The following is a 57,311-nucleotide window of genomic DNA, read 5'->3' on the forward strand; positions in this document are numbered from 1 at the left end:
TGGCGCAGCGGGGCGGGCAGGGTGCGGCCCGGGTGAGCGGTGGTGACAGGCCGTCAGCCCTGGTGCAGTGCCGCTTCGAGCTGCTCGGCCGGGACGAGGCCGGGCACCGCCGGCGGGTCGGCCGGCTCCAGCAGGCGGCTCGCCGTGCCGTCCACGCCCACCGGCAGGTCGCCGTCCAGGGTGATCCGGCGCACCAGGCGCGGCTGGTCGCCGTAGTCGTTGACCGCGTAGTGCTGGGTGGCCCGGTTGTCCCAGATCGCCACGTCGCCGACCTGCCAGTCCCAGCGCACCGTGTTCTCCAGCCGCTCCACGTACCGCTGGAACAGCGCCAGCAGTGCCTGGCTGTCCGCGGTCGGCAGACCTGCGATCCGCTGGGCGAAGCCGCCGAGCAGCAGCGTCTTCTCCCCCGTCACCGGGTGCACCCGCACCACCGGGTGCTCGGTCTTGAAGGTGGTGGAGACGAAGACCCGCCGGAACAGCTCGGCGGCTTCGGGGCTCGCGTCCGGCCGAGCTGCGTAGTCGTAGTCGTTGGTGTGCACCGCGCGCAGGCTATCGGCCAGCGTCTTCAGCGGCGCCGGCAGGTCCTGGTACGCGGCGACGGTGTTGGCCCACACGGTGGAACCGCCCGCCTCGGGCAGCTCCAGCGCGCGCAGGATGGACGCCTTCGGGTACGAGGGCACGAAGGTCACGTCGGTGTGCCAGTTGTTGGCCCGAGCGCCCTTGGTTGCGTCCAGCTCGAAGATGTACCGGCCGTCAACGCTGGGCACCGTCGGGTGGCCGACCGGCTGGCCGAGCAGGCGGGCGAACGCCTCGTGGCCGGCGTCGTCGAGGTGCTGCTGGCCGCGGAAGAAGAGCACCTTGTGCTCGTACAGCGCGGCCTCGATCGCGGCCACCGTCTCGGCGGACAGGTCACCGCCCAGCGTGACGTCGTGGACGATCGCGCCGATCCGGCCGGCTGCCGGGGTCAGCCGCAGCTGGGTCAGGGCAGTGGTGGCAGTGGTCATGATTGGCTCCTCAGCTGGCGGGTGGGCTACGCGGTGACGAACTGGTTGGCCGGGCGCGGCAGTCCGTAGTGCTCGCGCAGCGTGCGGCCGGTGTACTCGGTGCGGAACAGGCCCCGCTCGCGCAGGATCGGCACCACCCGCTCGGCGAAGACCTCCAGACCGGAGGGGAGCACGGCCGGCATGATGTTGAAGCCGTCCGCCGCGCCGTGGCGGAACCACTCCTCGATGGTGTCGGCGACCTGCTCCGCCGTCCCGGCGAAGGTGCGGTGGCCGCGCCCGCCGCCGAGCCGGGCAATCAGCTGACGAGCCGTCAACTGCTCGCGGCGGGCCAGCTCCACGATCAGCGTGTAGCGGCTCTTGGCACCCTCGATCAGCTCCTCCTCGGGCAGGTCGGCCGGCAACTGCTGGTCCAGCGGCAGCTGTTCGGGCGACAGGCCGAGCAGGCCGGCCAGCTGGCGCTGGGCAAACTCGGGGCGGATCAGCCGGTCGAGCTCGGCCTCCAGCTCCCGCGCCTCGGCCTCGGTGTCGCCGATCACGGGCACGATCCCGGGCAGGATCTTCACGTGCTCCGGGTCGCGGCCGAAGGCGGCGGCGCGCCGCTTCACATCGGCGTAGAACGCCTGGCCCTCGGCCAGCGTGAGCTGCGCGGTGAAGACCGCCTCCGCCCAGCGGGCCGCGAAGTCCTTGCCGCTCTCACTCGACCCGGCCTGCACCAGCAGCGGGTGGCCCTGCGGCGAGCGCGGCACGTTGAGTGCGCCCTCGACCCGGAAGAACCGGCCGGCGTACTCGATCGGGTGCACCCGCTCGGCCAGCGCGTGCACGCCGCGCTCCTTGTCGGCCACCACGGCGTCGTCCTGCCAGCTGTCCCAGAGCCGGGCCGACACCTCCAGGAACTCGGCGGCACGCTCGTAGCGTTCGGCGTGGGCCGGTTGCGCCTCCAGGCCGAAGTTGCGGGCGGCGGCGTCACCGGCGGTGGTGACGATGTTCCAGCCGGCCCGGCCGCCGGACAGGTGGTCGAGCGAGTTGAACCGCCGGGCCAGGTTGTACGGGTCGTTGTAGCTGGTGGAGGCGGTGGCGATCAGGCCGATCCGGCTGGTCGCGCCGGCCAGCGCCGCCAGCAGCAGGATCGGCTCCAGCCGGCCGCTCGGCCGCTGGCCCACGTCGCCCCACAGCGCCGGGGCGTCGGCCAGGAAGACCGAGTCGAAGGCGGCCGCCTCCGCGATCCGGGCCAGGTTCTGGTGGTACGCCAGGTCGATGTGGGCCAGCGGGTCGGACTCCGGCAGCCGCCAGGAGGCCTCGTGGTGGCCGGTGTCGAGGATGAACAGGTTGAGGTGCAGTTGGCGTTCGGCCGAGCTCAAGGTGGTCAGCTCCGTTCAGCTGTAGTGGTGTGGGCAGACGGCAGCGGGTGGTAGCGGCCGTCGTGGTAGAGCAGTGGCTGCGGGGCGTGGGCCAGCGAGATCTCCTCGACCCGGGCCAGCACCAGCCGGTGGTCGCCCGCCGTCACCAACTGCTCGATCCGCACGGTGAGTCGGCCCGAGGTGCCGTCCAGCGCCGGTTCGCCGCCGGGAAGTCGGTGCCAGCTGGTGGGCGCGGCGAAGCGGTCGATGCCGCTGGTGGCGAACCGCCGGGCCAGCGGCTCCTGGTCCGCGCCGAGGAAGTTGACCACCGCCGTCGTCGCGTCCCGCAGGTGCGGCCAGCTGGAGGAGCCGGTGGCGATGCCGAAGGAGATCAGCGGCGGATCGAGCGAGAGCGAGCTGAGCGAGGTCGCGGTGAACCCGACCGGGCCGCGCCCGGCGTCGGCCGTGACCACGACCACGCCCGCCGGGTAGTGGCGGAACGCCTGCCGGAATCCCTCCCGCGAGACCCGCGAGACCAGCTCCACCTGCGGGGCCTCGGCGGCCGGCAGCAGATCGGTCACGACGCCTCCACCTCGGACCCGGACTCGGCGAGCACTCCGAGCGCGGCCAGCAGAGCCGCCCGCAGCGCGGCGAACTCCGGGTGGCTGCGCGGCCTTTCGGCTGGCAGCCGGACCTCGTGGGCGGGGCCGAGCCGGCCCTCGGTCAACACCACGACCCGGTCGGCCAGCAGCACCGCCTCGTCCACGTCGTGGGTGACCAGCAGCACGGCCGGCCGGTGCCGGCGGCACAGCTCACGCAGCAGGCCGTGCATCCGGATCCGGGTGAGCGCGTCCAGGGCGCCGAACGGTTCGTCCAGCAGCAGCAGTTCGGGCTCCCGCACGAGTGCCCGGGCCAGCGCGGCGCGCTGCGCCTCACCGCCCGACAGGGTGACCGGCCAGGCCTGCGCGTGCTGCGCCAGGCCGACCTCGGTCAGCGCGGCCAGGCCCTGGGCCCGGTTCTCGGAGCGCGAGCCGGGCAGGCCCAGCACCACGTTGTCCAGCACCCGCTTCCAGGGTTGCAGCCGCGGGTCCTGGAAGACCACCGAGCGGCGCTGCGGGACCAGCAACTGCCCGGTGAAGTCCGGGTCGAGGCCGGCCATGGCGCGCAGCAGGGTGCTCTTGCCGGAGCCGCTGCGGCCCAGCAGGGCGAGGAACTCGCCGCGGCGGATCCGCAGGTCCAGGCCGCCCAGCACCTCCCGGTCGGCGAAGGAGCGGCGCAGGTCGCGGGCGAGCACCGCGGTGTCCGCGAGGCCGGCGGCAGCAGCGGGTTCGGCCGCCACGCCGGCCGTGTCGGGCTCAACCGCTCTCGCAATGCTCGCAGTTGCCGTCGTGGTGGTCTCAGTAGCCGTAGTCATGGCCTGACTTCCCCTCAGTTCCCGTCGAACCCGCGCCGCCAGCGGAGCAGGCGGCGCTCCAGCAGGCGGACCACGGCGTCGGCGCCCAGGCCCAGCAGTCCGTAGATCAGCAGGCCGAGCACGATGATGTCGGTGCGGTACCAGGCCTGGGCCTGGTTCATCAGGTAGCCGATGCCGCTGGTCGCGTTGAGTTGTTCGGCGATGATGATCACCAGCCAGGAGCTGGTGAGCGCGAAGCGCAGCCCGACCAGGAAGCCGGGCACCGCGCCGGGCAGCACCACGTGCCGGATCAGCCCGACCCGGCTGAGCCCCAACACCCGGGCCGACTCCACCAGCCGGCTGTCCACGCCGCGGATGCCGGCGTACGTGTTGAGGTACACCGGGAAGACGGTGGCGAACACGACCAGCGCGACCTTGGGCTCCTCGCCGACGCCGAACCAGATGATCACCAGCGGCAGCAGCCCGAGCACCGGCAGCGAGCGCAGCACCTGGAGGGTGGAGTCGACCAGGTCCTCGCCGAGCCGGAACAGCCCGGCGAGGACCGCCAGCAGCACGCCGAGGGACACCCCGATCACCAGGCCCTGGGCGACCCGGGCCAGCGAGGCGAGCAGGTTGCTCGCCAGCTCACCGGTCCTGGCCAACTCCCAACCAGCTGACAGTACTTGGCCCGGGGTGGCGAGGACCCGGGAGTCGATCGCGCCCAGGTTGCCGGCCAACTGCCACAGGGCCACCAGGATCAGCGGACCGGCCAGCCGCCGCAGCGGCCGGGGCAGCGGCACCCGGGGCCGGCGCGGCCGGCTCAGTCCGGCGGCGTCGACCAGGGGGGCGCCGTCCTCGGCCGGCCGGACGGACGGTGCCGCGGGCGGCGGGGCGGACGGCGGGGCGAGCGCGGCTGCGGTCGTCATGGTCTCTCCTCTCTGCGGGACGGGACGGCTCAGACCGCGCCGGACAGACTGGCGACGCGGTCGGCGGTGAACGGACGGCCGTGCACCAGCTCGCTCTCCCGCCCGTCCGGGCCGACCGGCACCTCGCCGATCAGGGTGACCCGGTGCAGCGTGCGGGCCACGTCCAGGTGCTCCAGGTCGCGCGGCGCCAGGTGGGCGGTGGCCCGGTTGTCCCAGAAGGCCACGTGCCCGGGCTCCCAGCGGAACCGCACGGTGTACTCGGGGCGGGTGATCTCGGCGTAGAGCAGGTCGAGCACCCGCCGGCTCTCGGCGGCCGTCAGACCGACCAGGTGGCTGGTGAAGCCGGGGTTGACGAACAGCGCCCGCTCCCCCGTCTCCGGGTGCACCCGTACCACCGGGTGCACGGCCACCAGCAGGTTGCTCTCGATCCGCTTGGCGTACGCGCTGTCCGCCCCGAACTCCCGTGCGCCACCGTAGCGGTGCTCGGCCCGCAGGGTGTCCACGAAGGCCCGCAGCGGTGCGGACAGACCCTGGTAGGCGGCCACCAGGTTGGTCCACTGGGTGTCGCCGCCGATCTCGGGCGCCACCTCGGCGCGCAGGATCGAACCGGCCGGCGGGTTCACCGCGGCGGTCACGTCGGTGTGCCAGCCGTCGAAGTAGCTGTACTGGCGCTTGCGGTACTCCTCCCGGAACCCGGAACCGTAGCGCTCCTCGAAGCGCTGCGGGTCGATGGTGAAGATCTGCGGGAAGTCGGCGGGCGGCGTGTCGTCGTGCGGGTGGGCGTAGGTCAGCTCGCCGAACTGGCGGGCGAAGGCGATCTGGGTCGCGTGGTCCAACTGCTGGCCGCGGAAGAACACGACCTTGTGGCGGTGCAGCGCCTGCTTGATCTGCTGCACGGACTCCGCCGGCAGCGGCTGGGACAGGTCGACGCCGTCGATGTCGGCGCCGATGTGACCGGCCACCGGGCTGACCGAGATGCTGCTCATCAGGGCTTCTCCTTGTTGGCTTTGGAGGTCTGCTTTGGAGGTCTGCGCTTCGGAGGTCTGCGCTTTGACTGATCGTCAGTTCTGTCCGGCCGCGACGGCCGGGTTGAAGTCGCGCTCGACGTCGGCGGGGAACTCACCGGAGACGTCGACCTTCTTGGGCACCTGGCCGTTGGCGAGGAACAAGTCGGCCTGCCGCTGCTGGGCGGCCACCACCTGGCCGTCCAGCGCCGCGAACCTGGTCTCCCCCGCGGCCTGCCAGATGAGCTTGCCGACCTCCGGGGACTGCTTGTTGACCTTGACGTAGTAGGCGTCGATCCAGGCGTCCGGGTGGGCCCGGTTCCAGGTGTTCGCCTTGACGATCCGGCCGACCAGGTCCAGCAGCGCCTTGCGGCGGGCCGGGTCGCCGAGCGACTTCTGTGCGGCCAGCCAGAAGGTGTAGCCGGAGGAGACCTGCTGACCGTTGATCAGCTGGACCGCGTCGGAGTGCGCCCGCTGGTAGGTGATCAGGTCCTGCGGCGAGGCGGTCGCGGCGTCCACCGTGCCGGACTCCAGCACCCCGCCGACGTTCTGCAGCGGCACGTCCACCGGGGTGACGTCCTGCTGCTTGAGGCCGACCGTGTCCAGGGCCTGGATCAGGAAGCCCTGGTTGGCGGTGCCCTTGGAGTAGGCGACCTTGTGGCCCTTGAGGTCGGCCAGGGTGTGGATGCCGGTGCCGGCCCGCGCCACCAGGGTGTAGCCGGGGCCGACGGTGTGGCTGACCGCGACCACGTCGACGGGAACGCCCGCGGCGGCCGCGTAGATGGCCGGGGTGTCGCCCATCACGCCGAGGTCGATCGCCCCGGCGGCGAACGCCTGGTTGACCAGCGGACCGCTGTTGAACTGGTCGAAGACCAGCTTGTAGGGCAGGCCCTGGGACTGGCCGGAGGTGTCGAGCAGGGTCTGCAGGTACTTGCCCTGGTCGCCGAGGTGCAGGGTCAGCTGCCCGGAACTGCCACCGCCGGTGGCGCTGTCGGCGCTCGCGCTGGTGCCGCAGGCGGCGACCAGCGAGAGCAGCGCGACCAGGGCGAGCGGACGGGCACGGCGGACGGCACGGGGAAGCATGGGCGCTCCTAGCGAGGTGGACGCGACACGGCGGGGCACGGGGTCGGCACAGGGGTGCACCGGGCGGTGGCCGTGACGGAAGAACGGTGCGGGGTGACGGGACGACGATGGGGTCTGCCAGTCGCCGGCTGACGGAGTGCAGCTGACGGATGACAGATGACAGATAGCGAAAAGTGTCAGCGGGAACGCTGCGCGGACCGGTCGAACACACCCCGGAACATCACGGGAGCACGCCGACAACGGCGATCACGCGGGATCAGGCAGCTCAGCAGCTGGACAGCCAGGCAGCTAACGGCTCAACAGCCCAGGCCGGCGAAGTGGTGCAGGCGGAAGGCGTTCACGGGCTGCCGGCCGGCGGCCTCCCGGATCGTGGCCTTGCGCTGTGCGTCCATGTCTGAAGTCTCCCCGGTGGCCGGGGCATCGGCAATATTTTCTGACAGCGTGGAAGTAATGGCCGCCGCCCCGCGCCCCGCGTTCATCGGGCGCTCCGCACGGTGCGCAGGCCCAGCGGGTCCTGATGCACGGCCGCCAGCACGGGGGCGGTGGCCGCGACGGCCAGCGTCTCGGCACCGAACGAGCCCGCCCGGACCACGGTCTCCCCGGCCCGGGGCCCGCGCTCCGCCACGGCGGCGTGCAGCACCGGCAGCAGCTGCGGCAGGTGGACCGTCACGGCCTCGGTGAGCACCAGGGCCTGGGGGTTCATCAGGTCGAGCAGCAGGCTCACGGCCCCGGCCAGCAGGCGCAGCCGGTACCGGCACAGCTCCAACGCGCGGACGTCCCCGTCGCGGGCGGCCGCCAGCAGCAGCAGGAGGTCGGGCTCCGCGATGACGCCCTCCGCCGCCGCCCGCGCGGCGAGCGCGCGGTCGGAGACGGTGGCCTGCAGGCAGCCGGTGGCACCGCACGGGCACGGGTCGGCGGACCCCGGCACGGGCAGGTGGGCGATGCCGCCGGCGCCGTTGCGCCGTCCGCGCAGCGGGGTGGCCCCGGCGATCACGGCGGCGTCCACCACGTTGCCGGCGAACAGGTGCACCAGGTCGGTGCCGCGCGCCGCGCCGAACAGGTACTCCGCCTGGGCGAGCGCGTGCGCGTGGCCCTCCACGTGCACGGGCAGCCAGGTGGCCCGCTCCAGCTCCTGGCGCAGCGCCACCTCGTGCCAGCCGAGTGCGGCGTTCTCCACCACGGTGCCGAGCGCCGGATCCACCCAGCCGCCGGTCACCGCGCCGACGCCGAGCACCGAGCGCTCACCGGCGTGTCGGCGCAGGAAGCCGGGCAGGTGGGCGGCAACCCAGGCCGCGTCGGCGCCCTGCGGCCGGGCGATCCGCTCGTGCACCACCACGCGCCCGCGCAGGTCGGTGAGCGCGAAGGTCAGGTAGGGGGCGGCGATGTGCACCCCGGCCGCCACGTGCTGGGTGGTGTTGATCTCCAGCGGGATCCGCGGGCGGCCGGGCCGGGCGGGCTCCCGGGACTGCGCCGCCTCGCGCACCAGCCCCAGACCCACCAGGTCCGTGCTGTGCCGCGAGACGGCGGCCGGGCTGAGACCGGTGCGCCGGCTCAACTCGCCGCGCCCCACCGGTCCGTGGTCGAGCACCACGCGCAGCACCGCCGCGGCCCCGTCCGGCCGGTCGGCCGTGGTGGCCGGCGGCGCGGGGTCGGCGACCAGTGCGAGCGGCATGGGGGTATCGTGCCAACGCGGGCCGCCGGGTTCAATGGACGACGGTTACGGTTGCATGGCGTTCCTGCGAACCTCGCCCGGGCGGGCCGGCCTTGCTACCGTGCCCGGTGACCTCGGACGAACCCGTGACCGCGCTGCCCTGCGACGAACGCGTGTCCATCCTGCACAACGGCCGGCTGCGGGCCGCCAGTATCCGCCGCGGCGACGTGGTCGCCTACGACTGGGGCTTCCACCAGGACGGGGCGGAGCACGTCCAGCGCACCTTCGTGCTGCTGGACGAGGGGTTGCAGGTCAACCAGCCGGTGCTGTTCCCGCCCGAGCAGCGCGGCTGGTGGTACCGCGACCTGCTGACCCTGGCGTGGGACGGTGCCGACCGCCGCCTGCTGCGTACCCAGGACCTGTGGCTCGACGTGATCGTGGGCCCGCCCGACCACCCGTACCGGCTGCTCGACCTGGACGACTACGCCGACGCGCCGGCGGACGGCCGGCTCAGCCCGGACCGGGCCGCCGAGGGGCTGCGCCGGATGCAGCGCTTCCTGGACCGCCGCCTCAACCGCCGCCACGACACGACCCGCAGCCGGCCGGAGTTCCCGCCACCGCTGGTCGAGGAGCTGCGCACCGCGGAACTGCCGCGCGACCGGCGCCTGCTGGACTGAACCCGACCGCGAGAGCCCACCTGACGGCGCGTCACCCGACCCGGTGCGCCGGGTGCCAGCCGAGGGCCGGGCCGAGGCGGGTGGCGAGGTCGGTGAGGATCTGCAGGTAGTCCTCGGGCTCGAAGGAGAACGGCAGCGCGAACGCGACCTCGTCGACCTCGCGGAAGCCCGCGTGCGCGTACAGCGCCTCGGCCAGCTGGTCGGAGCTGCCGATCAGGTCGGGCGCGAACAGCAGCCGGGCCGGGCCCTGCGGTGCTTCGGTGCGCGGGGTGCGCCGGCGGACGTACTCCGCGTACTTGGCACGCTGCTGCGGCGAGGCGCTGTCGGTGGGGATGACCACCAGGCCCTGCGAGACCCGGGCGCGCTCGCCCTCGGGGTGGTGGGCACGGAAGGTGCGGATCTGGCTTTGCTGGATCTCGGCGAACCCCGCGGTGGACTCCTCGGCCTTGACCACGCTGCTGGTCAGCAGGTTCATCCCGTGCTCGCCGGCCCAGCGGGCCGAAGCCAGGCTGCCGGCGCCGTACCAGAGGCGCCGGCCCAGTCCCGGGGAGTGGGGCTGGACCCGGTCGGAGTACTCCTCGATGCCCTCGGTACCGGTGAAGGCGGTGACGGGCTCGCCGCGCACGAAGCCGAGCAGCCGCCGCACCCGCTCGTGGCCGAAGTCCTCGGCCGCCGCACTGTCCGGGTAGAGGGCGTCCTTGACCTGGTCGAAGTGGATCGGCGGCCCCACGCTGACGCCCGGGTTGAGGCGGCCGCCGGAGAGCAGGTCGACGGTCGCCAGGTCCTCGGCCAGCCGCAGCGGGTTCTCCCAGCCCAGCGGGGTCACCGCCGTGCCCAGCTCGATCCGGCCGGTCCGCTGCGAGGCCGCCGCCAGCACCGCGACGGGAGAGGAGATGCCGTACTGCAGGTGGCGGTGGCGCACCCAGGCGCTGTCGAAGCCCAGCCGCTCCCCAAGCTCGATGAGTTCGAGGGTGGTGCGGTGGCCCGCCGCCGGGTCCGCCGGGTCGAACAGGCCGATGGTCAGGAAGCCGAGCTTGCGCAGCGGTTGGTTCGTCTGGGGCACGCCCGCCACCCTCACACGGCCCGGGCCCCGGGACAACCGCGGCCCGGCGATCGTCACTGGGGGACACACGGCGGACACCGGCACGCCACACTCGGGGCGTACCTCACGACGGCCGGGCTGGGGAGGGTCCCCTCAGACCACCAGCCGCAGCCGCTCCCGGGCCACCCGCAGGCGAACCGTCTGACCCCAGGTCAGCTGGAGCGCGTCCGACTCGACGCCGTCGCCGAAGGCCACCAGCTGGTCCGACTCGACGGTGAGGGCGAGTTCCTCGCCCGCCGTGCAGCGCCCCTCTACCAGGGTGGTGCCGGTGACCGGGGAGGGCCAGGCCTCGCGGACGAACCAGGCGAGTTCGGCAGCCTGCTGCTCGGCCTCCTGGCGGGCGTTGGCGCCCTGTCGGGTGACCAGCTCCTCCTCCTGGCGGGCCAGTTCGATCCTGTTGGTCAGCTCGTTCTCGGCGATCTTGCGTTCCCGCTCGACCGCGACGGCCCGCCGCCCGTAGGTCGCCCGGTCGGCCTCCTGCTGCACCTGCTCGCGGGCGGGGGTGCGCAGCGCCCGTTCCATTTCGGGTTCGGGGCGCAGCGCGGTGATCCGCACCGCGAGCACCGCCAAGCCCAGTTCGGCCAGCCGCTGGTCGCCCGCCAGGCCGTCGGACACGGCCTGGCGCACCGTGCGCACCCCGTCGGCGAGCGCGGCGGCGAGCGGGGTGCGGGCGATCAGCTCCAGGGCGTGCTGCTGGGCGGTCTCGGTGAGCAGGGTGGCCAGTTGGTCGAGCGGGTCGCCCTGCCACTCGCCGGAATCCGGGGCGATGCTGAAGTCGATCCGGGCGGCGGCCCGTTCGGGGTCGGTGATCCGGTAGGTGAGGGTGGCCTGGACCGCCAGGTCCTGGAACTCGGCGGTCCTGGCGTGGCAGACCAGCGACAGCTCCCGGTCGTCCGCGGGCACCTCGGAGATCGCCGCCGCCAGCGGGCGGAACCAGAACGCGAGCCCGGTGCCCTCGTGCGCGAGCCGCCCGCCGTGCAGGTGGCGGATGTGCGCGGTCGGCACGGCGCGCAGGTGGCGCAGGCCGAACCGCTTGGTGATGTCAGCCATGACTGGACCCCCTCCTTCTCGTCCCTCTGACGATAACGGAGCCGACCATTTATCGTCAACCTGACGAGATGGCGGAGTCCAGGCCGCCCGCCCCGGGCGCACGCCGCTGAGCCCGCGTCAGCACTTGTCGACCCCCGAACACGCAGGTCCCCCCGCACCCGCGGTGCGGGGGGACCTGCGGCGGCCGGCCGCGCGGACGCCGTCGGGCCGTCAGGCGCCGATCGCCGTCAGCACCTCCTGGGCCGCCCGGGCACCGCTCTCGGCGCCGCCCTCCATGTAGCCCTGGAAGTCGTACGAGGTGTGCTCGCCGGCGAAGTGCAGCCGGCCCTGCGCGGTGCCCTCGTAGCCGGCGTAGCTGGTCAGGTACCCCACCGGCCAGTAGGAGTAGGCGCCGTAGGAGTACGGGTTGAGGTGCCAGGCCGACAGGGTGGCCCGGCCGGTCCAGGCCGCGCCGGTGCCGGGCCACAGCTGGTCGATCTGGCCGAGGTAGGTGCGGGCCAGGTTCGCGGTGTAGGCGGTGCTCGCGTCGGTGAAGGCGCTGGGCGGGGTGAGCGAGCGGGCCGGGGTGCCGCCGCCGTACTGGACCACGATGCCGTCGCTGCCGCTCTGGCCCCGGGTCACGTCCCAGGCCTGCTGGAACGGCAGGTCGCTGAAGCACTCGCCGTTCGAGCTGCCCGGCCAGGCTCCGCTGCCGGTCCACGGGCGGCTGCTGAACTGCATGTTCAGCTTGGTGCAGGCACCCATCGTCATGTGGGCCAGGACGCCCTGCATCATCGGGTCGAGCCCGGCCTGGGAGAGGTCGATGTGCCGCTGCAGGATCGGCAGCGGGACGGCCAGGATGGTGTGGTCCGCGGTGACGGTCCGGGCGCCGCCGCCGTCCACCGCGAAGGTGAGGGTCTGGCTGCCGTCGGCGTTCTTCACCACCGCCTGCAGGCTCCAGCCCCGCTGCACGGTGCCGGCCGGCAGCGCGCCCGCCACGGCGTGCGGCAGCTGGTCGTTGCCGCCCGTGATGTGGTAGCGCTCGTTGGAGCCGCCCCAGATGGCGAAGCTGCCCGGGTTGGCCTGTGAGGAGAGCAGCTGGAGCAGGGCGAACGAGGACTGGTCGGTGGTGTCGGCGCCGTACTCGACCGCGTAGGCGACGTCGAGGAAGGCCCCCAGGTTGCTGCTGTGGCCGCCCGGCACCCGGGAGTCGATCCAGCCCCGGATCGAGAGCTTGTCCATCGCGACGTCGGCCGCGGTGTGGCTGTTCCAGCTCGGCGCGGAGCTGGTGGCGTGGGAGTCGGCCTGGATGGTCTGCCAGATCTGCTTGAAGTCCTGGTCGGCCTGGGTGCGCGGGTAGTACGCGCCGTTGAACCGCAGGATCTGCTCGGCCCCGGCCGGGGTGGCCTGCAGCACGTCGGTCAGGCCGAGGCCGAACCGCCGGCACAGCGCCTGCACGGTCTTGTGCGCGGTGTCGACCAGCTCGCCGCCGTACTCCGAGACCTGGCCCTGCGCCCAGAGCCCGGGGGTGGACGGGCTGCCGCCGGAGTACATCCGGCCGCCGATCCGGCTCGGGTTGGCCTCGTACACGGTTGCGGCGATGCCCTTGTCGGCCAGCGTGAGGGCGGCGTTGAGCCCGGCGATGCCGGCGCCGATGATGGCGATCCGCGGCGCCGGGCCGCTGTACTTGGCACCCGTGGCCGGGGCGGCGTGCGCCTTGGGCACGGTGCCGAGCGCGGTGACGGCGAGGCCGAGGCCGGCCGCCCGGGTCAGCAGGCGGCGCCGGGAGAGTCCGTCGGGCTCGGCGACCGCCTCGTCGCGCAGGCCCTGGTACTCGTCGAGGGGCAGGCGCAGGCGCGCCGCGGCCCCCTGGTCGGCGAACAGCCGCTTGAGGTGCCAGAGCTGGTGGGAGCGTGCCATCTGGGGGGTTCCTTACGTTCCGTACCGGGCCGGGGTGGGGAGGGTGCTCCGTTCGCGGGAGTTGGCCTAGTGTGCGGAACCGGACCGCTCGGCGGGGATGGGCAGCGTGTACCGGGGCGGGCGAAGAGCTTGACACCATGTCAGTGACAGCCGGGGCCGGGTCCTCGGCCTCCCAGCGGCGGCCGAGGACCCGCTCGTTCCTGATGCTGCGTCAGCAACCCGCCTTGTAGGCGTACTTGCTGACCTTCGGGTCGTCGATGTTGTCCTTGGTGATGGCGACCATGGTGGTGCCGATCTGCGCCTGGACCGGCTGGCCGGCGAAGGCGGCGGCGAGCTGGTCGACGGCCTGGGTGCCGATGGCCGCCGGGTCCTGGGCGACCAGGACCTGGAGGGTGCCGGCCTTGAGGGCGGTGATCTCGTCGGGCTCCGCGTCGAAGGCGGCGACCTTGACCGTGCCCTGCTTGCCGGCCTGCTGCAGGCCGGTGGCGATGCCCTGGCCGGTGTTGGTGTTGCCGGCGAAGACGCCGCCGAGGTCGGGGTGGGCGGCCAGGGTGGCCTGGATCTGCGAGGCGGCGGTGGCCGGCAGGTCGTTGTCGTACAGGGTGGGCAGCACGGTGATGCCGGGGTGGGCGGCCATCTCCTCGGTGAAGCCCTTGATCCGGGCGTCGGTGGTGGAGATGCCGGGCTTGACGCTGATCACGATGACCGAGCCCTTGTCGCCCATCTGCTGGGCCAGCGCCTTGGCCGCGACCTTGCCGCCGGCCTCGTTGTCGGAGGAGATCCGGGTGATGCCGACCGAGGCGTCGGTGACCGAGGTGTCGACCAGCCCGATCTTGGTGCCGGCGGACTGGATCTGCTTGAGCGAGGGGGTCAGCGCGCTGGTGTCGACCGGCGAGACCAGCAGGCCGTCCGGCCGCACGGCGGCCACCGAGTCGATCAGCGGCCGCTGCACCGAGACGTCCCACTGGGCCGAGCCCTCGGCGGTGAAGTCCATCCCCTTGGCCTGGGCCTCGGCCTGCGCGGCGCAGGTCATGGTGATGTAGAAGGGGTCGCTCTTCACCCCGGTGATCAGGGTGACCTTCTTGTGCGCGGGCCCGGCGGCCGGCGAGCCGCTGCCGCTGGTGGAACTGCACGCGGCGGTGGCGGCCAGGGCGAGGGCGGTGGCGGCGGGTATCAGCAGGGCGGCCGTGCGGCGGGTGCGCGGTCTGCGGGTGGTCGGCATGGTGCGGTTCTCCTTCGTGGTGCGGAGGTCGGGTGCCGGCTCGGCTGTGGGCCGGCGCCCGAAGAGCGGGGTCTGGTGGCGCGGGGCGGGAGGTCAGCTGCGTTCGCGGGCGCTGCGCCGCAGCTGGTCCACGTAGACCGCGGCGACCAGGACGATGCCGACGGCCACGTCCTGCCAGTACTGCTGGACGCCGATGACGATCAGACCGGTCGTCAGGACCGCCGGGATGAAGACGCCGATCACCGTGCCGAGCACCGAGCCGCGGCCGCCGAACAGGCTGGTGCCGCCGAGCACGACCGCGGTGATCACCTTCAGGTTGTCGGTGGCGTGGCCGGCGATCGAGGTGGTGCCGTAGGAGGCCAGCCACATCACCGCGCCCAGGCCCGCCAGCACGCCCATCAGCGCGTACACCTGCACCAGGTGGCGGCCGACCCGGATGCCGGCCCGGCGCGCGGCGGCCGGGTTGGAGCCGAGCGCGAGGGTGTGGGTGCCGAACCGGGTGCCCCCCAGCACCAGGCCGAAGACCAGGGTGACGCCCGCGGCGAGCACCACCAGCCACGGGATGCCGAGCAGCTTGCCGAAGCCGAGGGTGTTCTGCAGGTTGGCGGCCGCGGCCCCGGCCGGATCCTGGCCGCCGGTGGCGAGTTCGGCCAGCCCGAGGGCCGTGCCGAGGCCGCCCAGGGTGACGATCAGCGGCGGCACCTTGCCGGTCGCCACCAGCAGCCCCTGCAGCGCGCCCCAGCCGGCGCCGACCGCCAGCGCGATCAGCACGCAGCAGGCCACGGTGCCCCAGCCGGCCGCGGCACCGCCGTGGCCGATGTTGTACTCGCCGGCGGCCACCGCGGCCAGCACCAGCACCGAGCCGATCGACAGGTCGATGCCGGCCGTGATGACCACGTACGTCATGCCGACGCCGAGCACCAGGTAGATGGCCGCGTTCACGGCGATCTGGGTGAGGTCGTAGGTGGTGAAGAACTTGCCGGGCGCGGCGATGCTGAAGAAGAGCACCAGGGCGGCCAGCACCAGGAAGGTCCACAGCTCGCTGATCCCGGCCAGCCGGCGCGGCCAGGACACCGCCGGGCTGGGCCCCTGCTCGACGCGCTCCCCCGTGGTGGCGGTCATCTCAGGTCCTCCGCGTTCCTCGCTCCGGTGTCGGGGGCGGGCCGGTCCTGGTCGAGCGAACCGGTCATGGCACCCACCAAGTCCTCGATCGTGGTGCCCGCCGCCGCGAAGGAGGCGACCCGGCGGCCCAGCCGCAGCACCTCGATCCGGTCGGCGACCGAGAGCACCTCGGGCATGTTGTGGCTGATCAGCACCACGCAGATGCCGCGCTCGGCTACCCGCCGGACGGTCTCCAGCACCCGGGCGCGCTGCACCACGCCGAGCGCCGCCGTCGGTTCGTCCATGAAGATGACCCGGTTGGCGAAGGCGACCGCGCGGGCGACCGCCACCGACTGCCGCTGGCCGCCGGACAGGGTGGCCACCGGTGCCGTCACCTCCTTGAGGGTGACGCCCAGTTCGGCGAAGGCCTTGACCGCCTCGCGCCGCATCGCCGTCCGGTCCAGCACCCCGAGGCGGCCGAGCAGCCCGCCGCGCAGCAGCTCCCGACCGAGGTACAGGTTGGCGGCGGCGTCCAGGTCGGGCGCCATGGACAGGTCCTGGTAGACGGTCTCCACACCGTGCCGCCGGGCGTCGGCCGGCCCGGCGAAACGGACCGGAGCCCCGCCGAGCCGGAGCTGTCCGGCATCCGGGGCGATCACCCCCGACAGCACGTTGACCAGGGTGGACTTCCCCGCGCCGTTGTCGCCGATCAGGGCGACGACCTCACCGGCGAAGGCCGTGAAGTCCGCCCCCTGCAGGGCCTGCACCTGGCCGAACTGTTTGACCACACCGCGTGCTTCCAGCAGAGGCTCCGACACCGTTCCTCCCTGCGCCGTGCCGCCGCGTGCGACCACCCCGCCCGCCGGGAGGCAGGACATCGTCGTCGCGTGCGGGGGGATGTGAAACTCACTGGGAGTCACAGTGAACTCACGAGGGGTCACGGTGTCAAGGGTTGTGACAAGGGCGGCAACTCCTGCCCCAGCATCACCCTTTCAAACGCCAACTTGCCTGCACCACGCGCCGGATTGCCACCGATGGGTGGCGGGTATCCCCCGGGTATCCCCCGCACAGGCCCCCGGGCTCCGCAGGCCCCCGGCCCCCGCAGCCCGGCCCCGCGCCCTCCGCCACCAGGCCCTTCGCCACCACGCACCGACCGCGCCGGCCTGCCGGTCGGTCCGATAATGCGCGCCGCCTGTCGTTCCCATGACGCAGACTCTGCCTGAGCACCATTCACACCGGAGGATGAGATCATGGTCGACCGACCGCTGACGCTGATGGCCGTGCACGCCCACCCCGACGACGAGGCCACCGGGACGGGCGGTGTGCTGGCCCGCTACGCGGCGGAGGGCATCCGCACGGTCCTGGTGACCTGTACCGACGGCGGCTGCGGTGACGGGCCGGGCGGGGTCAAGCCGGGCGAGCCCGGGCACGACCCGGAAGCCGTCGCCGCGATGCGGCTGAAGGAGCTGGCGGCGAGCTGCGAGGTGCTGAAGATCAGTCACCTGGAGACGCTGGGCTACGCCGACTCCGGGATGATGGGCTGGGCGGCCAACGACGCGCCCAACTCCTTCTGGCGCACCCCGGTCGAGGAGGGCGCGGCCCGCCTCGCCGAACTGATCCGCCGCTACCAGCCGGACGTGGTCGTCACCTACGACGAGAACGGCTTCTACGGCCACCCCGACCACATCCAGGCGCACCGCATCACCATGGCGGCGCTGGAGCTGACCGGCGAGCTGCAGCCCAAGGTCTACTGGACCACGGCGCCGCACTCGGCGATGCGGCGGTTCGGCGAGGCCATGCGCGAGTTCGCCTCCCAGTCCGAGAACGAGAGCGGGAGCGAGCCGCAGGCCGCGGCGCAGGACGACCCGGCGGCCGGGCAGCCGAGCCAGCCGGACGCGGGCGCCGAGCTGCCCGACATGTCGCAGATCGGGCTGCCCGACGACCAGGTCACCACCTGGGTGGACGTCACCGCCTTCGGCGCCCAGAAGTACGACTCGCTGGCCGCGCACGCCAGTCAGAGCGAGAGCATCTTCTTCCTGCACATGGGCAAGGAGCGGTTCACCGAGCTGATGGGCGTGGAGACCTTCCTGCGGGTCTCGGGTCCCAGCGACGGCGCGGTGCCGGAGACCGACCTCTTCGCCGGTCTGCGCTGATCCTCGGCCGGCAACTCCGACCCCGTGTGGCCCCGCTCCGCGGAGCGGGGCCACACGGGGTCAGTCGCGCAGCGCCGCCGCAGCGGCCGCCAGGGCCTCGGCGAGCGGGGTGGGCTCCAGGCCGAAGGTGGCCGTGGTGAGCGAGGAGTCCAATACGAAGGGCTGCTCGAACTGGTAGCGGGTGGTCCGCAGTTCCCGCACCATCGGGGAGAACAGGCCTACGGCCCACATCACCGGGTACGGGATCCGGGAGACCTTCGCGGCGGGCGCCCCGGCCGCCGCGGCGAACTGCCCGGCCAGCTCGCGCACGGTCAGCGCGGGGTTGCTCGGCACGTGCCAGGGCTTGCCCCAGGCCCGCTCGTCCGCCGCGACGGTGATCAGGGTCCGGGCCACGTCGGTGATCGAGGTCCAGCTGTGCGGCACGTCGAGCGCCGACGGCACGTACGCCCGCCGGCCGGCCAGCAGCGGCTTGCCGAGCGCGAAGGTGATGATCGAGTTCGCCTCCAGGTAGTCGCTGCCGCGCACCTCGGTGGCCCGGATCCGCCCGGCCTCGTGCCGGGCCAGCGCGTCGCGCCACATGTCGGCCCGCAGCCGCAGCTTCGGGTGGGTGGCCGCCAGCGGCGTCTGCTCGGTCATCGGGCCGGTGACCGGGCCGTAGCCGTAGAGGTTGTTGGCCGTGGCGAGCACGGCGCCGCTGCGCTCGGCGGCGGTCAGCAGCGCGGCCGCCAGCGGGGGCCAGTCGGTGAGCCACTGGTGGTAGGCGGGGTTGGCGCAGTTGTAGAGCGCGGCGGCGCCCTCGGCCAGCGCGCTGACGCGGTCCGGGTCGGTGGCGTCGGCCGCGACCCGTTCCACCCCGGGGTGCTCGGGGCCGCCGCCGCGCCGGCTCAGCAGCCGGACCTGCTCGCCCCGCTCGGCGAGCAGCAGCGCCGTCGCGGTGCCGACCGGACCGGCACCGACAATCACCTGCAGTCCCACGACCGCCTCCCGACCTCGAACTGACCCGGGGCCACCTGAGCGGCCGTCAGCGATCCTACGGCCGTTCGGCGGGCGGGCGGCGGACCTCACGGCTCGCGGAAGTGGACCAGCACCCGACCGGGGTTCTTCGGGTCCTCCGAGTGGCGCAGGTAGAGGCGGCGGATGTGCTTCTGGTCCAGGAAGGCCAGCACCCGGCGCTTCAACTGCCCGGAGCCCTTGCCGGGGATGATCTCGGCCACCGGGTCGCCGGAGCGGGCGGCGGCGAACAGGAACTGGCGCATCGCCAGCTCGATGTCGCGGTTGTTGCGGAAGATCGGGTGCAGGTCGAGACTACGCATGAGGCTGCACCTTAGAAGAGAAGAGGGACCTGCCGTCCACTCAGGTACGACACGGGCCGCCCGCCGAGACGGCGGTGCGATCCCGGACCGCACCGCCGTCTCGGCGGGACACCATGACCGGACCACCGCATGGCAGGACATCCTGGACAGCTACCGCAAGCGGTCACGAGCGTAGTCAGCCGCAGTGCGAGTTGTACTGGTAGTTGACCTCGCCGTCGATGCTGCCCTGCCAGTCGATGCACGAGTGCGGCGCGTGGAGGCGCACCGGGCCGGCGTAGGTCGTGTAGAAGCCGCCGTCCTCGGTCCAGGTGCCGCCGGAGAGCCGGATGCCCGCGTCCATCGACTTCAGGTACGAGCTCGGGGTGCTGCGGACGGTCACCACGCAGTTGTAGCCGTTGGAGCTGTTGTAGGTGAGGAACACGGTTCCCTCCGCCAACGGCAGCGAGTCGATGACGGCGTACCCGCTGCCGCACGCGCCGTTGTAACCGGCTGCCTCAGCGGTCGCGGGAATCGCGAGGAGCATCGGTCCGGCAATGGCGGCGACGGCAACGATCTTCTTCAGGAGGTGCATGGCGAAACAGCCTTCTTTCAGGAAAGGGAGACGGAGGGGATGCCCTCGGCCGCTGCCAGGGCGTTGGAGTGAGCGTGTTCCGCGGACAGGCCGGACTGCCGAGTCCCCGGCGCCGGGTTGACGAGGCGTTCTCCCCTGTCTCGCCACCAACTCCGTGCCGCTCGATGGTTCGCGGAACTCGTCCCGGTTCTTGTGACGTTCTCCGCTGCTGAGAAAGATCCTGCCGTCCACACGAGGCGGTGTCACGACTGAAGAGGTGGCACCAAGGCGCTTGGCAGCTAGGTGCAAGATCATCACCGAGCCGGTACCTGCCGAGAACCCTCAGATCCTGAACAACTCGAATACTCTGCCGAAGACTTCGTGGCACCATGAGTGCCCGCGGCCGACGGCTGTGGCGACCGTTGCGAGGCTGAAGGGGGATCAGCAGCGTGCCCGAGACACCGCTCCGCCCGCTGGGTGTCCAGGTCATCGAGGACCTGGTCCGCGACTGCTGGATCCGCGCGAGCGTGCCCGACGGCCGGCGGCCGGACCGGAACCTGCCGGTCATCGTGCTACTGGGCCGGCACGGCAGCGGCAAGACCTCCGTGCTCCGCTACCTTTCGCACCGCGCCTCCACCGCCCCGCAGGCCGGCCACGACTTCGCCGCCGGCACGCTGCGCCCCTACGAGGTCGCCGCCCGGTTGGCCTTCCGGCTCTCGCTGACCGCGAAGGGGCTGCACTTCCCCCGGCTGATCCACGGCCTGGTCGCCGTCGACCCCGATCTGGTGCTGGACGTCAACAGTCCCGACCATGCCCGGTGGCAGCTGGAAAAGCGGATGCGCGAGGCCCGCCGGCGCAGTGCCGGGGTGCTCCCCGACGCGCTCGCCGAAGGCGTCGGGCTGCTCAACGACCTCGGCATCCTGCCGGTGCCCGGCGCCGGCCTGATGGCCGCGCTGCTGTTCAAGGGCCTCGGCCCGCGCCTGCTCAACGCCGTCTCCCGGTCCGGCCTCGAGTGGTACGGCACAGGCGGTTCGCAGGCTCCGCTGGACGCCCTGGTCGCGCTCAACGAGCGCAGCCGGAGCGAGGACCAGGCCGATGTCGACCAGGTCGACCGGCTGCTCTGCGAGGCGTTCCTCGCCGACCTGCGGGCGGCGTACCGAAGACACGGCCGGGACCGCAACTGCCTGGTGCTGCTGGACAACATCGACCACGGCGGCGGCACCCGCTTCCTCTCCCTGCTGCTGGAGGTACGGGAGTCGCTGACCCGCAGGGAGGGCGCGGGCTGCGATCCGCTGCTCACCGTCGCCACCGCCTCCACCGCCCGCGCGGTGCCCGGCCCGTTCGACCCCGGGCCGGCGGGCCTGCGGATCCGCGAGGCGTACCAGGCCTCGTACGGCGACTGGCGCTTCGGCATCCCGCAGTACCGCGCGGACACCTCCTGGTGGTGGTACGCCGTCCAGCTGCCGGATCTGACGTCGGGACAGGTCTCCCGGCTGGCCGAGGAGATCGCTCCCCGGCTGCCCGAGGCGACCCCGCTGGTGCACCGGCTGACCTACGGGCACCCGTGGAGCGTCCTGCGGATGCAGCAGGCGGCCGCCCGGATGATCGACCGGCCGGACGCCGACGTGCGGCTGCGCGGCATCCTCGACTCCGGTCCGTTGGCCAACGGGAGCGCCGACGCGGCGCCCCGGGCCACCCTGCGGCAGGAGGCGCTGCGCTACCTGCTCCAGGGCATGGAGGCCGAGCAGTTGGCCGGCCTGGTCACCTGCGCCGCCTCCCGGGACATGGAGTCGGCCGTCAACTCCCCGCTGTTGGCGGACTCCTCCGCGCGGCTGCGGGGAACGCTGCTGGAGGAGACCGCCCAGCGGCTGTGGCTGGTCCCGCCGCTGACCGAGGACGCCGGCACCCGCGGCGGCCGCGGCTCGCGCTACCTGCCCACCACCGGGCGCGGCGCGCACCCGCAGCTGGTGCGCGACTCCCCGGTGCTGCAGCCCTGGCTGTGGCTGCTGCTGCTGCGCGAGCTCGCCGACCGGCCGGCCGACGGCCCGTACCCGGACTGGCACACCGCGCACCAGCGGCTGCACTCCTGGCACGCCGCCCGCGAGGGCCATCTGCTGACCGCCTACTACCACCGGCTCGCCCTCGGCCGGGTCGAGGAGGTGGTCCGCCGCCTGGAGACCAGCCTGCACGCCCTGCCGACCGAGGCCTGGCTGTACGAGCTGTACGCGATCACCGCGGCACCGATGCGCCAGCCGGTGGACCTCGCCGTGACCGCCTCCTACCGGGCGGACCTGCTGGCCCGCGAGCTGGCCCCCGAGGCCTTCCGCGACCACCGGGCGCTGGCACTGCTGGTCACCTCGCTCTGGCTGGCCGTCGATCCGCGCAACCGGCTGCCGAGTTCCCGGCCGGAGCTCAACTTCACCATCAGCGCCTCCTTCCAGGATCTGGCCTGGCACACCGACGCGAACAGCGCCGTGCTGCGCTCGGAGGCCGCCCGCTACGAAGTCCACCCGGCCTGAGTGTCAAGGAGGTTCAGTGTGAGGTCGCCGTTCGCCAAAGCCCGGACAACCACCCTGGAGCCCTGGGACCTGCCGCGCCCCTGGTGGCGCGGCCGGCTCGGGAGCGCCGCCCTGCTGGTCGTGCTCGCGCTGACCGGCAGCGGGATCTACCTCGGCACCCGGCCCGCGAGCACCAGCTGCGCCGACGGCGTGGCGCACGTCGGCGCGGACAGCGCCTGCGTCGGCCTGACCGACGGCGCCTTCCCGTTCTCCCCGGACCTGAAGGACGTCTTCGGGCGGATCCGCACCGAGAACAGCAGCGTGCGCGAGGCCGGAGCCAAACCGGGCGGCACGCCCTGGGTCAGCGTGGTCTACCTGATGCCGATGGTCCAGGGCCAGGACGGCTCCACCACCGCGGACTCGATCCGGCACGAGATCGAGGGCGCGTACGCCGCCCAGCTGGAGGCCAACCACCGCTACATCAGCGGTGACTCGCCGAAGATCCGGCTCCTGCTCGGGCACACCGGAGCCACCGACATCCAGCGCGACTACACCCTCGGCCGGATCGAGGCACAGCGCTCCGCCGACCACGTCGTCGCGGTCGCGGGGCTCGGCACCAGCACCGAGTCGACCAAGGCCGCCATCCTGCGGCTCACCAAGGAGGACATCGCCGCCTTCGGGGCGGTGATCACCGCCGACGACCTCCAGGACATCCCCGGCCTGGTGCGGGTGGCTCCGCCCAACTCCGACGAGGCGACGGCCGCGGCGGCCTACCTGGCCAAGGACTACCCGAACGCCAAGGTGCTGGTGGTGCAGGACCGCAAGTCCGACGACCTGTACAGCCGCACCCTGGCCGACCAGTTCCGCAAGAGCTATCCGCCGGAGCTGCAGGACAAGCAGCCGATGGAGTACGACTCCTCCAAGTCGGACGTCTCGACCTACTTCCTGCTGCAGATGGCCAACCTGTGCAACTCCAGCCCGGACGTGGTCTTCTTCGCCGGGCGCGGGATCCACCTGCCCAGGTTCCTGGAGCCGCTGTCCCACCGCTCCTGCGCGGGCAAGCAGGTGACGGTGATCTCCGGCGACGACGCCTCGGAGGTCGTGCAGTCACCGGACATCGGTCTGGTCAGGCAGGACCTGCAACAGGGCAACATCACGCTGCTCTACACCGGGCTCGCCCACCCGGGCGCCTGGCAGGTGCGGCCGCAGTCGTACGCGCGCACCGCGATCGAGCCCTTCCAGGACGGCGGCGAGTTCAAGGCCGCCTTCCCGCAGGAGTCGCTCACCGACGGCCAGGCCGTCATGGGACACGACGCGGTGCTGACCGCCGTGACCGCCATCCGCTCCGCCGCTGCCGGCGGCGCCCCGGTCACCGGCCCGGACGTGGTGCAGATGCTGACCTCGCTCTACGGCACCCGGGCGGTCTCCGGCGCCAGCGGCCTGATCTCGCTGGGCGCCGACGGCAACCCGAAGAACAAAGCCATCCCGATCGTCCGGCTGACCCCGGACGCCCAGGTCAGCACGGTCGCGGTCACCTCCAGCACCGGCACGCCACCGGACGGCCACCCGTAACGCCCGGTCGGCCGGTGCGGGGCCGCGGCACGGCCCCGCACCGGCTGCCGGTCAGCCGGCCAGAGCGCCCGCGCCCGGCAGGTGCAGGGTGAAGCCGGCGCCGGTGGCCAGGGCCGGCGTGGTCACGTGCACCGTACCGGCGGCCCGGTCCCAGCTCCACGAGGCGGCCGGCAACGGGTGGCCGTCCAGCAGCACCTGGGCCGGGGCCGCGCCCACGTGCACGGTGAACTCGTAGGACCGCGCGGCCGGCTTGCCCGCGTAGTCGCCCACGCTCGGACCCACCGTCAGCTCGGTGGAGCCGTGGCCGTGGCCGGTGGCGTGCACGGTGACCTGCTGGGTCGCGCTCGCGCCCTGCTGGTAGGCGCGGCTGGTGCCGTCGTCCTCGTACAGGGTGAACTGCGAGTCGCCCTGGGCGTAGACGTCGTAGTCCAGCCTGCCGGTGTCGCGGGTCTGCCAGGAGAGGGTGCCCTGCGGCCACATCGGCACCACCGCCCCGCCCTTGACGAAGAGCGGCAGGGTGTCCAGCGGTGCGTGGTAGCCGTTGATCGTGGTCGGGCCCTGGTAGGTCTTCCCGGTCCAGTAGTCCACCCAGGTGCCCGCGGGCAGGTAGATCCCGTTGCGGGTGTCGGAGGAGTCGTAGACCGGGGCGACCAGGAAGCTGTCACCGCTGAGGAACTCGTACTTGGCCGCGTCGCCCCAGGTGTTGGCGTCGTCCGGGTACTCCAGCACCAGTGGGCGCACCGCGCCGACGCCGCTGCGGTGGGCCTGCGCCGCCAGCGTGTAGAGGTAGGGCAGCAGGCGCTCCTTGAGCTGGAGGTACTTGTTGTTGACCGAGGTGTACGGCTCGCCGAAGCCCCAGGGCTGCTTGTCGCTCTTGGCCCAGCCGTCCATGGTCATGATGGTCGGGATGAAGGTCTTCGACTCCAGGTCCCGGGTCTCCACCTTCGGGTCGCTGCCGAAGATGCCGCCCACGTCGCCGGTGTCGTAGGCGATGCCGGACATGGTGGCACCCGCGTAGGTGGGGATCTGCCAGCGGACGTAGTCGTAGCTGCCGGTCTGGTCGCCGCTCCACAGCACGCCGCAGCGCTGCGCGCCGGCCCAGGAGACCGGCAGCCAGACGAAGCCGCGGGCGTCGCTGTTCTGCTCGATGCCGTCGTACGCCTGCTGGCAGCCGTCCAGCGCGAACTGGTAGCCGGGGCCGACCCAGCCCACGTCCAGTTTGCGCACCCGCACCCCGGCCTTGACCTCCTCGCCCTGGTTCGGCAGGCCGGTGGAGGTCCACAGGCCCAGCTGGGCGTGGTGGTCGCGCAGGCCCTGCCCGGTCTGCTGGAGGTTCTCGTAGCCGCAGCCGTATCCGTCGTTGACCAGCATCCAGCCCAGCGGGGTCTGGTGCGAGGTGTAGCCGTCGGCCACCGCCAGCGCGTCCGTGGTGTGCCGCTCGCCCCGGTTGGCGTTGTGCAGGTAGCAGTCCGAGTCGCCCGGCTCCAGGCCGTAGACCGGCGGCATGAACGGCTTGCCGACCAGGTCGGTGTACTGGCCGATCACGCTCCTCAGGTCGGGCTTGTCGGGGCTGGTCATGAAGTAGCCGTCGAACCGGCGCTCCTGGGCGGAGGTGCGGACCGGGTCGCCGAAGCTGTAGACCCCGGGGGCGAAGGTGTTGCGGAACACGCCGTAGCCGTTGCTGGACAGGTAGAACGGCTGCGAGTTGTTGTAGCCGCCCTCGTTCCAGTTGAAGTTGTTGGCCACGTGCACGGTCCGGTCGCGGTGCGAGAAGCTGCCGTTCTGCTCGCCCGCGCCGTAGAACTGCTCCTGCGCGCTGCGCGCCAGGGTCTGCTGCACCGCGTCCTCGGTCCAGGTCAGGCCCTGGGTCTCCTGCCAGACCAGGGTGCGGTTGTCGGCCCGGTAGAGGGCGAACCGCAGCGGGTTCTTGTAGGCGCGCAGGGTCAGGTCCCTGCTGGCGATCGCGTAGTAGTCGCCGGCGTCGCGCGCGGTGGTGGACTTGACGGTGGCCGGCGGGTTGCGGACCATCTCGCGCCCGGCCGGGTCGGTGAAGGTGCCGTCGGGGGCGAGCTGGAGCCGGAAGACGTCCTCGCCGGTGAAGTCGATCCGGGCGGCGGCGGTGCCGGCCTGCAGCCGGTAGCTGCCGTCGTCGGCGCGGGAGAAGCCGGTGACCTGGCCGACCGTGGTGCTGCCGGGGATGTTCGCGGTCCCGGTGTAGGAGGCGTTGGTCACCGCGTACGGCACCACCACCACGTGGTAGGTGCCGGAGGCGGCCGGGATCACCGTCGCCTCGGGGTCGGTGGAGCCGGCGCTCTCGGCGACCTCGTGGCCGGCGCTGTCGTAGATGTAGAGGTCGAAGTCGTTGGTCGGGTCCTGCCACCGGATCGAGACCGGCACGCCGCCGTCCGGGTTGCCCTGCCAGTAGGAGGCCGGCACGTCGACGGTCAGGTCGAAGTGGTCGCAGGTCCCGCCGCCGGGGTCCTGGGCCTGCGGCGGGCAGTGGGACGGGTCCGGGACCGAGCCATTGGCGTAGACCGGGCTCTGCCAGCTCAGCTGGTGGCTGCCGCCGAGCGCGAGGGTGCCGGCGGCCGGGGTGGCCGCCCGCGCGGCGGGCTGGCCGGCGAGCAGCGCGCAGACCACGGCCAGCACGACGGCCAGGGCGGTGCGGGGTAACCGGGTGAGGGTAGTTCGCATGCCACGTCCAAGCGGTAGGGGGTGAACCGTGCGGTGCGGCGCGGGACCAATGAGGCGGCCATGAAAGGTGACTGACGATACGTGAGCCCCTGCTCGCGCCCGAGGGAGGCTAGCAGTACGTTTCTGCACGTTCAAGGCCTTCTGCGCGCAGTTCTGCGCAGGCGCGCCCACCGGTAGTCGGCGACCCGACGGCCCGGCCCACCTCGCGGCTCCCGCCCCGACCCCGCCCCAGCAGGCTCTGGGAGCACCACAGCGCTGCCGCCTCGCGCGCGGCCGCAGGCGAAGCGGGCACCGGAAGGTGCCCGTTCGGGCAGGCTCCGCGGGGTTTCCGCCACCGGAGCACCCGTCCGCGCAGCTCCGCGGGGCGACGGGACGGGCACCACGCGGGCGCCTTTTCGCCCGGATCAGACCGGGGCGCACCACCGGCCCGGCGGTATAAATCTCCTGCGGGCACGGTCGGCCGGCCCGCGGCCCGATGATCGGACAGCGGCGACGAGGGCGGGAGAACGCGATGCCGACGTCAAGGCCAAGGCCCTGGCCGTCTCCCGCCGCCGCGTCTTCCTGGGCCACCACACCAAGTTCGGCGCGAGCAGCTTCTGCCGCTTCGCCGAGGTCGCCGACTTCGAGGCCATCGTCACCGACACCGGCCTGCCCGTCGCGGAGGCCCACCGCTACGCCATGCTGGGCCCGCAGGTGATCCGGGCCTGAGCGGGGCCACCGCCCCCGTGCCCGCAGCAGTAAACCGGCCAGCTGATTCCTGATCACGGTTCGGCGACGATCCGTCTGCCAGGAACCTGGTCAGGGGCCCTGACGGCCCGACGGCCGACAGCTTGCGGAAGCATACGGTTCATTGATCATCACGGGGGCCGGGTGAACGGCGCCGACGACGGCGAGCGCACCTGCCGGGCCTCCTTCCCCGAGTCCGACGGCTACTACGTCCACAGGCAGGACGGCCACAAGTACACCCTGTGCCTGAGCACCCTGCCGAAGCGGCCGGCGCCCGGCCCCTCGTCGTTCTGGGGCCGGTCTTCACGGGCGCGACAATCGGCCGGACAGGCCCGGCCGCCCGCGCTAGATTGCCCGGATGACCAACGGGACGATCTCCACCGCACTGATGCGCGGCTGCGTGGCGGGGCTCGGTGCGGCAGGGGTCGGCGCGGACAGGTACGCCCGGTTGGCGGGCCTGGAGCCGGACACCCTGGCGGACGACCTGGCCCGGGTGCCGACCGCGACCGGGCTGCTGGTCTGGGAGCAGCTGGTGCTGGCGGCCCGTCACACCTGCCTGGCCCAGCGGCTGGTGGAGTCCGTCCCCGCCGGGAGCCTGGGCGTCTGGGACCACCTGTTCACCTCCGGCGCCACCGTGCTGGACGGCGCCCGCGACGCCGGGCGGTACTTCCACCTGCTCAGCGATCCCGAGATCGACGCCCTCCAGGTGGTGCGCAGCGGCAGCCAGGTGACCCTGCGGTTCAGCTGCGCCACCGCGGAGCCGGAGGTGGTCGCGGCGGTCCAGGAGTTCGCGCTGGTGCTGTTCCTGCAGCGGGCCCGACAGGCGCGGCGGGCGCCGATCGTGCCGGTGCACGCCGCTCTGGTGCACCGGGCCCCGCGCGACCACTCCGCGCTGACCCGGCTGCTGGGCACCCGCAACCTGGAGTTCGGGGCCGCGAGCAACTCGCTCACCTTCCTCGCCGACGATGCGGCCACCGCGCTGCCCGACTTCCGCCCGGGGCTGCCGGAAGTGCTGCGCCGGCACGCCGACATGACGCTCGCCGCCACCCGGCCCGCGCTGACCTGGCAGGACCGGTTCCGCGCCGCGCTGCTCGCCGGGTGCGCCGGCGGCGGCGCCGCACCGAGCCTCGAGTCGACGGCCCGTCGGCTGGCCCTCAGTCCGCGAACCCTGCAACGGCGGCTGTACGAGCTCGGTACGACGTTCCGTCAGGAGGTCGAGTCGGTCAGGGAGCAGCGCGCCATGCAGCTGGTCCGGGACAGCGAGCTGAGCCTGCCGGCCATCGCCGCCCGGGTCGGCTACCGCGACGTGCGCACGCTGCGCCGGGCCGTCCGGGCCGCCGGCTCACCGAGGCGGAGTGGGACGAGCTCTACGCCCGGCACGACCAGTACCGGGCCTGACGGTGTGACAGCCGCTCCGCCCTGACCGCCCGCCCTTCCGGCCCGACCCCGCCGTGCCCCCCGGCCCGACCCCGCCGTGCCCTCCCGGCCGGACCCCGACGGCCCGCCTGACCTGATGCAGTGTCGGGCGGGCCGTCATGCAGTACCGCGACCACCCCGCGCCCCCGGTGCCGACCGGGGAGGCGCTGCCTACAGTCGGTGGCAGATCAGCGCTTGATCAGCTCGACCCGGGATGCATCCCCAGTGTTCCCGACGTCAGGAGATCACCATGGCCGGCACCACCCGCACCTCCGGCACCACCGGTTCCACCGGGACCGAGAGCTTCGAGCTCCAGGACCTCGACCTGAGCGGCCTCACCGTCAGCTCGCTGCGCGAGAGCGCGGCGCTGCCCGAGGGCGGGGCCTCCTGGGGCTCCAGCTCCTGCCAGGTCTCCTCGTCCTGCTCGATGCCGCCGGTGCCCGAGTCGGCCTGACCTCCCTCGTCGCCGTCGTCGCAGTTTCTCGGAGCAAAGGAGACACCATGTCCGACACCGCTGACCGCCCCCACTTCGAGCTCGAAGACCTCGACCTGAGCGACCTCACCGTCAGCTCGCTGCGCGACAGCGCGGCGCTCCCCGAGGGCGGGGCCTCCTGGGGCTCCAGCTCCTGCCAGGGCTCCTCGTCCTGCGCCGTGCAGCAGCACCTCCTGCCGGCCTGACCCGCGCCCACCCCGCCCGCCGCACAGCCGCCCGTGAGGGAGACACCATGTCCGACACTGCTGATCTCCGGCGCTTCGAGCTCCACGACCTCGACCTCGGGGACCTCACGGTGAGCTCGATGCGGGACACCGTCGCCCTGCCCGAGGGCGGGGCCTCGTACGGCGGCCCGTGTTCCTGCGGCTCCTGCGGCCATCCCCAGCTGCCCACCCCGACCCCCTGGGGGTCGGCGGGCTGACAGACGCCCTCGGGGCGTGCGGCATCGACCGTGCGCCCCGAGGTGCCCGGGCCTGTCCAGCGGATTCGAACGGGGAGGACGGCGTGACCCAAGGCCAGCGCGACGGCTACGCCGTGAGCTGTGCGCCCTACGTCCTGGTCCGCGCCACCGTGATGCAGTACCCCGCAGCGGACCGGCCGACGGCCGCGTTCCGGGCGGAGCTGGCCCGCCTGAGCGAGCTGACGGCTGCGCTGACCGCGCTGGGGCCGCCGCTCGCTGACGCCCTGTACGCGAGCCGGGACGGCCATCCCCAGGACTTCCACCGCGAGGTGGTGCTGCCGCTGCGCCGCTCGGTGCACAACGGCCGCGAGCCCCGGCCCGCGCTGCTGGCGCGCCTGGCCGACCTGCCCGCGCGGGTGCCCGAGCTGGCGGCCTGGCTGACGCTGCGTCAGTCGCGGGCCGAGGCGCTGGCCGCCGCCGACCGGGCCGCCGCGCCCGCGCTGGCCGCCGACCGCCACGCCCTGGCCGCGCTGTGCCGTCAGCCCGCGCTGACCCGGGCCGTCGCCCTGACCAGCGCCGACCTGCTGCGCGCGGTCGAACGTGCGGGAGCCGGGGCCGCCGACCGCCGGGCCCGAAAGGAGGAGCCAGGGGTGCTGCGCTACGCCCTGCGGGCCAGCACCAAGACCAGCCCCTTCTCCTGGTTCACCGCCGTCGGCTGGGGCCCGCTGCGGCCCGGAACGGACGCCGGGCCCGCCCTCGCCCTGCCGAACCCGGTCCCGGTGGTCGAGGCCAACCGGACCCTGGTCAGCGCGCTCACCCAGGCACTGCTCGCCGCCCCGCGCCGCCGGGCCGGGCTCCCGCACCGGATGGCCAGCACCGCGCGGATCGCCGACGGCCGGGCCTGCTACGCCCGCAGCCGACCGGTGTTCGCGGGCGGCCGCTACCTGATCACCACCGAGGAGGAGGTCGAGCTGCCGGCCGGCGGTCCGCTCGCCTTCGTCGGTGCGCAGTGCCGTCGTCCGGTAGCCCTGGCGGAGTTGACCCGCCGGCTGAGCACCGCGCTGGGCGGCGAACAGGCGGCCGGACCGGCCGCCGGCTTCCTGGCCCGGCTGGTCGAGGCCGACCTGCTGGTTCCCTGCGACCCATTCGACCCGCAGGGCGCCGCCCCGCTGGAGCAGTTGGCGCACTGGCTGCGCGACTGGCCCGAGGACCACGACCTGGCCGACCGGATCACCGAGATCGGCCGGCACACCAGCCGGTTCGCGGACACCCCCGCCGACCGGCGCCCGGCCGCACTCACCGAGCTGACGACCCGTTGGACCGAGCTGCTCGCCGAGGCCGGCCGCCCCGTGCCCGAGCGCGGGGCACCGCTGGCCGTGCTGTCCGAGGACGTGGTGGCACCGGCACCGGTGCGCACGGACGGGCAGCTGGCGCCCGACGACACCGAGGCGCTGGCCGAACTGACGCCGCTGGCCGAGCTGTTCGACCTCGGCCAGGTGGTGCGGCGACTGGTCCGGGACCGCTTCGTGGCCCGCTACGGACCGGGCGGGAGCTGCCCGCACGTCTGGGAGTTCGGGCCCGAGGTGGCCACAGCCTGGGAGCAGGCCTGGCAGCTCGGCACCCTGCTGCCGGGACCGGACCGGCCGGCCGGTCCGGCGGAGCTGGCCGGCCTGCGCGCCGAGGTGCTGGGCGAACTGACCGGACCGGGCAGCCCGGGCGAGTCGGGCGGTGCCGGGGAGGACGACGCGGACCTGGTGCTGCCGACCGCGCTGGTCCGCGGCCTCGGCCCGCGGCTGCCCGCCTGGGTCCGCGAACGACCGCTCAGCTACTCGTACTTCGTCCAGCGCGACCCGGACGCCGGGCTGCTCTGCGTGAACCACGTGTACGGCGGCTGGGGCCGGTTCAGCAGCCGCTTCCTGGACGCGCTGGACCCCGCCGCCACCGCCGAGCTGACCCGGCAGGTCCGCCGGGGGCTGGGCCCCGGCGCGCGCGGTGCCCAGGTCCGTCCGGTGGGCGGCTTCAACGCCAACCTGCACCCGCTGCTGGTCCCCGACGAGATCGGCCCCGACCGGCGCTGGGCCTCGATCGGCGAGTCCGAACTGGACCTGGTCCACGACCCGGTGGGCGACCAGGTCCGGTTCCGGCTGCGTGCCACCGGGGAACTCCTCGACGTGCTGTACGCCGGCTTCCTGGCGCCCGTGATGCTGCCGCGGCGGCTCGCCGCGCTGCTCTGCGACCACCCGCAGGGCGTGGTCGACCTGCGCCCGCTGCTGCCGCACCGCACGCTGGCGGCGCCCGGCGGCCGGGTACTGCGCACGCCCCGGCTGACCTACCGTCACCTGGTGCTGGAGCGGCGTCGCTGGCAGCTGCCGCCCGCGGTGGTCACGGCGCTGGGCGCCGAGCTCGCCGCCGACCAGCAGGTCCCGGTGGCGACCGTGGCCCGCTGGCGGGCGTTGCTCGGTCTGCCCGAGCAGGTCTTCCTGCGCCCGGCCCCGGCGGCCGGCGCGGACTGGAGCGCCGACCAGCTGCTCACCCAACTGCGCCAGCCCAAACCGCAGTTCATCGATCTCGGCAGTGCCCTGCAGCTGCGCTGCCTGGCCCGCTGGCTGGCCCGCCACCCGGGTGGCGCGGTGCTGGAGGAGGCCCTGCCGACCCCGGCCGGGCACCCCGCACCCACCCGCGCCGTCGAACTGGTCGTGGAGGCCTACCGCGCGGGACGGGTCGCCTGATGCGGGGCGGCCGACCCGAGCACGGGGAAGGCGGTGCGGCCACCCAGGCGCGCCGCCCCGGCTCCGGGACCGGCCGCCCGGTGCCGGGCGGGCGGCAGCGGGACCAGCCGAGCGACCAGGAGGCAGCCGTGCCCGACGCGACCGCGCGTGACGTCGTCACCTACTACCACCACCCGGTCAAGGGACCGCTGCTGCGCGGGGTGCTGCTCCCGCTCGCCGACCGGTACCGCGCCCAGGGCCTGCGGGTCCACCTGGAGCGGCACTGGCTGCACGGTCCGCACCTGCGGCTGCGACTCGACCGCTCCCCCGGGCAGCCGGCCGGCCGTCAGGTGGCCACCGCCGCCGAGGAGGCGGCCGAGGCTGTGCGCGGGTGGCTGCGCGAGCACCCCTCGCACAGCGAACTCACCGCGGCCGAGCTGCTCGCCCAGGCCGCCGCGGCCGGCCGGGTCGAGCTGGTCCCGCCGCCTTACACGCCCGTGCACCCCGACAACACGGTGCGGGTCGAGCCCGTCGACCGGTCGGCCACCCGGGACCTGCTCGGCCCCGACGGCACCGCCCTGCGGGAGGACCTGCTGCGGCTCGGCCTGTCCGCCCTGCACGCGGGCGCGGAGTTCCTCGGCGAGCAGCAGGACTGCGCCGTCGCCCGCCTGCAGCTGCTGGTGTCGGCGCTGGCCGCGCACGCCGCCGCGCATCCGGGCGGCCTGGTGGGCGGGCACTACTCGTACGTCTCGCACCTGGAGGACCACCTGCTGCACGAGGACCCGGACGGCGGGCTGCGCGCGGGCTTCGAGCGGCAGTGGCAGGCCGCCCGGCCGACCGTCACCGCCCTGGTGGCGCGGATCGCGGCCGGCGAACTGCTGGACCGCGAGCGCCCGTGGGCCCACTGGTCGGCGGCGGCCTGGCAGCTGACGCAGCACCGGTTCGATGCCGGGGCCGACCTGACCGGGCGCCCGGCGGGCTACCGCGAGCGGGCGGCCGCCACCGGGGACCAGGAGCAGCTGGCGCGGTGGAGCCCCGAGATCCGGACCAGGTTCAGCGAGTTCCACCAGCTGCTGCGCCGCTCGGATCCGCAGGGGACCATGCTCACCCGCCCGGACTACCTGGTCTACCGCGCCTGCACCAACGGCCTGTACCGCCTGTTCACCATCTGCGACGTCCGCCCGGTGGAGCGCTACCTGGCGGCCTACCTGGTCACCCGAGCCGTCCCGGAGCTGACGGGCCACCACTGGCGGGACCGCCTGGCGGAAGTGGTGGCCGCGGTGGAGGCCGGGGCCACGGTGGAGGCCGCGTCATGATCCGGCCCGCGACCGGAACTCCCGTCCCCCGCCCCCTGACCGAGGCAGCCTCATGACCGCGCCCGCCGTGGTGTCCGACGCCCTCGACGGGCTCGCGCGGGCGCGGTTGCGCCCCGGGGTCGGGGTCACGCCGCTGCGGGCCGGGCTGCACCTGCGCGGCTGGCGGTCCAGCGTGACGCTGGAGGGCAGCCCCGCGCTCCCCGCGCTGTGGCAGCTGCTCGCCGAGGTCCTGGCCGGCGGCGACCACGCCGCGCTCACCGACCGGGCGCCGGTCGGCTCGCCGCTGCGCGCCGCGCTGAACACCCTGGTCGGGCACCTGCGGGAGCACGACCTGCTGACCGGCCCCGCCGAGGACGCGCCGGCCTGGCTGCGGGTCGGTGCGGCCGACCCGGTGGCAGCCGCGGCCGACCTCGCGGCCGCCCGCCCGCAGCTGCGCACCACCGACCCGGCGAGCCCGCTCGCCCGGGCGGCCGCCCAGGCCCTCGTCCGCGCCGGGGCCGCGCCGGCCACCGTCGCCGCGCCCACCGCGGACGGCCTGGTCCTGCTGACGGCCGGCCCCGGCAGCGCGACGGCGGTCGGTGTGGCGGCGACCCCGGCGGGCGGCTTCGTCACCGCGCCGGGCACCCCCGCGCAGGTCGCCGCGGACGCCGAGGCGCTGGCCGCCCGCCTCGGCCTGGTCCCCACCGCCGCTGACGAGGCGTCGCCCACCCCGGCCGCCCTCACCGCGCTGCTCGCCGGGGCTGCCGCCCACCGCCTGCTCTGCGCCCTGACCGGCCTGCCCGACCCCGCCACCGAGGGCGAGGACCACCACGTGCTGGCCGGCCTCCCGGCGGTCCTGGTGGTCGACGCCGCTCCACTGCGGTCGAGTTGGCGCAGCTGGCCGGCCCCGCGCCTGCCGGGCCCGGACACCTCGGCGCCGCTCGACCCGCCGGACACGCTCGCCCGGGCACTGCACCGGCTGGCCGCCCTCACCGACGGGCGGGTCGGCGTCCTGCCCGCCCCCGAGCCCGGCACGCTGAGCCAGCTGCCGGTGGCCCGGGCCCGCTGCCCCGTCCCCGGCGGCACCCTGCTGGCCGCCGCCGTCCGTACCGACCTGGCCCGGCTGGACGCGCTCTGCCGGGGCGCGGAACTGCGCCTGGACACCGCGGAGTCGACGACCGCCGTGGGCGCCACCCCGGACCACGCCCTGGGCCGCGCCCTGCGCCGCGCCGCCACGGCCGTGGCCGCAGGCGGCACCCCGCTCCCCGTCCGGAGCTGGGCCGGCCACCCCCAGGCCGAGCACTGGTGGCGCACCCTCACCGCTGAGCTCGGCCGACCGGCCGAGCTGGGCGTCACCCGCCTCGCGCCCGGCGGGCACACGGCCACCGTGCGGGTGCCGGGCCGGCCGCCGGTCACCGCCGTCGAGGCGACGGCCGGGGACGCCGTCGCCTTCGCCGCGCTGGGCGCGGTGGCCCAGGCGGTCAGCGCGGAGCTGACCTTCCGTCACCTGTCGCTCCCCAGCGGCGCCGGTGCCGCCCTCGTGGCCGCCGGGCTGGAGCTGACGGCCTGGGAGGATGAAGGCTGGACGACCGGTTGGCTGACCGGCATCGCCGCCCGCGAGCCCGCGCTGCTGGCCGGCCTGTGCGAGCTGACCGGTCTGACGGTTCGTCCGGCCGACCCTGCCCCCGCCCTCGCCGAGGCCCTGCGCGCCTGCGGCTTCACCGTCCTCGCTGTCCGCCCCACCACGAACGGGGCGACCCGATGAGCCACCCCGGCACCGCCTCCGCACTCCCTGTCCGCACCCCCGAAGCCGCACTCACTGCCACCACCGGCGCCGCACTGGTCCTGCTGACCGACTGGACGCTCGAACTGGCCGAGCAGCTCAGCCGCCACGCGCTCGCCCACCCCGTGGCCCTGGTGCCGGTCCGCTGCGACGGCGCGCTGGTCGTGGTCGGCCCGGTGCTGCGGCCGGGTGCCGCGGGCTGCCTGTGCTGCGCCGAGTACCAGCGGCTGGCCACCGCGGGTGGCCGGGTGCCCTGGCAGCGGCCCCAGCTGACCCTCGCCGGGCTGGTCGCGCCGGTCTTCGAGGAGGCGGTCACCGCCCTCGCCACCGAGCTGCTCGCCCCGCCGGCCCCCGCCCCCGGCGAGCCGGCCATGGTGCACCTGCTCCACCAGGCCCGCGCGACCTGGTCCACCCACCGGATCCGCCCGGTCGGCGGCTGCCCGGTCTGCGCGCCGCTGCCGGCGGACCGCGAGCAGGGCGCCGAGGTACCGACGGCGCCGCTGCCGCTGCCCGACCCCGCCACCCTGCGCAGCCCCAACTCCCGTACCGGCAGCGCCGGTCTGCGGGCCGCCCTGCTCGACGAGCGGTTCGGCCCGGTGCGCCGGGTGGTCCGCACCGAGGACTCGGCCTTCAGCCTGACCAGCGCCTACGTCACCGACGGCCGTCCGCTGGACGACGGCGGCTACGGCCGGGCGGCGCAGTTCGAGGAGAGCGAACGGGTGGCGCTGTTCGAGGGCGTCGAGCGGTTGACCGGGATGCGGCCGACCGGCCGGCGGACCGTGCTGCGCGCCTCCTTCGCGCGGTTGGGCGCCGGGCGGGCGGTGGACCCCGAGCGGCTTGGCCTGCCCGATCCGCGCTACCACGGCCACCCCGCGAGCACCTGCGTCCCGTACACCCCCGAGCTGGAGCTGGACTGGGTGCACGGGTGGTCGCTGACCGCCGCCCGCCCGGTCGCGGTGCCCGAGCACGTGGCCTACTGGGGCCTGCCGGACACCGGCAGCCCCAAGGTGGTCTACGAGTGCTCCAACGGCTGCGGCCTGGGCAACAGCCCGGCGGAGGCGGTGCTGTACGGGCTCTTCGAAGTGGCGGAGCGGGACGCCTTCCTGATGGTCTGGTACACCGCCACGCCGCTGCGCCGGATTGCGCTGCCCGCCGACGACCCCGAGGTCCGCGCGCTCGCCGACCGCACCGCGCTGCTCGGCTACCGGCTGGTGCTGCTCGACGCCACCAACGACTTCGGGATCCCGGCCGTGCTGGCCCTGTGCCAGTACCAGGGGTCCGCCCCAAACGCCCCGCGCGCCTTCCTGGCCGCCGGGGCACACCACGATCCGCGCCGGGCCGTCCGCGCGGCAGTGGTCGAGGTGGTCACCACCGTGCACGCCTGCGCCCGCCGCGCCCAGGCCGAGGACCGCCCGTACGCGCCGGACCGGCTGCGCCCGATGCTGGAGCAGCCGGAGCTGGTTCGCGGCCTGGAGGACCACGTCGGCCTGAACACCCTGCCCGAGGCACAGGACCGCCTCGCATTCCTGTTCGACTCCGCCGACGCGCCGCCCCTCGAGCTGCGCGAGGTGTGGCCGCACCCGCCGCAGCCGGTCCCGGACCTGGCCGCCTTCCTGCGCGGCACCGTCGAGCGGCTGGCCGGGCAGGGCCTGGAGGTGCTCGCGGTCCGCCAGGACGAGCCCGGTGTCCGCGACCGGCTCGGCCTGTACAGCGCGAAGGTCGTGGTCCCGGGTTCGCTGCCGATGACCTTCGGCCACGTCAACCACCGCACCCGCGGCCTGCCCCGGCTGCTGGAGGTCCCGCACCGCCTCGGCCGCACCGGACGGGCGCTGCGGTACGAGGAGTTGACGATCCATCCGCACCCATTCCCGTGAGCTAGACGGATCGAGGACTCCGATGGCCGACTGGCACAGCCTCCACCTCCACCTGAACAGCGACACCGAGCAGGTCGACCGCTTTCTCACCGGTGAACTCGCGCCGCTGCTGGACGGCCTGGTCGCCGAGCGGCAGGCAGGGGGGTGGTTCTTCATCCGCTACGGCGAGGGCGGCCCGCACCTGCGGATCCGGCTGCGCGACCTGACCCCGGCGGCGGCTGCCGAACTGCCCGCCACCCTGGCCCGGCTCGGCAAGGCGGTGCCCGCCGTCGAGGGGTCCTGGCCCGCCGCGCAGGGCGAGGTCCGCGTGGTCCCGTACGTCCCCGAGACCGAGCGGTACGGCGGGCCGGCCGCGCTGCCGGAGGCGGAGCAGGTCTTCACCGTCTCCTCCCGGGTCGCGGTCCAGGCGCTGCGTCGACCGACGAGTCCGGCCGGCCGGTTGACGCTCGGCGTGGACTTCGCCGTGACCACCGCGCTCGCCCTGGGCCTGGACCGGCTGGCCGGCGCGCAGTGGCTGCGCCGGCACGCGGCGAGCTGGCGCTGGGTCACCGAGGTCCCGCTGCTGCCGGGTGCGGTGCTGCACGCCCGGGTCAACTCGGTCTTCGCCGCGCAGCACCAGGCCCTGGTCCGCCGGGCCGAGGCGCTGCGGGCGGGGCTGGACCGGGCCGGCCTCGAGCCCTGGCTGCTGGGCTGGGCGTCCCGGGTGCGGGACAGCCAGGTGCGCGAACCCTGGGTCTGGGCCTCGCAGCTGCACATGCTCTTCAACCGGCTGGGCATCACCCCCGACGAGGAGCGGGCGGTCTGCCGGCTCGCCGCCCGGACCCTGCTGGACGCGGGCGAACCCCCGTCCTTCTTCCCGGCCGGCCACCGCGCACCGGACCGCCAGTACCTGGAGCGGAGCAAGTTCCAGGCCGGGCGCACCCAGGACAGCACGCTGCGCACGCTGCGGCCGCAGGAGCTGGCCGCCGAGCAGCCGCGGCCCGGCGACCTCGCACTCCCCGCCGCCGGTCCGCTGCCCGCGCTCGCGCTGCGCGAGGCCTTCACCGCGCGGGTGTCGGCGCGCGGCCCGCTGCACGGCCCGCTCACCGCGGGCACCCTCGGCACCCTGCTCTGGTCCTGCCACGCCGAGAGCCACCGCACCGAGCAGCCGCTGGCCGAGGGCGGCAGTCGCACCCTGGCGCACCGCCCCTATCCGAGCGCCGGCGCGCTGTACACCGCCCGGCTGCGGCTGCTCGCGCTGTCGGTGGACGGCCTGGCGCCCGGCACCTACCAGTGCCTGCCCGGGCAGCGGGCGCTGCGGCCGATCGGGCCGGCCCCATCGGTCGCCGAACTCACCGCGCTCTCCTCCTACTTCGCCCGCCCGGCGGACGACCCGGAGCTGGTGGGCATCGAGCAGGCGCCCGCCGTGCTCGGCCTGTACCTCGACTTCGGGCTGCTGCGGCGGCGCTACGGCCTGCGGGCGCTGCGCCTGGGCCTGTTGGAGGCCGGGCACCTGGCCCAGACCCTGCTGCTCGGCGCGGCCGCCCTGGGCCTGCGCAGCATCACCCTGGCCGGCTTCCTGGACGACCTGGCCCACGAGCTGTTCGGCCTGGACGACATCGACCAGCCGCTGCAGTACCTGCTGCCGCTGGGGGCGGCGGAGCCGGCGGCCGGCTAGACCTGGCGTGGGCCCGGGTCCCGTCAGCGGTCCGGTTCGAGCAGGGCCTGGGTCAGGGTGGTCACCAGCCACTGCTCGAACCGGTCCCAGCCCCACTGGCGGCGGTTGACCAGCCGGTCGGCGAGCTCGGGTGCGGTCAGGGCCCAGAGCTGGTCCGCCGCCGCGGCCGGGTCCAGCCCCGGGCGCAGTCCGAACCTGGCGTCCAGGTGGCGGGCCAACTGGGCTGTCCCGGCCGCGCGTTCGGCCTCGATGGTGTCGGCGAAGGCGCGCAGGTCCGGGTCGCCGGTGGCGGCCTGGGCCAGCACCATCACCACCAGCGGCAGCACCCGCTCGTGCAGGGTGCGGGCGATCCGCGCATAACGGCCCAGGCAGGACGGGCCGCTGTCCGCCTCGATCATCGCCCGGAACGGCGGGCGCGCCGCCATCGGGACCGGCTCGTCCTCGCCCGCGAGCGCCGTGTCGTAGACGGCCCTGAGGAGTGCGGGCTTGCCGCCGACCGTGTTGTACACCGTCTGCACACTGACCCCCGCGGCGCGGGCGACGGCGGCCAAGGTCGTGCCCAGGTAACCGTGTTCGAGCAGGAGGGCGGTCGCGGCGGCGAGCACCCGGCGGCGCGTGTCGAGCGACTGCTCGGCGCGCAACGGACTGGAGTACCCGCGTTTCGCCCGCTCCATCCGCGGCCCTCCGCCACCCTTGACACTTCACTGGAACCGCAATCAATCTGATTGAAGAAGGTTCCAGTGTAATCGGCTCCACCGACGACGGGAGGCCGGATCATGGCCGACGCCCCTTCCGACTCCGACAGCTGCGCCGGCTCCGCGCACAAGGCGCTCTGCCTGCGCTTCGTCCAGCTGATGGCGGCCGGCGAGCTGGCGGACTTCGCATCCGTGGTGCACCCGCAGGCCGTCAACCGCGAGGCGCTGCGCGAGCCGGCGGCCTGCCGCGGCCAGGGCCCCGCCGCGTTCCACGCCACCGCGCTCTGGCTGCGCGGCGCTTTCGCGGACCTGCGCTGGGAGCTGGCCGACGCCGTGGCCGAGGGCGAGTTGGTGGTGCTGCACACCACCATGTCGGGCCGTCAGGTCGGCCCGTTCACCGTCTACGGACCCGATGCCCGCCCCGTGCGGGTCTTCCCGCCCACCGGCCGCACCTTCAGCGTCCTGCAGTCGCACTGGTGCCGCCTGCAGGACGGGCTGGTGATCGAGCACTGGGCCAATCGCGACGACCTGGGGCAGGCGCAGCAGCTCGGCTGGGTCCCACCCTCGCTGCCGTACCTGCTGCGGAGGGGCCGGGCCACGGCCGCCGCCCGCCGCGCCGCTCGCGGGTAGCTTCTGGACAGTCGTCCAGATAGGCTGGACACCTGTCCATGATGCCCGACGGGTTGGGAGCCCTGATGACGACGACCGCGCACGTGCTGGTGGCCCTGGTGGCCGCGCTGCACGCGTACATCCTGGTGCTGGAGATGTTCCTCTGGGAGCGGCCGCCGGGCCGCAAGCTCTCCGGGTTCGACGCGCAGCTGGCCCGGGCCACGGCCACGCTGGCCGCGAACCAGGGGCTGTACAACGGATTCCTGGCAGCCGGCCTGGTCTGGGGCCTGGTGGCCGCGGATCCGACCGGCCTGCGGGTGCAGGTCTTCTTCCTCTGCTGCGTGCTGGTGGCCGGCGTCTACGGCGGGCTCACCGCCAACCGGCGGATCCTGTTCGCCCAGGCCCTGCCGGGCGCCCTCGCGCTCGCCGCCGTCCTGCTGACCCGATGACCGCGGCGCCCGCCGACCCGCGCGCGGCCCGGACCAGGGCCCGGCTGCGGGCGGCCCTGCTGGCGGAGTGCGCGGAACAGCCGCTGGCCCAGGTCAGCGTAGCCGCCCTGGTCCGCCGGGCGGGCGTCGGGCGGGCCACCTTCTACCTGCATTACGCCGACCTGGAGGCGCTCGCCGTCGACGCCTGCGCCGACGTGGTGCGCGAGGCCGTGGACGCGCTGCACGCCTGGCGCGGCGTCCCCGATCCGGCGAGCCCGCCGCCGCCGCTGCTGGCGTTCTTCGACGAACTGGCCGCGCAGGCCGCGCTGCACCGGGAGCTGCTCACGCCCGGGGGCGGCGGGCCGCTCGGCCTGCTGCTGCACCGGGAGCTGCGCGCCCGCAGCCGGACCGAACGCGCCCTGGCCGGTGCCCCGGCCCCGGACCTGTTCGCCTCCGCCGTGGCCGCCACCTTCGTCGGCGTCCTGGCCGACTGGCTGCACGGCCTGATCGAAGCCACCCCCGGCGAGCTCGCCGGGCAGGTCTGGCGCCTGCTGATCAACCTGCACCGCACCCCGCTCTCCTGAGGCTTCCCACCGCCGGGCCGCGCTGGACCGATCCTCGGGCACCGGGCATGGCATCCTCGGAGAACCTTTCCGGGGTGCTGTCGGATCCGGCCGGCGGCGTTCGTGGTGAGGGTGGAAGGGCGCCCGGCCGGGGCGGCCCCGTAGGCATGGGAGACGATCCCCGATGCAGTACCTGCTCTCCGTGATCCACGACAGCGCTGAGTTCGGCACCGCCGAGGAGATGGCCGCGATCGACGTCTTCAACGAGCGGCTCCAGGCCGAGGGCCACTGGGTCTTCGCCGGCGGCCTCGGGACCACCGACACGGCCACGGTGGTCGACAACCGGGGGTCGGCGGCACTGGTCACCGACGGGCCGTTCGTCGAGACCAAGGAGTACCTGGTCGGCTTCTGGATCATCGAGGCGCCCGACCTGGACGTGGCGCTCGCCCTGGCGGCCGACGGCTCCAAGGCCTGCCACCGGAAGATCGAGGTCCGGCCGTTCCTGTGACCCCGCCGACTCCGCACGACGTCCAGGAGGCGATCACCCGGGCCCACCGCGAGGAGTGGGCCCGGGTGGTCGCGGCGCTGACCCGGCGGTTCGGCGCCCTCGACACCGCCGAGGAGGCGGCCGCCGAGGCGTTCGCGACCGCCGTGGAGCGCTGGCCGGCCGACGGCGTGCCGCCCAACCCCGGCGGCTGGCTGACCACCACGGCCCACCGCAAGGCGATCGACCGGATCCGTCGCGAGGCCAAGCGCGACGCGAAGCAGCAGGAGGCCCAACTGTCGTACCACGCCCCGCCGGAGCCGCCCGAGCCGACCGGCCCGATCGACGACGAGCGGCTGCGGCTGGTCTTCACCTGCTGCCACCCCGCGCTCGCCATGGAGGCCCGGGTCGCGCTGACGCTGCGTCTGGTCGGCGGTCTGACGGTGGCCGAGATCGCCCATGCCTTCCTGGTCCAGGAGAACACGGTGGGCCAGCGGATCACCCGCGCCAAGGCCAAGATCAAGGCGGCCGGCATCCCGTACCGGGTTCCGTCCGCGGCCCAGCTGCCGGAGCGGGTCTCCGGTGTGCTCGCCGTCCTCTACCTCGTCTTCAACGAGGGCTACCTGGCGAGCGGTCCCGGCACCGATCCGGTCCGGTCCGATCTGACCGCCGAGGCGATCCGGCTCACCCGGCTGACCCGCGCCCTGCTGCCGGAGGACGGCGAGGTGGCCGGACTGCTCGCGCTGATGCTGCTCACCGAGGCCCGCCGCCCCGCCCGCCTGTCGCCGAGCGGCGAGCTGGTCACCCTCGGCGAGCAGGACCGCGCCGCCTGGGACCGGGCCCTGATCGCCGAGGGCCACCAACTGGTCCGCGAGCGCCTGGCCACCGGCAAACCGGCCGGCCGCTACCAGGTGCTGGCCGCGATCAACGCCGTGCACACCTCGGCCCGCTCGCTGGACGAGACCGACTGGTCCCAGGTGGTCGCCCTCTACGACCTGCTCCTGCGCCTGGACCCCTCCCCCGTCGTGGCCCTCAACCGCGCGGTAGCCGTGGCCGAACTCGACGGCCCCGCCGTGGGCCTGGCCACCGTCGACCGCCTGGCCGCCCCCCTGGCCGGCTACCACGCCTACCACGCCACCCGCGCCGACCTGCTGCGCCGCCTGAGCCGCACCCAGGAGGCCCGCACCGCCTACGACACCGCCATCACCCTGACCACCAACCCCGCAGAGGCCGACCACCTGACCCGCCGCCGCGACGAACTCCCCCGGGAGGACGACCGGTAGCGAGTCCCAGCCTCGGGCGCGGGGGCGGACGTTCACCCGGTGGACGGACGAGGCGGGAACGGCGGTGCCGCCGTGGGGTGTCCCACGGCGGCACCGGGCGGGTGGATTGACAGGGGGTCAGCTGCTGAAGACCTCGAACTCGGAGAGCTGGCCGGCCGGCCAGCCGCTGTTGGCGGTGATGTTGGCGCGCCAGTAGCGCTGGGTGGTGGTCGGGAAGGTGAGGGTGACGGTGTTGCTGTTGGTGTTGGGGTCGAAGGTGTAGGTGGCGGAGCCGACGACGGTGGTGAAGGTGGAGCCGTCGGTGGAGGCGAGCAGGGAGAGGGTCTGGGTGCGGGCGGTCCAGGCGGTGCTGGCGGGGAGGGTCAGCACGACCCGGCCGGCGCTCTTCGCCGCGCCCAGGTCGACCTGGACCCACTGCGGCAGGGCGTTGTTGGCGCTCTCCCAGTAGCTGGCCTGGTTGCCGTCGGTGACGTTGGCCGAGCTGTAGGTCTGGCTGTGGCTGGACTCGCTGGTGGCCGCGTTGAGCGCCAGGTTGACGGGCGCGTTGCTGGTGCCGGTGCCGGTCAGGGCCACCGTGAGGGGGCCGTTGCCCGCGTTGCTGTTGACGGTCAGGCTGCCGCTGCGGGTGCCGGTCGCGGTGGGGGTGAAGGTCACCGCGACCGTGCAGGAGGCGCCGGCCGCGATCGAGCTGCCGCAGGTGTTGGTCTGGGCGTAGTCGCCGCTGGTGCTGACGGAGGAGACGGCTGCGGCGGCCGAGCCGGTGTTGGTCACCGTGACCGACTGCGCCGGGCTGGTGGTGCTCGTGGTCCGGCCGGCGAAGCTGAGCGAGGTGGGGGCCGCCGACAGGGTCGCGGTGGAGGAGCCGCCGCCTGCGGGGTAGACCGCGAGGTCGGAGAACTGTGCTGCCGCCCAGCCGGTGTTGCCGGTGACGTTCACCCGCAGGTACCGGGCGGTGGTGGCGCCGAACGGGATGGTGACGGTGTTGTTGTTGCTGTTGGGGTCGAAGTTGTACCCGGTGGACCCGACGATGGTGCTGAAGTTGGTGCCGTCGGTGGAGCCGAGCACCGAGAGGGTCTCGGTCCGGGCGGCCCACGCCGTGGCGGGGGGCAGCCGCAGCGCGACCTTGCCGATGCTCCGGTTCTGGCCGAGGTCGACCTGGGCCCACTGCGGGAAGTTGCCGTTGGCGCTCTCCCAGTAGCTGCTGGGGTCGGTGTCGGTCAGGTTGGCCGGGGTGTAGGAGCCGTTGCTGGAGCTGGCGGTGGCGGGCTGGCCGAGCGCGAGGTCGGTGCTGCTGTCGATGCCGGTGCCGGTCAGGGCGACGGTGGTCGGGCTGTTGTTGGCGTTGCTGGTGACGGTCAGCGTCCCGGTGCGGGAGCCGCCGGCGGTCGGGGTGAAGCCGACGGTCACGGTGCAGGAGGCGCCGACCGCGAGCGAGGCGCAGGTGTTGTGCTGGCTGAAGTCACCGGTGGTCGCGACCGAGCTGACGGTGGCGGTGCTGGTACCGGAGTTGGTGAGCGTGACACTCTGGCTCGCGGCGGCCGACCCGACGACCGTGCCCGCGAAGCTCAGGCTGCCCGGCGCGGCGCCGAGCACCGGGCCCGGGGCGGTGCCCGTGCCGGACAGGGCCACGGTGTTGGTGACGCCGCCCGCGTTGACCGTGAGAGTGCCGGTGCGGCTGCCGGTCGCGGTGGGGGCGAAGGTGACGTTCACCGTGCAGGAGCCGCCGGCGGCGATGCTGCTGCCGCAGGTGTTGGTCTGCGCGAAGTCGCCGGTGGTGGCGATCCCGGCGACCGCGGCGGCGGCCGAGGTCGGGTTGGACACGGTCACCGCCTGGGCCGCTCCGGTCGCCCCGGTGGCCACCGAGCCGAAGGCGAGGGCGGTCGGCGAGACGCCCACCCCGCTCGGCGGGTACGGCGGGAAGACCGGGGTGGGCATGGCACCGCAGTACGGGGTGCCGGAGATCCCGGAGTTGCCGCCGCCGTCGGTGACGGTGAAGTTGCCGCCCTCGCAGCTGTAGACCGGGGCGGGCCCGCCCACGCCGGTGGCGGTGACGTTGGTGAAGGAGGCGGTGCCGCCGGTCTGCTCCTGGAGCGCGAAGGTGCCGGTCCCGGCGATGGTGACGGTGTTGAGGTTGACCCCGCTCACCGTGCCCTCGACCCACTGCACGCCCTCGTACGGGCTCTGCTGGATCAGCGCGTTGCTGACGTTGACCGGCCCGGTGATCGCGCCCTGCGACCCGTCGAACCAGAGGGCGCCGACGCCGAACTGCCAGTTCGGGTCGAGGTCGCCGTCACGGACCAGGGTGTTGTTGGCGACGGTGGTGGTGCCGACCGGCGTGGAGGTGAACCGCTGGCCGACGTGGATGCCGCCGCCCTGGGCGATGCCGCTGTCCACCACCAGGTTGCCGCTGACGGTGTTGTCGTGGCCGCCGTAGATCGCGATGCCGTTGGCCAGGATCTGCAGCTGCACGGTGTTGTTGGAGATGGTGTCATTGGCGTCCGCGCCCAGGGCGGAGTCGGCCCAGGTGGCGATTCCGTCGTCGCCGGTGTTGCGCAGGTCGCTGTTGGTCACCTTGGAGTTGGTGACGCCGCCGTGGAGGTTGATGCCGTCGGCGGTGGTGTCGCGGATCCGCATCCCGGAGAAGGTCAGCGCGTCCATCGGGCCGTCCATCCAGGCACCGACCTTGTCGTGCTCGATCCACAGGTTCGACACGGTCGAGTTGGACAGCGCGCCGCCGATGCCGTTGACCTGGGCACCGTCGTTGCGCTCCTGGACGTTGCCGAAGATCGCGAAGTCGTGCAGGTGGACGTTGCTGCTCGGGTTGGGCGCGGAGTTGCCGTAGAAGCCGGGCGCCGCGCCGGTCACGGTGGAGTACCACATGCCGGCGCCCGCGACGGTGACGTTGTTGACGGCGATGTGGCCCGGGATGTTGTACGTGCCCGGCGGGATCCACACCGTGCCGCCCGCCCCGGCGGCGGCGATCGCGGCGTTGAACGCGGCGGTCGAGTCGCCCGCGCCACTGGCGTCGGCGCCCTTGCTGGTGACGGAGACCGAGCCGGCCGGTTGAGCGGCGGCCGGGCCGACGTTCTCGAAGTCCGCGAGGTCCAGCGTGTAGGAGGCGGCGGTGTCGCCGGCGTCCGCCTTCAGGGTGAAGGTGGTGCCGGCCGGATAGGTCTGCCCGAACAGCCGGTGGGCCTCGTCGAAGAAGTGGTGCTGGTTGCTGCCGGGGCTGTTGGTGAAGGGGTAGCTGCCGTAGTACCAGCTGTAGGCGTTGGTGAGCGAGAAGTCGCTCTGCTTGACGCCGTTGACGTAGAGCGAGAGCGGGGCCGAGTACACCGATCCGTCGGCGGTGTCCGGGATCGAGTAGCGGAAGTCGATGGAGTTGGTGGCCACCGGCGTGGTGAAGCTGACGTACTGTCCGCTCCCGTTGCCGGCCAGCGTCACCGCCTTGCGGCCTGACGCCTCGTCGGCCAGTCGACCCTGCGTGTAGTCCGGGCCGATCACGGTGCCGTTGGTCGCGGAGTTCTCCGCCTGGACCTCGGCGTACGGCAGGCTCGCGCCGCTGCCGCCGGTCGCCTGCGGCGAAGCGGCGAAGGCCGGCAGGGCCGCCGGCACCAGCACGGCCGCGCCGGCCAGCAACGCCGTGCAGGTGGCCGCGGCCAGCCCGCGGCCGATTCTGCGTCTCACTGGGGACATGTCGTTCCTTAGGGCGGTAACAGTGGGGGTGCCCAGGACCGTAACGTGCCGCTCATCTAACCGCAATATGTTCGACCAATATTGAGAGATCCTTGCAGTCGGTTGAAATTTTGCCTGCATGACCGGGTATTGACCCTTCATCAGAGCCGACAGGCGGGCGCAAACGACTTGCGGCCACGAGCAAGAATTTGCGCGCAGCCGTCACCGAACTCCTGGGACGGCCGGAACGACGGCCGGAACCGGGAAAGCCCGCGCCCCGGGACTCGGATCCGAGTCCCGGGGCGCGGGCCGACAAACAGTCGACGCGAGGTCAACGGGGCATCAACGCCCCTGCAGTGCCTTCACGTTGTCGCCGAAGGTCCAGCCCTTCGAGCCGTCCCAGTTGATCGACCAGGTCATCAGGCCCTTCAACGAGCCGCTGAAGGAGTTCCACGACTGGCTGACCAGGCTCGGCGCCATGTAGCCGCCGCCCGCGCCGGACTGGGCCGGCAGGCCGGGCACCTGCTTGTCGTAGGGCACCTTGACGGTGGTGCCCTGGATGGTCAGGCCGCTGTTCAGGCAGCTGGTCTGGGTGGTGAAGCCCTGCACGGTGCCGGCCTGGTAGGAGTCGCCCGAGCAGCCGTACATGCTGCCGTTGTAGTACTGCATGTTCAGCCACCAGAGCTGGCCGTTGTCGGCGTACTTCTTGATGATCGGCAGGTAGGCGCCCCAGATCGACCCGTAGGTGACGCTCCCGCCGGTGACGTACGCCGTCTCCGGAGCCATCGTCAGGCCGAAGCCGGCCGGCATCTGGGCGAGCACGCCGTCGATGATGCGCTCCAGGTTGGCCTGCGAGGCGGACAGGGTGCCGATGCTGCCGCTGCCGGACAGGCCGGTCTCGATGTCGATGTCGATGCCGTCGAAGTTGTACTTCTTCAGGATCGGCACCACGGTCGCCACGAACTTGTCGGCCACCGCGCTGGAGCTCAGGTCGATGCCCGCGGCCGCACCGCCGATCGACATCAGGATGGTCGACCCGGCCGCCTTGGCCTGGCACATCTCGGCCGGGGTGGCGACCTTGACGTTGGTGTCCATGCCGTCCTGCCACTCGACGGTGCCGTCCGAGAGGATCACCGGGAAGGCGGCGTTGATGACGTTGTAGCCGTTCGCGGCGATCCGGCTGTCGGTGATCGGGATCCAGCCCATGCCGGGGTGGACGCCGTTCGAGGCGCCGTCCCAGTTCTCCCAGTAGCCCTGCAGCACCTTGCCCGCGGGCCGGGGCTTGGTGGCGCAGGTGGCACCGCCGGGCGGCGTGGTGGTCGGCGAGGCGCTGGTGGGGGGCACCGTGGTGGGGGGCGCGGTGGTCGGCGGGGCGGTGGTCGGCGGCGCCGTGGTGGGCGGGGCGGTCGTCGGCGGCGCCGTGGTCGGCGTGGGGCTGCCGCTGCCGCCGGGGCCGGTCAGCGCCACGTCGTCCGCGTAGTACGTGGGCTGTCCGTACCAGCCGTGCAGGTAGACGGTGACCGAGGTGGTGCTCGCCCCGGTGGTGAAACTGACGCTCAGTTGGCCGTACGAGGCGTTGCCCGGCGTCCAGGTGGACGGGTCGCTGGCCGCGCCGGTGCCGGTGGCGCCCAGGTAGACGTAGCTGCCCTGGACGTAGGCGCTCAGCGTGTACTGCGAGTTGGGCTGCACGCTGACGGTCTGGCTGCACTGGGCGTCGTCCTGGCCCGCCGGGGTGCCCTTGAGCGCGGAACTTCCCGAGTGGACGGGGCTGCTGACGACCGCTCCGGACCCGCCGGTGCAGCTCCAACCGGACAGTCCGCTCTCGAAGCCGGGGTTGGCCACCAGGTTGGCCGCGGCGGCACCGGCCGTGAAGGTGCCGGCCACGGCGAGCCCGGTGCCGATGACGGCCGCCGCGCTCACCCCGGCGACGGTGCGCGTCAGGAGGGCCGATCCGTGCTCGGCGCGACCGGTGCGGTTCACCCGCACTGCGCGTTGGAACATGTGGTGCTCCCTTCCCGCCGGGCGCATGGCGTCGGGACGGCCATCGCGTGTGGGGGGCGTGACGCCCGGCTCTGGGTGAGGTGGGGACAGGTGGGGCTGTGCCGGTCCGGATCGTAGGAGCGGCGGCAAGCCCCGTCAATAGGTCTGGACCAATTCTCCAATTGGTCCAGGCCGGCCCGAAGCCGGCGCCGCGGCCGTCCGCTGCGTGCGGCACCGCGGCGTGCGTGGCCGGCACCCGCGCCCGGGTGACCGTCACTCACGGCCCGTGCCCGCCCGGCGGGTGGTCACCGATCGGTAGACCGTGTCGCTGGGGCCGAGACCGCGCAGGGCGGCCAGGATCTGCCCGGCGAGCGCGACGGATGCGTGCACCGTCTCCGTCACGCCGACCGCGCCGACGCCGGCCAGCCATTCGGGCTCGATCTCGCGCACACCGGTGACCACCCGCACGGCCACGCCCGGGGGCGCCCAGGAGGCCAGCCGGGCCGCCTCGGCGTCGTCCGGAGCGGCGGCGACCAGCAGGAGGTCCGCCAGCGCCGCGACCGCCCGGACGCTGTCGCGCCGGTCGTCGGCCTCGAAACAGTAGGTCGACGGGTGCTGCGGGACGATGTGGCCGAACTGCCGGCGCAACTCGTCGCTGAGCCGCAGCAGCGGCTGCACCGGTTGCCCGGGGCTGAGCGCCACGCCCACCCGGCGCGGATCGGGGACCCGAACCTGGGCGCAGTCCTGACGCCCGGTCACCACGCCCAGGACCTGGGGCGATCCCGCCAGACGGCGCACGGCCGCGGTGTCCTCCCGGGCGGCCAGCAGCACCTGCTCGCCGGCTCCGGCCAGCCGGGCGATCTCGGCCTCGGCCGCCGCCAACCGGCGGCAGGGCACGTCGACCACCGTGGCGCCGACCGCCAGCGCCTGACGGCGCGTCTGGTCGGGGGCGCCCAGCGGGCCGACCACCAGCACCTCGCCGGCCCGGGCCGCCGGGGCCGCCCCCTCGGCTTCGGCGGCAGCCGTTCCACACCCGCCGGCCGCCGACACCAGGACCGGCCCGGCCGTGGCCTGCCCGGCCTGGCGCACCGCCTCGGCCAGGTCGCGTGCTCCTCGGCAGTGCGGCGCGGACCCCGTCGCCACCAGCAGCCTGGTCCTCAGCACGGCGGCCCACCGCTCGACCGCGCGCCGCGTCAGCTCGCGGGCGTCGCGGTCACCGGGGGCGACCACGGCGGCCAGACCTGCGTACCCGGGGGCACCCAGTTCGAAGGAGACCGCGAACCCGGCACTGTCCACGGCCGCCGGACCGGGCGGCCCGAGCACGCCCAGCGCGGCGGTCAGCCCGTACCGGTCGAGCGTTCCGGCCAGCAGTTCGGCCCCGGGCGAGTGGACGGCAGCGCGGTCGCCGTGCCGGAACCTGGTGGCGACCACGGCCCGGCCCGGCGGACACTCCGCCGACGCAGTCAACTCGCCCACCACGCAAGACCTGTTCATTCAGCCGCTTCCGCTCGGGATCGGCGCCAGCATCCCAGCAGCGGCCGGCCCGGCCCCGGCGCGACGCGCACCGCCCACCGGTGACCGGGAGCGCACGGCGCACAGGGGCGCGTTCCCGGGGGCGCGGGGTCAGCCCCTCCCGCCGCCCGCCGGGGTGAAGGCGAGCACCGCGTTGTGACCGCCGAACCCGGCCGAGGTACTCAGGGCCAGTCGCAACTGCTGGCGGCGCGGGCCCGCACGGACCAGGTCGATCGCCCGGGTGTCCTGGTCCCCCACCCGGAACCCGGCGGTCGGCGGCACCAGCGCGTGCTGCACGGAGAGCACGGTCAGCGCGGCCTCGATCGCGCCGGCGGCGCCCATGGTGTGCCCGAGGGCTCCCTTGGCGGACGTCACGGACGGTGGGCGCCGCCCGAAGACCCGGTCGATCAGGCGTGCCTCGGCGGCGTCGTTGAGCGGGGTGCCGGTGCCGTGCGCATTGACGTGGTCGACCTCCGCAAGCTCGGCGCCGGCCTCGCGGACCGCGAGCCGCAGGGCCGCTTCGAGCCCGCGTGCCCCGGGGTGCGGAGCGACCGGATGGTAGGCGTCGGCGCTCGCCGCGGCGCCCGCCAGCAAGGCCCGGGGCGGCACCCACCGGGCCCGCGCGTCGGCCTGGCGTTCCAGCACCAGGAAGCCGGCTCCCTCGCCGATCACGAAGCCGTCCCGCTCCGCGTCGAAGGGGCGGGCGGCGCGGGCCGGGTCCGGGTTGCGGGACAGCGCCTTCATCCGGGCGAACCCGCTCACGCAGACGGGGGTGACCATGGCGTCGGTGCCGCCGGCCAGCGCCAGGTCGCAGGCTCCGGCGTGCAGCAGCAGCGCGGCGGTATGCAGGGCCGAGGCCCCGGAGGCACAGGCGGTGGCGGTGTGCAGCACCGGGCCGGTGATGCCGAGGTCCAGGGCGAGTTGACCGGCCGCCATGTTCGGCAGGAAGGCCGGCAGGGCCAGCGCGGAGACCGCGCCGGGGCCCTGGGCCCGGTAGCGCTCGACCGCCCGCTCGTAGCTGCCCACGCCCCCGGCGGCCGAGCCGAGCACCACGGCGACCCGGGCGCCGTCCCACCCGCGGGGGTCCAGGCCCGCGTCGGCGACGGCCTCCCGGGCGGCCGCCAGGGCGAAGTGGGTGGCCCGGTCCAGCCGCCACGGCTGGCGGACCCCGGGCGCACCCGCCGGGCCGGCCACCCGGCAGGAGAGGCCGACCGGCAGTCCGGCCAGCTCCGGGTCCGGTGCCGCCGTGGGGCGGGCGTCGAGCACGCCCTGCCAGCTCGCTGCGACCCCGGAGCCGGCCGGGGTGACCAGGCCCAGCCCGGTGACGGCGAGCGGCTCGCGGGCCGGCGTCATTCGACCGGGGCGGGCCGGCCGAGCAGTTCCTGGACGCGCTCGACGAGCCGGCCCACCGTCACCTCGGCGGCGGAGTCGGTGTCGTCGTCGAGCGCCACGCCCCAGTGCTCCTGGAGGGTGACGACCAGTTCGACCCGGGCCAGCGAGTCCAGGTCGAGGTCCTCCAGGGTGCTGGCGTCGTCGACTTCGGCGCCCGCCGCGTCGAACTTCTCGGTGAGCAGGGCGAGCAGGTGTTCACGGATCGGGTTCACGGGATGCTGACCTCCTGGTGGGCGCGCGCCAGGGCGCGCGGTTCGGGGACGGCCGTGCGCACGGGTGCGTCCGGCCAGCGCAGGGTGACGGAGGCCCAGGTGAGGCCGCCGCCGAAGGCGGAGAGCAGGGTCGGGGCGCCGGGTGGGCAGACCCCGCGGGCGACCGCGTCCGCGAGGGCGAGCGGCACCGAGGCGCCCGCGGTGTTGCCGACCTCGCGCAGGTTGCCGAAACGGTGCTGCGCCGCGATGCCGAGCCGGTCGGCCACCGCGTCCAGGATCCGCTGGTTGGCCTGGTGGCCGACGAAGGCCCGCACCTCGTCCGGCGGCCAGCCAGTGGCGGCCAGCACGGCCGCCGCGGAGGCGGTCATGTGCCGCACGGCCTGTGCGTAGACCGGTCGCCCCTGCATCCGGAAGTAGCGGTCCGCCCGGTCGGGGCCGGCCGCCGCGGGCAGCCGCGAGCCGCCCGCCGCCACGGCGATCAGGTCGCTGCCGCTGCCGTCGCTGCCCCAGTCGGTCGCCAGCAGCGCCCCGGGCTCGGTGCTGTTCCCGGCCCGCAGCAGCACGGCCGCCGCGCCGTCGCCGAACAGCGGTGCGGTGTCGCGGTCGAAGGGGTCGATGATCGCCGAGTACTTCTCGGCCGCCACCACCAGCGGCGCGCGGCAGGTGCCGCTGCGCACCAGGGCACCTGCGGTGGCCAGCGCGTACAGGAAGCCGGAGCAGACCGCGGACAGGTCGAACGCCGGGACCGGCCCGAGGCCGAGGCGGTGGGCCACCTCCGGTGCGGTGGCCGGGCAGGGGCGGTCCGGCGTGGTGGTGGCCAGCACCAGCAGGTCCGGCGGCCCGGCGGCCGGGCCGGCGGCCTCGGTCGCGGCCCGCGCGGCGGCGGTGGCCAGGTCACCGGTGCTGATGCCGGGACCGGCCAGCCGGCGGCGCCGGATACCGGTCCGCCGGGTGATCCACTCGTCGCTGGTGTCCAGCGCGCCCCGGTCGATGATCTGAGCGTTGGTCAGCTCCCGCGGCGGCAGGCTGGCGCCGAGTCCGGCGATCACCGCCGTGCGGGCGCCACGGGCCGAGGTCGGGGCGTTCACGGCAGGACGAACGGGGAGGAAGGCTTGGGGATGCCGGCCAGCCCGCCGTCGGGGACCGACAGGCCGCCGTCCACCACCACGGCCTGACCGGTGAGGAAGCCGGCGGCGGGCGAGGCCAGGAAGAGCGCGGCCGCGGCGACCTCCTCCAGTTCGGCCCAGCGCCCCATCGGCACGTGGGCCAGCAGCCAGTCGGTCAGCGCCGGGTCGGTGTGGACGGCGGCGGTCATGTCGGTGCGGACCCAGCCGGGGCACAGCGCGTTGACCCGGATCCCGGCCCGCGCCCAGCCGGCCGCCAGGCTGCGGGCCAGCGACACCTGGGCCGCCTTGCTGGCGGCGTAGGCCTCCATCATCGGCGTGCCCACCACGCCCGCCACCGAGGACATCAGGACCAGGCTGGCGCTGTCCGAGCGGGCCAGGTGGGGGTGGGCGTGCCGGCAAAGGGCCGCGGTGGCGTTGAGGTTGACCGCGACCACCTCGTCCCAGACCGGCTGCGGCAGGTACTGAAGCGGTGCCAGCAGGGTGCTGCCGTCCGGGGCGGTGGGCAGGATGCCGGCGTTGTGCACCACGATGTCCAGGCCGCCCAGCGCCTCGGCGGCCCGGTCGACCAGCGCGGCCTGGCCGGTGTCCGCGAGGTCGCCGGGGACCAGTACGGGCGGGCCGCCGTAGCGGGCCACCTGGTCGGCGGTCGGCTTGAGGGCGGTCTCGGTGCGGGCGGAGAGGGCGAGCCGCGCGCCGGCCTGGGCGAGCGCGAGGGCGACGGCCCGTCCGATGCCGCGCGAGGCACCGGTCACCAGGGCCCGGCGGCCGTCGAGGTGGAAGCGGTCGAGGATGGTCACGGCGGGGTCCTCCGGTTCTGACGCATGTTCAGGTACTGACGGGGGCGCGAAGTGCGGGCGCGCCGGTCCAGGTGAGCAGGGCGCTGCCCCAGGTGAGGCCGGCGCCGAAGACGCAGATCAGCACCCGGGCGCGGTCGCGGAGCAGACCGCGGGCGGCGGCGTCGGCCAGCGCGTAGGGGGCACAGGCCGCGCCGATGTTGCCGGTGCGGTCGCCGGTGATGTGCAGCCGGTCGGGCGGGATGCCGATCCGGTCGGCGACGGTGCGCAGCAGCAGCGGGTTGGGCTGGTGGGTGACGAAGGCGTCGATGTCCTTGAGGTCGAGCCCGTGCCCGGCCAGGGCCCGGTCGACCAGCCGGGGGAAGATCTCGGCGATGAAGTCCCGCACCACCCGGCCGTCCATGTGGATGTGGTGCAGCCCGGCGCTCAGGGTCGCGGCGTCGGCCGGGATCCGGCTGCCGCCGGCCGGGATCAGCACGTGGTGGGCGCCGCGCCCGTCCGAACCGAGCTGGAAGCCGTGGAACCCGGCGTCCGCCGGTACCGGCCCGAGGACGGCGGCGGCGGCGCCGTCGGCGAAGAGCACGGCGGTGCCCCGGTGAGTGGGGTCGACGAATTTCGAGTAGGCCTCGACGCCGACCACGGCCGCGTACCGGGTGCCCGGACTGGTGGCCAGCCAGCTGTGGGCGACCTTGGCGGCGAAGAGCCAGCCGGAGCAGGCCGCGCTGACGTCCAGCGCCACCGCGTTGACCGCTCCGGTCAGCGCCTGGATCCGGCAGCCGGTGGCCGGCCCGAGCTCGTCGGGGGTGGAGGTCGCCGCCACCAGCAGGTCGAGCTGGTCCGGGCGGATCCCGGCGGCCTCGCAGGCGGCGAGCACCGCCGCCGCGGCGAGGTCGGAGGCGGCCTGTTCGGGACCCGCCACGTGCCGTTCGAGCACGCCGGTCCGCTCGGTGATCCAGCCTGCCGAGACGCCGGCGGGCGGGCCGACCTCGTCGTTGCCGCGCACGGTGGCCGGCAGACAACTGCCCATGCCCAGGATCCCGAGGCCGGGAACAGTGCGGTTCACGAGGTGCTCCAGTCGTCGGCGAGTTGATGGGCGGCGAGCAGTGCGGTGGCGTAGTCGGGCGCGTCGAACGCGGTGCGGGCCGGGTCCGGACCGGGGTCGAGCGCGGCCGCGAGGTCCGCGGCGGCCGGACCCAGCCGGTCGCAGACGGCGTCCATGGCGGCGGGCAGGCCGCGCACGGTGGCGGGGGTGAGCACCCGGGCCGCGAGCAGCGGGCCGGCCAGCCGCCGGGCCTGGCGCAGGCCGTCGAGGGCGGCCAGGTCGGCGGCGTGCGGGACCGGCCAGCCGCAGCCGGCCCTGGCGGCCGCGGCCGCCAGGCGTCGGGCGCGCAGGTCGCCCAGTTCCAGCAGGTCCGCCAGCAGCGGGTTCCACAGCTCCAGGTCGCGGTGCCCCGCCGCCTCCCGGGCCCGGACGGTGGCGGCGAGCCGCTCGGCGAGCCCGGCCTCCAGCAGGGCGGCCGCCGCCGGCCACCACCGGGCCTCGGTCGGGTCGGCCGGAACCTCGGGGGGCGGGCCCGGCGGCTGCGGGTCGCGGGCCCGCTCGGCGGCGATCGCCCGGCCCGCGTCCAGCAGGATCAGGGTGTTGTCGCCGCCCGCGTTGTCGAAGGCCCGGGCGAAGCCGAGGTAGCCGGCCAGCCGGTTGCGGTCGACGAAGCCCGACACCCCGCACCGGTGCTGCAGGTCGTCGACGAGTTCGGCGGCGGCCCGGGTGGTGTGCGCCTTGAAGAGGGCGAGCGAGTGGTCGACGGCCGCCCACGGGGAGAAGGTCATCGCCGCCTGCCCGGGCGCGGCGGCGGGCGGGTCGGTCCAGGCGGCCAGCGCCGCCCTCGCGGTGCAGCGCAGCGAGTGGGCGGTGGCCAGGGCGCCGAGCACGGCGTGCTGCTGGGTCCGGTAGGCCAGCACCGGGAGCCCGGGCGCCAGTCGGCCGTGGCTGCGGCGGCCCGCGTTGAACCGCCAGGCCATGGCGGCGCTGCGGCCCGCCAGCGCGGCCATCGCGGCGGGCAGCGTCGCCCACAGCGCCTGGCCGCAGCCGAGGGTCCGCTGCAGGCGGGCGTCCGGGCCGGGCTGGGGGTCGTGCAGCCCCCCGCCGGTGTCGAGCACCGCCCCGTCCGCGAGCCAGCGCTCGTAGCCGACGCGGGCACCGTCGAACCGGACCAGGCCGTAGGGCAGCGGCAGCGCGGCCACCGGCATCAGCGCGGAGACGGACACCCCGGGGACCGGGAGGCCGTCGCTGCCGGTGATGTCGACCAGGAAGGAGAACACGCCGCCGTCCTGCCCTGCCGTCAGCAGCCGTGCGCAGACCACCGCCTGCTGCGGCAGCCCGGGCGCTGCGACCGAGGAGAACTTGGCGGCCCGGGCGTCGGGGGTGTGCAGGCTGAACTCCCGCCGCACCGGGTCGAACCGGGCCTCGGTGCGGATCGCGAGGTGGCTGCTCGCCTCGCCGACCTCGGTGACCATGAAGGAGCCCTTGGTCCGCGCGTGCGCCAGCCCACCGTCCGGGTCGGCGGCCTTGCCGTCCAGCAGGACCAGCGAGCCGACGCAGAGGACGTAGTGGGAGAGGAAGGTCTGGTAGAGCGCGGGGTCCGCCAGCACGGTCGCCTCGCCGAGCGCCGCCAGCAGCTCGGGATCCCCGAACACCTCGGCCGCCGGCGGCAGTGCGGCCGCCAGCCGGGCCAGTCGGCGGTGGGCGCTGGTGCCGGTGGACGACCACGGCTGATACTCCGTCAGCAGCGTGTTGATCGCCGTCACCTGGCTGGAGCTCAGCCTGGTGCGCAGTCGGGCCAGCACGCCGGGGGTGTGGGGTGGGGTGCTCATAGCTGCCTCCGGGCGGCGGTGTCGGTCGGTCGGCGTCGGCAGCCGCTGTCCTGGGCGCGGCTCGGCGCACGTCCGTCCGGAACGCGGCCTCCGCGCGGGCACCTGCCGAGCCAGGACCCTTCGGCCAGCGGGGCGCACACCCGCTGCCGGGGGTCGATCAGCCGCACGGAGTTCGCCAGCGCCCGGCCGGTGCCCGCCTCGACGGCCAGCGAGCCGCCGGGCAGTGCCGCGCCCAGCACCGCCGGCAGCGTGAACGACCGCACCAGGCAGGCCGACAGGGCCCGCGGCAGGTCGTTGTCCGGGCCGTAGAGCCGGCCGGCCACCACCGAGAAGACAGGTCGGCGCGGCGGAACCAGCCGGAGCCGGCGCGCGTAGTGCGCGAAGGCGCCGGCTTCGCGGGCGAGCGCCGGATGGTGGCTCATGAACGGCAGCCGCAGCCGCTGCACGGAGACGCCCTTCCGGGCGGCGAACCGCTCGACTGCCGCCAGCGCGTCGAGCGGGCCGGAGAGCACCGTCTCGTCGCGGTGGTTGACGCAGGCAGGCACGACGGTGTCGGCCGCGGGACCTGCCCGGTCGAGCAGGGCCCGAGTACCGGCCGGACCGACGCCCACCAGCGTCATGCCGCCGCCGTGGCCGGTCAGCAACTGCCCGAGCCGGCCGGCCAGCCGGGCTCCGTCGGCGACCGAGCAGCACCCCGCCGCGGTCAGCGCGGGGATCTCGCCGAAGCTGACCGCGACCAGGCGGTCCGCCCGGCAGCCGTCCGCCTCCAGCGCCCGGTGGACCGCCAAGGAGACGCCGAACAGCGCCAGTTGCACCGCCCCCGGCGGCTCTCCGGCCAGCGCACCGGCGCTGGGCGGGGAGCTGCCGAGCAGCCGGGGACCCAGTGGTGCCACCCCGAACTCGGCGGCGGCGCGGTCCGCCTGGGCGAAGACCTCGGCGACCGCCGCCGCCAGGGAGGGCACCCGGGGCAGCAGCCGCAGCAGCGGTGTCAGGGCGAAGTCACCCTGCCCGGAGAAGAGGTGGACGACACTGCCGGCGAACACCGGACTGGACGGGGCCGAGCGCACGGTTGCTGCCTCCTTCCGAGGGCGTACCCGAACCG

Annotated in this window: 48 protein-coding genes and 1 pseudogene; 19 read left to right on the forward strand and 30 right to left on the reverse strand. The window is 74.3% G+C overall.

Annotated features, from left to right (window positions below; genetic code table 11):
- Positions 1-53: 53 nt before the first annotated feature.
- From C7C46_RS13850 to C7C46_RS13885, 8 genes are all read right to left on the reverse strand, one after another.
- A complete protein-coding gene (locus tag C7C46_RS13850; protein WP_110669366.1) occupies positions 54-1,004 on the reverse strand; it encodes a TauD/TfdA dioxygenase family protein in 951 nt (316 codons plus the stop codon).
- A gap of 26 nt (positions 1,005-1,030) precedes the next feature.
- Entirely contained in the window at positions 1,031-2,362 is a 1,332-nt protein-coding gene (locus tag C7C46_RS13855; RefSeq protein WP_110669368.1) for an LLM class flavin-dependent oxidoreductase, read from the reverse strand.
- Positions 2,363-2,367: 5 nt separating this feature from the next.
- Positions 2,368-2,913, reverse strand: coding sequence for a flavin reductase family protein (locus C7C46_RS13860; protein WP_110669615.1), 546 nt, complete (start codon positions 2,911-2,913; stop codon positions 2,368-2,370).
- A gap of 5 nt (positions 2,914-2,918) precedes the next feature.
- The gene (locus C7C46_RS13865) at positions 2,919-3,755 is read right to left on the reverse strand and encodes an ABC transporter ATP-binding protein (protein WP_110669370.1); all 837 of its coding nucleotides are present in this window, start codon (positions 3,753-3,755) and stop codon (positions 2,919-2,921) included.
- A 14-nt stretch (positions 3,756-3,769) separates the two neighbouring features.
- A complete protein-coding gene (locus tag C7C46_RS13870; protein WP_110669372.1) occupies positions 3,770-4,660 on the reverse strand; it encodes an ABC transporter permease in 891 nt (296 codons plus the stop codon).
- 29 nt (positions 4,661-4,689) lie between these two features.
- The gene (locus C7C46_RS13875) at positions 4,690-5,646 is read right to left on the reverse strand and encodes a TauD/TfdA dioxygenase family protein (RefSeq protein WP_110669374.1); all 957 of its coding nucleotides are present in this window, start codon (positions 5,644-5,646) and stop codon (positions 4,690-4,692) included.
- Positions 5,647-5,721: 75 nt separating this feature from the next.
- Positions 5,722-6,747, reverse strand: a complete 1,026-nt coding sequence (locus C7C46_RS13880) for an ABC transporter substrate-binding protein (protein WP_110669376.1) — start codon at positions 6,745-6,747, stop codon at positions 5,722-5,724.
- 475 nt (positions 6,748-7,222) lie between these two features.
- The gene (locus tag C7C46_RS13885) at positions 7,223-8,419 is read right to left on the reverse strand and encodes an ROK family transcriptional regulator (RefSeq protein WP_110669378.1); all 1,197 of its coding nucleotides are present in this window, start codon (positions 8,417-8,419) and stop codon (positions 7,223-7,225) included.
- 107 nt (positions 8,420-8,526) lie between these two features.
- On the opposite strand from C7C46_RS13885, the gene C7C46_RS13890 reads away from it, so the two are divergent.
- On the forward strand, positions 8,527-9,075 hold the full coding sequence (locus C7C46_RS13890) for a DUF402 domain-containing protein (protein ID WP_146259088.1): 549 nt from the start codon (positions 8,527-8,529) through the stop codon (positions 9,073-9,075).
- A gap of 31 nt (positions 9,076-9,106) precedes the next feature.
- Here the strand turns inward: C7C46_RS13890 and C7C46_RS13895 are convergent, their stop codons facing one another.
- The 6 genes from C7C46_RS13895 to C7C46_RS13920 all read right to left on the reverse strand — a co-directional run bounded on the left by C7C46_RS13895 (position 9,107) and on the right by C7C46_RS13920 (position 16,237).
- Entirely contained in the window at positions 9,107-10,138 is a 1,032-nt protein-coding gene (locus C7C46_RS13895) for an LLM class flavin-dependent oxidoreductase (RefSeq protein ID WP_110669382.1), read from the reverse strand.
- 132 nt (positions 10,139-10,270) lie between these two features.
- The gene (locus C7C46_RS13900; RefSeq protein ID WP_110669384.1) at positions 10,271-11,227 is read right to left on the reverse strand and encodes an SPFH domain-containing protein; all 957 of its coding nucleotides are present in this window, start codon (positions 11,225-11,227) and stop codon (positions 10,271-10,273) included.
- A gap of 210 nt (positions 11,228-11,437) precedes the next feature.
- Positions 11,438-13,126 (reverse strand): flavin monoamine oxidase family protein, encoded by a 1,689-nt coding sequence (locus C7C46_RS13905; RefSeq protein ID WP_110669386.1) that lies wholly within the window; start codon positions 13,124-13,126, stop codon positions 11,438-11,440.
- A gap of 211 nt (positions 13,127-13,337) precedes the next feature.
- Positions 13,338-14,348 carry an ABC transporter substrate-binding protein gene (locus C7C46_RS13910; RefSeq protein ID WP_110669388.1) on the reverse strand — a complete coding sequence of 337 codons (1,011 nt, stop codon included), beginning with the start codon at positions 14,346-14,348 and terminating at the stop codon, positions 13,338-13,340.
- 93 nt (positions 14,349-14,441) lie between these two features.
- Positions 14,442-15,470, reverse strand: a complete 1,029-nt coding sequence (locus C7C46_RS13915; RefSeq protein WP_110669390.1) for an ABC transporter permease — start codon at positions 15,468-15,470, stop codon at positions 14,442-14,444.
- Complete coding sequence (locus tag C7C46_RS13920) at positions 15,467-16,237, reverse strand: ATP-binding cassette domain-containing protein (protein ID WP_220040622.1); 771 nt, start codon at positions 16,235-16,237, stop codon at positions 15,467-15,469. Before C7C46_RS13920 ends, C7C46_RS13915 begins: the two co-directional genes overlap by 4 nt.
- A 462-nt stretch (positions 16,238-16,699) precedes the next feature.
- Here C7C46_RS13920 and C7C46_RS13925 point away from each other — a divergent pair, with 462 nt between their 5' ends.
- Positions 16,700-17,602 (forward strand): PIG-L family deacetylase, encoded by a 903-nt coding sequence (locus C7C46_RS13925; RefSeq protein ID WP_110669394.1) that lies wholly within the window; start codon positions 16,700-16,702, stop codon positions 17,600-17,602.
- A gap of 60 nt (positions 17,603-17,662) precedes the next feature.
- Here the strand turns inward: C7C46_RS13925 and C7C46_RS13930 are convergent, their stop codons facing one another.
- The 3 genes from C7C46_RS13930 to C7C46_RS13940 all read right to left on the reverse strand — a co-directional run bounded on the left by C7C46_RS13930 (position 17,663) and on the right by C7C46_RS13940 (position 19,486).
- Positions 17,663-18,577 carry a Rossmann-fold NAD(P)-binding domain-containing protein gene (locus C7C46_RS13930; protein WP_110669396.1) on the reverse strand — a complete coding sequence of 305 codons (915 nt, stop codon included), beginning with the start codon at positions 18,575-18,577 and terminating at the stop codon, positions 17,663-17,665.
- 86 nt (positions 18,578-18,663) lie between these two features.
- Complete coding sequence (locus tag C7C46_RS13935) at positions 18,664-18,915, reverse strand: Smr/MutS family protein (protein WP_110669398.1); 252 nt, start codon at positions 18,913-18,915, stop codon at positions 18,664-18,666.
- Positions 18,916-19,090: 175 nt separating this feature from the next.
- Positions 19,091-19,486 (reverse strand): spore-associated protein A, encoded by a 396-nt coding sequence (locus C7C46_RS13940; RefSeq protein WP_110669400.1) that lies wholly within the window; start codon positions 19,484-19,486, stop codon positions 19,091-19,093.
- Between the two features lie 428 nt (positions 19,487-19,914).
- On the opposite strand from C7C46_RS13940, the gene C7C46_RS13945 reads away from it, so the two are divergent.
- A complete protein-coding gene (locus tag C7C46_RS13945) occupies positions 19,915-21,984 on the forward strand; it encodes a hypothetical protein (protein WP_110669402.1) in 2,070 nt (689 codons plus the stop codon).
- 18 nt (positions 21,985-22,002) lie between these two features.
- On the forward strand, positions 22,003-23,535 hold the full coding sequence (locus tag C7C46_RS13950) for an ABC transporter substrate-binding protein (RefSeq protein WP_245984408.1): 1,533 nt from the start codon (positions 22,003-22,005) through the stop codon (positions 23,533-23,535).
- 51 nt (positions 23,536-23,586) lie between these two features.
- Here C7C46_RS13950 and C7C46_RS13955 read toward each other — a convergent pair whose 3' ends face one another.
- The gene (locus C7C46_RS13955; protein WP_110669404.1) at positions 23,587-26,229 is read right to left on the reverse strand and encodes a glycoside hydrolase family 31 protein; all 2,643 of its coding nucleotides are present in this window, start codon (positions 26,227-26,229) and stop codon (positions 23,587-23,589) included.
- Positions 26,230-26,673: 444 nt separating this feature from the next.
- Here C7C46_RS13955 and C7C46_RS13960 point away from each other — a divergent pair, with 444 nt between their 5' ends.
- From C7C46_RS13960 to C7C46_RS14005, 10 genes are all read left to right on the forward strand, one after another.
- Positions 26,674-26,937, forward strand: a complete 264-nt coding sequence (locus tag C7C46_RS13960) for a DeoR/GlpR family DNA-binding transcription regulator (RefSeq protein WP_281278543.1) — start codon at positions 26,674-26,676, stop codon at positions 26,935-26,937.
- A gap of 376 nt (positions 26,938-27,313) precedes the next feature.
- Positions 27,314-28,378, forward strand: coding sequence for an AraC family transcriptional regulator ligand-binding domain-containing protein (locus tag C7C46_RS13965; RefSeq protein WP_110669406.1), 1,065 nt, complete (start codon positions 27,314-27,316; stop codon positions 28,376-28,378).
- 243 nt (positions 28,379-28,621) lie between these two features.
- Positions 28,622-28,825, forward strand: a complete 204-nt coding sequence (locus C7C46_RS13970) for a thiazolylpeptide-type bacteriocin (protein ID WP_110669408.1) — start codon at positions 28,622-28,624, stop codon at positions 28,823-28,825.
- Positions 28,826-28,872: 47 nt separating this feature from the next.
- Complete coding sequence (locus C7C46_RS13975; RefSeq protein WP_110669410.1) at positions 28,873-29,049, forward strand: thiazolylpeptide-type bacteriocin; 177 nt, start codon at positions 28,873-28,875, stop codon at positions 29,047-29,049.
- A 47-nt stretch (positions 29,050-29,096) separates the two neighbouring features.
- The gene (locus C7C46_RS13980) at positions 29,097-29,285 is read left to right on the forward strand and encodes a thiazolylpeptide-type bacteriocin (RefSeq protein WP_110669412.1); all 189 of its coding nucleotides are present in this window, start codon (positions 29,097-29,099) and stop codon (positions 29,283-29,285) included.
- Positions 29,286-29,368: 83 nt separating this feature from the next.
- Complete coding sequence (locus C7C46_RS13985; RefSeq protein WP_110669414.1) at positions 29,369-31,993, forward strand: lantibiotic dehydratase; 2,625 nt, start codon at positions 29,369-29,371, stop codon at positions 31,991-31,993.
- Positions 31,994-32,121: 128 nt separating this feature from the next.
- Complete coding sequence (locus C7C46_RS13990; RefSeq protein WP_181442347.1) at positions 32,122-33,288, forward strand: lantibiotic dehydratase C-terminal domain-containing protein; 1,167 nt, start codon at positions 32,122-32,124, stop codon at positions 33,286-33,288.
- 52 nt (positions 33,289-33,340) lie between these two features.
- Positions 33,341-35,032 (forward strand): hypothetical protein, encoded by a 1,692-nt coding sequence (locus C7C46_RS13995; RefSeq protein ID WP_110669419.1) that lies wholly within the window; start codon positions 33,341-33,343, stop codon positions 35,030-35,032.
- Complete coding sequence (locus C7C46_RS14000; RefSeq protein ID WP_110669421.1) at positions 35,029-36,924, forward strand: TOMM precursor leader peptide-binding protein; 1,896 nt, start codon at positions 35,029-35,031, stop codon at positions 36,922-36,924. Before C7C46_RS13995 ends, C7C46_RS14000 begins: the two co-directional genes overlap by 4 nt.
- Positions 36,925-36,946: 22 nt before the next feature.
- Positions 36,947-38,581 carry a thiopeptide-type bacteriocin biosynthesis protein gene (locus C7C46_RS14005; protein WP_110669423.1) on the forward strand — a complete coding sequence of 545 codons (1,635 nt, stop codon included), beginning with the start codon at positions 36,947-36,949 and terminating at the stop codon, positions 38,579-38,581.
- 23 nt (positions 38,582-38,604) lie between these two features.
- On the opposite strand, the gene C7C46_RS14010 is transcribed toward C7C46_RS14005, so the two are convergent.
- Positions 38,605-39,255: a TetR/AcrR family transcriptional regulator gene (locus C7C46_RS14010; RefSeq protein ID WP_110669425.1), complete on the reverse strand. Its 651-nt coding sequence runs from the start codon at positions 39,253-39,255 to the stop codon at positions 38,605-38,607.
- A gap of 102 nt (positions 39,256-39,357) precedes the next feature.
- Here C7C46_RS14010 and C7C46_RS14015 point away from each other — a divergent pair, with 102 nt between their 5' ends.
- The 5 genes from C7C46_RS14015 to C7C46_RS14035 all read left to right on the forward strand — a co-directional run bounded on the left by C7C46_RS14015 (position 39,358) and on the right by C7C46_RS14035 (position 42,643).
- Positions 39,358-39,906 carry an ester cyclase gene (locus tag C7C46_RS14015; protein WP_110669428.1) on the forward strand — a complete coding sequence of 183 codons (549 nt, stop codon included), beginning with the start codon at positions 39,358-39,360 and terminating at the stop codon, positions 39,904-39,906.
- Positions 39,907-39,971: 65 nt separating this feature from the next.
- Positions 39,972-40,334 carry a DUF1304 domain-containing protein gene (locus tag C7C46_RS14020; protein ID WP_110669430.1) on the forward strand — a complete coding sequence of 121 codons (363 nt, stop codon included), beginning with the start codon at positions 39,972-39,974 and terminating at the stop codon, positions 40,332-40,334.
- Positions 40,331-40,897 (forward strand): TetR/AcrR family transcriptional regulator, encoded by a 567-nt coding sequence (locus C7C46_RS14025; RefSeq protein WP_110669433.1) that lies wholly within the window; start codon positions 40,331-40,333, stop codon positions 40,895-40,897. Before C7C46_RS14020 ends, C7C46_RS14025 begins: the two co-directional genes overlap by 4 nt.
- Positions 40,898-41,060: 163 nt before the next feature.
- Positions 41,061-41,384: a YciI family protein gene (locus C7C46_RS14030; RefSeq protein WP_110669435.1), complete on the forward strand. Its 324-nt coding sequence runs from the start codon at positions 41,061-41,063 to the stop codon at positions 41,382-41,384.
- Positions 41,381-42,643, forward strand: coding sequence for an RNA polymerase sigma factor (locus tag C7C46_RS14035; RefSeq protein ID WP_245984409.1), 1,263 nt, complete (start codon positions 41,381-41,383; stop codon positions 42,641-42,643). Before C7C46_RS14030 ends, C7C46_RS14035 begins: the two co-directional genes overlap by 4 nt.
- Positions 42,644-42,760: 117 nt before the next feature.
- Here C7C46_RS14035 and C7C46_RS14040 read toward each other — a convergent pair whose 3' ends face one another.
- From C7C46_RS14040 to C7C46_RS14085, 11 genes and pseudogenes are all read right to left on the reverse strand, one after another.
- Positions 42,761-46,330, reverse strand: a complete 3,570-nt coding sequence (locus C7C46_RS14040) for a choice-of-anchor D domain-containing protein (protein WP_245984410.1) — start codon at positions 46,328-46,330, stop codon at positions 42,761-42,763.
- Positions 46,331-46,660: 330 nt separating this feature from the next.
- Positions 46,661-47,662, reverse strand: coding sequence for a chitinase (locus tag C7C46_RS37550; protein ID WP_425470067.1), 1,002 nt, complete (start codon positions 47,660-47,662; stop codon positions 46,661-46,663).
- Positions 47,663-47,827: 165 nt separating this feature from the next.
- Positions 47,828-48,346: pseudogene (locus C7C46_RS37555) on the reverse strand (carbohydrate binding domain-containing protein); the annotation flags it as partial.
- Positions 48,347-48,571: 225 nt separating this feature from the next.
- Positions 48,572-49,792 carry a hypothetical protein gene (locus C7C46_RS14050; RefSeq protein WP_110669443.1) on the reverse strand — a complete coding sequence of 407 codons (1,221 nt, stop codon included), beginning with the start codon at positions 49,790-49,792 and terminating at the stop codon, positions 48,572-48,574.
- Positions 49,793-49,921: 129 nt separating this feature from the next.
- A complete protein-coding gene (locus C7C46_RS14055) occupies positions 49,922-51,163 on the reverse strand; it encodes a beta-ketoacyl-[acyl-carrier-protein] synthase family protein (protein WP_110669446.1) in 1,242 nt (413 codons plus the stop codon).
- Positions 51,160-51,414, reverse strand: a complete 255-nt coding sequence (locus tag C7C46_RS14060) for an acyl carrier protein (protein ID WP_181442348.1) — start codon at positions 51,412-51,414, stop codon at positions 51,160-51,162. Before C7C46_RS14060 ends, C7C46_RS14055 begins: the two co-directional genes overlap by 4 nt.
- Entirely contained in the window at positions 51,411-52,502 is a 1,092-nt protein-coding gene (locus C7C46_RS14065) for a beta-ketoacyl-ACP synthase 3 (protein WP_110669450.1), read from the reverse strand. Before C7C46_RS14065 ends, C7C46_RS14060 begins: the two co-directional genes overlap by 4 nt.
- A complete protein-coding gene (locus C7C46_RS14070; protein WP_110669452.1) occupies positions 52,499-53,338 on the reverse strand; it encodes an SDR family NAD(P)-dependent oxidoreductase in 840 nt (279 codons plus the stop codon). Before C7C46_RS14070 ends, C7C46_RS14065 begins: the two co-directional genes overlap by 4 nt.
- A gap of 28 nt (positions 53,339-53,366) precedes the next feature.
- Positions 53,367-54,398 carry a 3-oxoacyl-ACP synthase III family protein gene (locus C7C46_RS14075; protein WP_281278542.1) on the reverse strand — a complete coding sequence of 344 codons (1,032 nt, stop codon included), beginning with the start codon at positions 54,396-54,398 and terminating at the stop codon, positions 53,367-53,369.
- Positions 54,395-56,209 carry an acyl-CoA dehydrogenase family protein gene (locus C7C46_RS14080; protein WP_110669455.1) on the reverse strand — a complete coding sequence of 605 codons (1,815 nt, stop codon included), beginning with the start codon at positions 56,207-56,209 and terminating at the stop codon, positions 54,395-54,397. Before C7C46_RS14080 ends, C7C46_RS14075 begins: the two co-directional genes overlap by 4 nt.
- On the reverse strand, positions 56,206-57,276 hold the full coding sequence (locus tag C7C46_RS14085; RefSeq protein ID WP_146259089.1) for an acyltransferase domain-containing protein: 1,071 nt from the start codon (positions 57,274-57,276) through the stop codon (positions 56,206-56,208). Before C7C46_RS14085 ends, C7C46_RS14080 begins: the two co-directional genes overlap by 4 nt.
- Positions 57,277-57,311: the final 35 nt, after the last annotated feature.

The organism is Streptomyces tateyamensis, from assembly GCF_003205575.1.
GTDB lineage: Bacteria > Actinomycetota > Actinomycetes > Streptomycetales > Streptomycetaceae > Kitasatospora > Kitasatospora tateyamensis.

What these genes read in the sequence shown, in the direction of transcription:
- C7C46_RS13905 (WP_110669386.1), bottom strand. Translation starts at nt 13,126, where the DNA reads ATGGCACGCTCCCACCAGCTCTGGCACCTCAAGCGGCTGTTCGCCGAC.
- C7C46_RS13880 (WP_110669376.1), bottom strand. Translation starts at nt 6,747, where the DNA reads ATGCTTCCCCGTGCCGTCCGCCGTGCCCGTCCGCTCGCCCTGGTCGCG.
- C7C46_RS13925 (WP_110669394.1), top strand. Translation starts at nt 16,700, where the DNA reads ATGGTCGACCGACCGCTGACGCTGATGGCCGTGCACGCCCACCCCGAC.
- C7C46_RS13850 (WP_110669366.1), bottom strand. Translation starts at nt 1,004, where the DNA reads ATGACCACTGCCACCACTGCCCTGACCCAGCTGCGGCTGACCCCGGCA.
- C7C46_RS13975 (WP_110669410.1), top strand. Translation starts at nt 28,873, where the DNA reads ATGTCCGACACCGCTGACCGCCCCCACTTCGAGCTCGAAGACCTCGAC.
- C7C46_RS13900 (WP_110669384.1), bottom strand. Translation starts at nt 11,227, where the DNA reads ATGGCTGACATCACCAAGCGGTTCGGCCTGCGCCACCTGCGCGCCGTG.
- C7C46_RS13865 (WP_110669370.1), bottom strand. Translation starts at nt 3,755, where the DNA reads ATGACTACGGCTACTGAGACCACCACGACGGCAACTGCGAGCATTGCG.
- C7C46_RS13875 (WP_110669374.1), bottom strand. Translation starts at nt 5,646, where the DNA reads ATGAGCAGCATCTCGGTCAGCCCGGTGGCCGGTCACATCGGCGCCGAC.
- C7C46_RS14005 (WP_110669423.1), top strand. Translation starts at nt 36,947, where the DNA reads ATGGCCGACTGGCACAGCCTCCACCTCCACCTGAACAGCGACACCGAG.
- C7C46_RS13955 (WP_110669404.1), bottom strand. Translation starts at nt 26,229, where the DNA reads ATGCGAACTACCCTCACCCGGTTACCCCGCACCGCCCTGGCCGTCGTG.
- C7C46_RS14050 (WP_110669443.1), bottom strand. Translation starts at nt 49,792, where the DNA reads ATGAACAGGTCTTGCGTGGTGGGCGAGTTGACTGCGTCGGCGGAGTGT.
- C7C46_RS13915 (WP_110669390.1), bottom strand. Translation starts at nt 15,470, where the DNA reads ATGACCGCCACCACGGGGGAGCGCGTCGAGCAGGGGCCCAGCCCGGCG.
- C7C46_RS13965 (WP_110669406.1), top strand. Translation starts at nt 27,314, where the DNA reads ATGACCAACGGGACGATCTCCACCGCACTGATGCGCGGCTGCGTGGCG.
- C7C46_RS13910 (WP_110669388.1), bottom strand. Translation starts at nt 14,348, where the DNA reads ATGCCGACCACCCGCAGACCGCGCACCCGCCGCACGGCCGCCCTGCTG.
- C7C46_RS14080 (WP_110669455.1), bottom strand. Translation starts at nt 56,209, where the DNA reads ATGAGCACCCCACCCCACACCCCCGGCGTGCTGGCCCGACTGCGCACC.
- C7C46_RS14000 (WP_110669421.1), top strand. Translation starts at nt 35,029, where the DNA reads ATGAGCCACCCCGGCACCGCCTCCGCACTCCCTGTCCGCACCCCCGAA.
- C7C46_RS14020 (WP_110669430.1), top strand. Translation starts at nt 39,972, where the DNA reads ATGACGACGACCGCGCACGTGCTGGTGGCCCTGGTGGCCGCGCTGCAC.
- C7C46_RS13970 (WP_110669408.1), top strand. Translation starts at nt 28,622, where the DNA reads ATGGCCGGCACCACCCGCACCTCCGGCACCACCGGTTCCACCGGGACC.
- C7C46_RS13995 (WP_110669419.1), top strand. Translation starts at nt 33,341, where the DNA reads ATGACCGCGCCCGCCGTGGTGTCCGACGCCCTCGACGGGCTCGCGCGG.
- C7C46_RS14025 (WP_110669433.1), top strand. Translation starts at nt 40,331, where the DNA reads ATGACCGCGGCGCCCGCCGACCCGCGCGCGGCCCGGACCAGGGCCCGG.
- C7C46_RS13980 (WP_110669412.1), top strand. Translation starts at nt 29,097, where the DNA reads ATGTCCGACACTGCTGATCTCCGGCGCTTCGAGCTCCACGACCTCGAC.
- C7C46_RS14055 (WP_110669446.1), bottom strand. Translation starts at nt 51,163, where the DNA reads ATGACGCCGGCCCGCGAGCCGCTCGCCGTCACCGGGCTGGGCCTGGTC.
- C7C46_RS13940 (WP_110669400.1), bottom strand. Translation starts at nt 19,486, where the DNA reads ATGCACCTCCTGAAGAAGATCGTTGCCGTCGCCGCCATTGCCGGACCG.
- C7C46_RS13870 (WP_110669372.1), bottom strand. Translation starts at nt 4,660, where the DNA reads ATGACGACCGCAGCCGCGCTCGCCCCGCCGTCCGCCCCGCCGCCCGCG.
- C7C46_RS14030 (WP_110669435.1), top strand. Translation starts at nt 41,061, where the DNA reads ATGCAGTACCTGCTCTCCGTGATCCACGACAGCGCTGAGTTCGGCACC.
- C7C46_RS14010 (WP_110669425.1), bottom strand. Translation starts at nt 39,255, where the DNA reads ATGGAGCGGGCGAAACGCGGGTACTCCAGTCCGTTGCGCGCCGAGCAG.
- C7C46_RS13885 (WP_110669378.1), bottom strand. Translation starts at nt 8,419, where the DNA reads ATGCCGCTCGCACTGGTCGCCGACCCCGCGCCGCCGGCCACCACGGCC.
- C7C46_RS14015 (WP_110669428.1), top strand. Translation starts at nt 39,358, where the DNA reads ATGGCCGACGCCCCTTCCGACTCCGACAGCTGCGCCGGCTCCGCGCAC.
- C7C46_RS13935 (WP_110669398.1), bottom strand. Translation starts at nt 18,915, where the DNA reads ATGCGTAGTCTCGACCTGCACCCGATCTTCCGCAACAACCGCGACATC.